The sequence below is a fragment of the Cupriavidus sp. USMAA2-4 genome (assembly GCF_001854305.1).
In the GTDB taxonomy this organism is placed as follows: Bacteria; Pseudomonadota; Gammaproteobacteria; order Burkholderiales; family Burkholderiaceae; genus Cupriavidus; species Cupriavidus malaysiensis.
This window is the reverse complement of the sequence record NZ_CP017749.1, coordinates 3,226,927-3,283,447: the sequence shown is the minus strand read 5'-3', so window position 1 is coordinate 3,283,447 and position 56,521 is coordinate 3,226,927. Positions and strand designations below refer to the sequence as shown.

The 56,521-nt window shown below is 65.4% G+C and carries 49 protein-coding genes, 1 pseudogene and 1 riboswitch (1 of these 51 cut by a window edge); of the genes and pseudogenes, 10 read left to right on the top strand and 40 right to left on the bottom strand.

The window, feature by feature from the left end; translation table 11 throughout:
• Nucleotides 1–67: the beginning of an O-methyltransferase gene (locus tag BKK79_RS34300; RefSeq protein ID WP_071019663.1), read on the bottom strand. 599 nt of this gene lie to the left of the window's left edge; the window shows 67 of its 666 coding nt (coding positions 1–67); its start codon is at nucleotides 65–67; its stop codon lies beyond the left edge, outside the window.
• A 79-nt stretch (nucleotides 68–146) separates the two neighbouring features.
• Here BKK79_RS34300 and BKK79_RS34295 point away from each other — a divergent pair, with 79 nt between their 5' ends.
• Together BKK79_RS34295 and BKK79_RS34290 are read left to right on the top strand one after the other, a co-directional pair.
• On the top strand, nucleotides 147–779 hold the full coding sequence (locus tag BKK79_RS34295) for a TetR family transcriptional regulator (RefSeq protein WP_071040069.1): 633 nt from the start codon (nucleotides 147–149) through the stop codon (nucleotides 777–779).
• 179 nt (nucleotides 780–958) lie between these two features.
• Nucleotides 959–2,260 carry an MFS transporter gene (locus BKK79_RS34290; RefSeq protein ID WP_071040068.1) on the top strand — a complete coding sequence of 434 codons (1,302 nt, stop codon included), beginning with the start codon at nucleotides 959–961 and terminating at the stop codon, nucleotides 2,258–2,260.
• A gap of 84 nt (nucleotides 2,261–2,344) precedes the next feature.
• Here the strand turns inward: BKK79_RS34290 and BKK79_RS34285 are convergent, their stop codons facing one another.
• The 5 genes from BKK79_RS34285 to BKK79_RS34265 form a co-directional block, all read right to left on the bottom strand.
• Entirely contained in the window at nucleotides 2,345–5,101 is a 2,757-nt protein-coding gene (locus tag BKK79_RS34285; RefSeq protein WP_071040067.1) for a UPF0182 family membrane protein, read from the bottom strand.
• A 483-nt stretch (nucleotides 5,102–5,584) separates the two neighbouring features.
• Complete coding sequence (locus BKK79_RS34280; RefSeq protein ID WP_157128598.1) at nucleotides 5,585–6,823, bottom strand: hypothetical protein; 1,239 nt, start codon at nucleotides 6,821–6,823, stop codon at nucleotides 5,585–5,587.
• A gap of 457 nt (nucleotides 6,824–7,280) precedes the next feature.
• Nucleotides 7,281–7,616 carry a type II toxin-antitoxin system RelE/ParE family toxin gene (locus BKK79_RS34275; protein WP_071040065.1) on the bottom strand — a complete coding sequence of 112 codons (336 nt, stop codon included), beginning with the start codon at nucleotides 7,614–7,616 and terminating at the stop codon, nucleotides 7,281–7,283.
• The gene (locus BKK79_RS34270; RefSeq protein ID WP_071040562.1) at nucleotides 7,616–7,900 is read right to left on the bottom strand and encodes a type II toxin-antitoxin system Phd/YefM family antitoxin; all 285 of its coding nucleotides are present in this window, start codon (nucleotides 7,898–7,900) and stop codon (nucleotides 7,616–7,618) included. The genes BKK79_RS34275 and BKK79_RS34270 overlap by 1 nt, the downstream gene beginning before the upstream one ends.
• 180 nt (nucleotides 7,901–8,080) lie before the next feature.
• Nucleotides 8,081–8,479, bottom strand: a complete 399-nt coding sequence (locus BKK79_RS34265; RefSeq protein ID WP_071040064.1) for a hypothetical protein — start codon at nucleotides 8,477–8,479, stop codon at nucleotides 8,081–8,083.
• Between the two features lie 1,147 nt (nucleotides 8,480–9,626).
• Between BKK79_RS34265 and BKK79_RS34260 the strand changes: the two are divergent.
• Nucleotides 9,627–9,839: pseudogene (locus tag BKK79_RS34260) on the top strand (transposase); the annotation flags it as partial.
• 218 nt (nucleotides 9,840–10,057) lie between these two features.
• On the opposite strand, the gene BKK79_RS34255 reads toward BKK79_RS34260, so the two are convergent.
• From BKK79_RS34255 to BKK79_RS34205, 11 genes are all read right to left on the bottom strand, one after another.
• Entirely contained in the window at nucleotides 10,058–12,022 is a 1,965-nt protein-coding gene (locus tag BKK79_RS34255) for a sigma-54-dependent Fis family transcriptional regulator (RefSeq protein WP_071040063.1), read from the bottom strand.
• A gap of 122 nt (nucleotides 12,023–12,144) precedes the next feature.
• Nucleotides 12,145–13,719, bottom strand: coding sequence for a GMC family oxidoreductase (locus tag BKK79_RS34250; protein ID WP_071040062.1), 1,575 nt, complete (start codon nucleotides 13,717–13,719; stop codon nucleotides 12,145–12,147).
• A gap of 80 nt (nucleotides 13,720–13,799) precedes the next feature.
• Nucleotides 13,800–14,390, bottom strand: a complete 591-nt coding sequence (locus tag BKK79_RS34245) for a gluconate 2-dehydrogenase subunit 3 family protein (RefSeq protein ID WP_198173372.1) — start codon at nucleotides 14,388–14,390, stop codon at nucleotides 13,800–13,802.
• A gap of 122 nt (nucleotides 14,391–14,512) precedes the next feature.
• Nucleotides 14,513–15,283 carry a lipoate--protein ligase family protein gene (locus tag BKK79_RS34240; protein WP_071040061.1) on the bottom strand — a complete coding sequence of 257 codons (771 nt, stop codon included), beginning with the start codon at nucleotides 15,281–15,283 and terminating at the stop codon, nucleotides 14,513–14,515.
• Nucleotides 15,283–16,020: a 2-oxo acid dehydrogenase subunit E2 gene (locus BKK79_RS34235; RefSeq protein WP_071019685.1), complete on the bottom strand. Its 738-nt coding sequence runs from the start codon at nucleotides 16,018–16,020 to the stop codon at nucleotides 15,283–15,285. Before BKK79_RS34235 ends, BKK79_RS34240 begins: the two co-directional genes overlap by 1 nt.
• Entirely contained in the window at nucleotides 16,017–16,268 is a 252-nt protein-coding gene (locus BKK79_RS34230; RefSeq protein WP_071019686.1) for a lipoyl domain-containing protein, read from the bottom strand. Before BKK79_RS34230 ends, BKK79_RS34235 begins: the two co-directional genes overlap by 4 nt.
• Nucleotides 16,265–17,338 (bottom strand): alpha-ketoacid dehydrogenase subunit beta, encoded by a 1,074-nt coding sequence (locus tag BKK79_RS34225; RefSeq protein WP_071019689.1) that lies wholly within the window; start codon nucleotides 17,336–17,338, stop codon nucleotides 16,265–16,267. Before BKK79_RS34225 ends, BKK79_RS34230 begins: the two co-directional genes overlap by 4 nt.
• A 30-nt stretch (nucleotides 17,339–17,368) precedes the next feature.
• A complete protein-coding gene (locus tag BKK79_RS34220) occupies nucleotides 17,369–18,379 on the bottom strand; it encodes a thiamine pyrophosphate-dependent dehydrogenase E1 component subunit alpha (protein WP_071019690.1) in 1,011 nt (336 codons plus the stop codon).
• Between the two features lie 304 nt (nucleotides 18,380–18,683).
• Entirely contained in the window at nucleotides 18,684–19,910 is a 1,227-nt protein-coding gene (locus BKK79_RS34215) for a hypothetical protein (protein WP_232346389.1), read from the bottom strand.
• A 77-nt stretch (nucleotides 19,911–19,987) separates the two neighbouring features.
• The gene (locus BKK79_RS34210) at nucleotides 19,988–21,070 is read right to left on the bottom strand and encodes a 2,3-butanediol dehydrogenase (RefSeq protein WP_071022476.1); all 1,083 of its coding nucleotides are present in this window, start codon (nucleotides 21,068–21,070) and stop codon (nucleotides 19,988–19,990) included.
• Nucleotides 21,071–21,413: 343 nt separating this feature from the next.
• Nucleotides 21,414–23,438: a sigma-54-dependent Fis family transcriptional regulator gene (locus BKK79_RS34205; RefSeq protein ID WP_197523991.1), complete on the bottom strand. Its 2,025-nt coding sequence runs from the start codon at nucleotides 23,436–23,438 to the stop codon at nucleotides 21,414–21,416.
• 905 nt (nucleotides 23,439–24,343) lie between these two features.
• Here BKK79_RS34205 and BKK79_RS34200 point away from each other — a divergent pair.
• Nucleotides 24,344–24,931: a LysE family translocator gene (locus BKK79_RS34200; protein ID WP_071019695.1), complete on the top strand. Its 588-nt coding sequence runs from the start codon at nucleotides 24,344–24,346 to the stop codon at nucleotides 24,929–24,931.
• 27 nt (nucleotides 24,932–24,958) lie between these two features.
• On the opposite strand, the gene BKK79_RS34195 is transcribed toward BKK79_RS34200, so the two are convergent.
• The 8 genes from BKK79_RS34195 to BKK79_RS40800 form a co-directional block, all read right to left on the bottom strand.
• On the bottom strand, nucleotides 24,959–25,795 hold the full coding sequence (locus BKK79_RS34195) for a helix-turn-helix transcriptional regulator (RefSeq protein WP_071040060.1): 837 nt from the start codon (nucleotides 25,793–25,795) through the stop codon (nucleotides 24,959–24,961).
• Between the two features lie 290 nt (nucleotides 25,796–26,085).
• The gene (locus tag BKK79_RS39640) at nucleotides 26,086–26,625 is read right to left on the bottom strand and encodes a GNAT family N-acetyltransferase (RefSeq protein WP_418235921.1); all 540 of its coding nucleotides are present in this window, start codon (nucleotides 26,623–26,625) and stop codon (nucleotides 26,086–26,088) included.
• Between the two features lie 250 nt (nucleotides 26,626–26,875).
• The gene (locus tag BKK79_RS41325) at nucleotides 26,876–27,934 is read right to left on the bottom strand and encodes an AbiJ-NTD4 domain-containing protein (protein ID WP_071040059.1); all 1,059 of its coding nucleotides are present in this window, start codon (nucleotides 27,932–27,934) and stop codon (nucleotides 26,876–26,878) included.
• Nucleotides 27,935–28,447: 513 nt separating this feature from the next.
• Nucleotides 28,448–29,896 carry a hypothetical protein gene (locus BKK79_RS40805; protein ID WP_157128596.1) on the bottom strand — a complete coding sequence of 483 codons (1,449 nt, stop codon included), beginning with the start codon at nucleotides 29,894–29,896 and terminating at the stop codon, nucleotides 28,448–28,450.
• Between the two features lie 96 nt (nucleotides 29,897–29,992).
• A protein-coding gene (locus BKK79_RS34180) for an IS3-like element ISRme13 family transposase (RefSeq protein ID WP_085960481.1) occupies nucleotides 29,993–31,179 on the bottom strand; the annotation gives its coding sequence in 2 pieces (ribosomal slippage) (nucleotides 29,993–30,924 and nucleotides 30,924–31,179; 1,188 coding nt in all).
• Entirely contained in the window at nucleotides 31,179–32,663 is a 1,485-nt protein-coding gene (locus tag BKK79_RS39630; RefSeq protein WP_084085535.1) for a DEAD/DEAH box helicase family protein, read from the bottom strand. The genes BKK79_RS34180 and BKK79_RS39630 overlap by 1 nt, the downstream gene beginning before the upstream one ends.
• 112 nt (nucleotides 32,664–32,775) lie before the next feature.
• Nucleotides 32,776–33,732 (bottom strand): IS5 family transposase, encoded by a 957-nt coding sequence (locus BKK79_RS34165; protein ID WP_071040057.1) that lies wholly within the window; start codon nucleotides 33,730–33,732, stop codon nucleotides 32,776–32,778.
• A 223-nt stretch (nucleotides 33,733–33,955) separates the two neighbouring features.
• A complete protein-coding gene (locus BKK79_RS40800; protein ID WP_157128595.1) occupies nucleotides 33,956–36,049 on the bottom strand; it encodes an ATP-binding protein in 2,094 nt (697 codons plus the stop codon).
• A gap of 680 nt (nucleotides 36,050–36,729) precedes the next feature.
• Here BKK79_RS40800 and BKK79_RS34160 point away from each other — a divergent pair.
• The 4 genes from BKK79_RS34160 to BKK79_RS34145 all read left to right on the top strand — a co-directional run bounded on the left by BKK79_RS34160 (nucleotide 36,730) and on the right by BKK79_RS34145 (nucleotide 39,467).
• Nucleotides 36,730–37,233, top strand: coding sequence for a helix-turn-helix transcriptional regulator (locus BKK79_RS34160; RefSeq protein WP_071040559.1), 504 nt, complete (start codon nucleotides 36,730–36,732; stop codon nucleotides 37,231–37,233).
• Between the two features lie 94 nt (nucleotides 37,234–37,327).
• Nucleotides 37,328–38,002, top strand: a complete 675-nt coding sequence (locus BKK79_RS34155; protein WP_071040056.1) for a DUF433 domain-containing protein — start codon at nucleotides 37,328–37,330, stop codon at nucleotides 38,000–38,002.
• Nucleotides 37,999–38,424 (top strand): DUF5615 family PIN-like protein, encoded by a 426-nt coding sequence (locus BKK79_RS34150; RefSeq protein WP_071040055.1) that lies wholly within the window; start codon nucleotides 37,999–38,001, stop codon nucleotides 38,422–38,424. Before BKK79_RS34155 ends, BKK79_RS34150 begins: the two co-directional genes overlap by 4 nt.
• Before the next feature lie 740 nt (nucleotides 38,425–39,164).
• Entirely contained in the window at nucleotides 39,165–39,467 is a 303-nt protein-coding gene (locus BKK79_RS34145) for a hypothetical protein (protein WP_071040054.1), read from the top strand.
• A gap of 72 nt (nucleotides 39,468–39,539) precedes the next feature.
• Here BKK79_RS34145 and BKK79_RS34140 read toward each other — a convergent pair whose 3' ends face one another.
• The 3 genes from BKK79_RS34140 to BKK79_RS34130 form a co-directional block, all read right to left on the bottom strand.
• Nucleotides 39,540–40,091, bottom strand: a complete 552-nt coding sequence (locus BKK79_RS34140; RefSeq protein ID WP_071040053.1) for a shikimate kinase — start codon at nucleotides 40,089–40,091, stop codon at nucleotides 39,540–39,542.
• 32 nt (nucleotides 40,092–40,123) lie between these two features.
• Nucleotides 40,124–41,146 carry a D-alanine--D-alanine ligase family protein gene (locus tag BKK79_RS34135; protein ID WP_071040052.1) on the bottom strand — a complete coding sequence of 341 codons (1,023 nt, stop codon included), beginning with the start codon at nucleotides 41,144–41,146 and terminating at the stop codon, nucleotides 40,124–40,126.
• Nucleotides 41,147–41,527: 381 nt separating this feature from the next.
• The gene (locus tag BKK79_RS34130) at nucleotides 41,528–41,896 is read right to left on the bottom strand and encodes a hypothetical protein (protein ID WP_071019737.1); all 369 of its coding nucleotides are present in this window, start codon (nucleotides 41,894–41,896) and stop codon (nucleotides 41,528–41,530) included.
• A gap of 54 nt (nucleotides 41,897–41,950) precedes the next feature.
• Nucleotides 41,951–42,061, bottom strand: a riboswitch (SAM-I-IV-variant riboswitch).
• A gap of 237 nt (nucleotides 42,062–42,298) precedes the next feature.
• On the opposite strand from BKK79_RS34130, the gene BKK79_RS34125 reads away from it, so the two are divergent.
• Nucleotides 42,299–43,288, top strand: coding sequence for an AraC family transcriptional regulator (locus BKK79_RS34125; RefSeq protein WP_071019739.1), 990 nt, complete (start codon nucleotides 42,299–42,301; stop codon nucleotides 43,286–43,288).
• Nucleotides 43,289–43,401: 113 nt separating this feature from the next.
• On the opposite strand, the gene BKK79_RS34120 is transcribed toward BKK79_RS34125, so the two are convergent.
• The 11 genes from BKK79_RS34120 to pedF all read right to left on the bottom strand — a co-directional run bounded on the left by BKK79_RS34120 (nucleotide 43,402) and on the right by pedF (nucleotide 53,108).
• Nucleotides 43,402–44,856: an amidase gene (locus BKK79_RS34120; protein WP_071022487.1), complete on the bottom strand. Its 1,455-nt coding sequence runs from the start codon at nucleotides 44,854–44,856 to the stop codon at nucleotides 43,402–43,404.
• 326 nt (nucleotides 44,857–45,182) lie between these two features.
• A complete protein-coding gene (locus BKK79_RS34115; protein ID WP_071040558.1) occupies nucleotides 45,183–45,620 on the bottom strand; it encodes a cytochrome c in 438 nt (145 codons plus the stop codon).
• Nucleotide 45,621: 1 nt separating this feature from the next.
• Nucleotides 45,622–46,119, bottom strand: coding sequence for a c-type cytochrome (locus BKK79_RS34110; RefSeq protein ID WP_071040051.1), 498 nt, complete (start codon nucleotides 46,117–46,119; stop codon nucleotides 45,622–45,624).
• Complete coding sequence (locus BKK79_RS34105) at nucleotides 46,116–46,631, bottom strand: methylamine dehydrogenase light chain (protein WP_071019744.1); 516 nt, start codon at nucleotides 46,629–46,631, stop codon at nucleotides 46,116–46,118. The genes BKK79_RS34110 and BKK79_RS34105 overlap by 4 nt, the downstream gene beginning before the upstream one ends.
• Nucleotides 46,632–46,650: 19 nt before the next feature.
• On the bottom strand, nucleotides 46,651–47,238 hold the full coding sequence (mauD, locus tag BKK79_RS34100) for a methylamine dehydrogenase accessory protein MauD (RefSeq protein ID WP_071040050.1): 588 nt from the start codon (nucleotides 47,236–47,238) through the stop codon (nucleotides 46,651–46,653).
• Between the two features lie 68 nt (nucleotides 47,239–47,306).
• Nucleotides 47,307–47,900 (bottom strand): MauE/DoxX family redox-associated membrane protein, encoded by a 594-nt coding sequence (locus BKK79_RS34095; protein WP_071040049.1) that lies wholly within the window; start codon nucleotides 47,898–47,900, stop codon nucleotides 47,307–47,309.
• Entirely contained in the window at nucleotides 47,897–49,138 is a 1,242-nt protein-coding gene (locus BKK79_RS34090) for an amine dehydrogenase large subunit (RefSeq protein WP_232346388.1), read from the bottom strand. The genes BKK79_RS34095 and BKK79_RS34090 overlap by 4 nt, the downstream gene beginning before the upstream one ends.
• A gap of 366 nt (nucleotides 49,139–49,504) precedes the next feature.
• The gene (locus BKK79_RS34085) at nucleotides 49,505–50,071 is read right to left on the bottom strand and encodes a YcbK family protein (RefSeq protein ID WP_071040048.1); all 567 of its coding nucleotides are present in this window, start codon (nucleotides 50,069–50,071) and stop codon (nucleotides 49,505–49,507) included.
• A gap of 73 nt (nucleotides 50,072–50,144) precedes the next feature.
• Nucleotides 50,145–51,710, bottom strand: coding sequence for a L,D-transpeptidase family protein (locus tag BKK79_RS34080; protein WP_084085695.1), 1,566 nt, complete (start codon nucleotides 51,708–51,710; stop codon nucleotides 50,145–50,147).
• Nucleotides 51,711–52,074: 364 nt separating this feature from the next.
• Entirely contained in the window at nucleotides 52,075–52,515 is a 441-nt protein-coding gene (locus tag BKK79_RS34075) for a thioesterase family protein (protein WP_071019756.1), read from the bottom strand.
• Nucleotides 52,516–52,619: 104 nt separating this feature from the next.
• Nucleotides 52,620–53,108, bottom strand: a complete 489-nt coding sequence (gene pedF, locus BKK79_RS34070; RefSeq protein WP_071019758.1) for a cytochrome c-550 PedF — start codon at nucleotides 53,106–53,108, stop codon at nucleotides 52,620–52,622.
• Between the two features lie 319 nt (nucleotides 53,109–53,427).
• On the opposite strand from pedF, the gene BKK79_RS34065 reads away from it, so the two are divergent.
• Nucleotides 53,428–55,560 carry a sigma-54-dependent Fis family transcriptional regulator gene (locus BKK79_RS34065; protein WP_084085693.1) on the top strand — a complete coding sequence of 711 codons (2,133 nt, stop codon included), beginning with the start codon at nucleotides 53,428–53,430 and terminating at the stop codon, nucleotides 55,558–55,560.
• Between the two features lie 57 nt (nucleotides 55,561–55,617).
• On the opposite strand, the gene BKK79_RS34060 is transcribed toward BKK79_RS34065, so the two are convergent.
• Nucleotides 55,618–56,502, bottom strand: a complete 885-nt coding sequence (locus tag BKK79_RS34060; protein WP_071040556.1) for an MBL fold metallo-hydrolase — start codon at nucleotides 56,500–56,502, stop codon at nucleotides 55,618–55,620.
• Between the last annotated feature and the right edge of the window lie 19 nt (nucleotides 56,503–56,521).

Below are 56,521 nucleotides of genomic sequence, written 5' to 3'. Positions count from 1 at the left end.
CCGCGTCGGCCTCGGCGAACAGGCGCTCCAGCAAGGGAGCGACGGGGGAGGTGGTCAGGGTAGTCATCGGGCTTTCCTCATTGAAAGAGTGAAACCTATAATGCGACGAATCCTTCAGGTTTTCTATTCGCATTGCCGACCGCCCCATGCCGCCGCGCCGAAACACCCAGATTGCCTCGCGAAAACAGCCCCGGCAGGCCCGCTCCACCGAACTGGTCACGGCCGTCCTGCAAGCCGCTGTTCAGGTTCTGGCCGAAGAAGGCGCACCACGTTTCACCACCGCGCGCGTGGCCGAGCGGGCCGGCGTCAGCGTCGGCTCGCTGTACCAGTACTTCCCCAACAAGGCGGCCATCCTGTTCCGCCTGCAAAGCGACGAATGGCGCCGGACCACCGAACTGCTGCGCGCCATTCTCGAAGACCGCGCCCGGCCGCCGTTCGAACGGCTGCGCATCCTGGTGCACACCTTCCTGCGTTCCGAATGCGAAGAAGCCGCCATCCGGGGGGCGCTCAACGACGCCGCGCCGCTCTATCGCGATGCGCCCGAAGCGCAGGAGGTGAAGGCGGCGGGGCAGGGCATCGTCGACGCCTTCATGCGCGAGGCCCTGCCCGCGGCCTCGGACGCGACGCGGGCGCTGGCCGGCGGGCTGATCGCCAGCACGCTCGGCGCGGTCGGCAAGCAGTTCTCGGAGGCGCCGCGCTGCGACGAGGAAATCGATATCTACGCGGACGCCATGGCCGATATGTTGGTTGCCTATCTCGAGCGCCTGGGCCGTGCGTGATTCCGGCTTGACGGCAGCGACAAGCGGGCGCACCTTGGCATGTCGGCACCACGACCGCCCGGTTGGCCGCCGGCGGCAGCCATCGCCGCGCCGGTGCCCAAGGACGTGGGGCCACGAGCCGTTCCGGCCGCCTGCCCGGCACCGGACGCCATCCCGCTCTTGCCGCGTGGGGGACGCATATGCTGGCCGCTTCAGGTCATAACGGTGCCGAAGGCCGCGACCGGACCCTGCTGTACTTCGGCTGCCTGACCCTGCTCACCTACCTGGCCGCACCGGGCGGCGCGCTGGTCGATATCCAGACTTCCTACCTGCTCAAGAACCAGCTGCACGCCACCGCCACGGAGATTTCCGTGTTCCGGCTGCTGACCGGCATTCCGGTCTACTTCGCCTTCGCCTTCGGCCTCGCGCGCGACCAATGGAACCCGCTGGGCTGGCGCGACCGCGGCTTCTTCCTGATCTTCGCCCCGCTCACCGCCGTCGCGCTGCTCGGCATGGCCTTCAGTGGCCTTTCCTATGCGAGCCTGGGCCTCGGCATGCTGCTGGCGATGCTGTCCTCCCGCTTCGTCGCCGCCGCGTACCAAGGGCTGATCGCGCTGGTCGGCCAGGAAAAGCTGATGTCCGGCCGGCTGAGCGCTCTATGGAACGTCGTCGGCACCATCCCGGTCGTGGCGAGCGCCTTCGCCTCCGGCTACGTCTCCGACCACCTCGGTGCGCAGCAAGCCTTCCTGCTGGTGGCGGTGCTCAATCTCGGCCTCGCCCTGCTGTCCCTGTGGAAACCGGCCTCCGTCTTCCGCCATGCCTACGAGCAACCGCAGGCCCGGCGCACGGACTTCGTCGGCAACGTCCGCCGGCTGGTCAACCATCGGGCCATCTACCCCGCGCTGCTGATCTGCTTCCTGTGGAACTTCGCGCCGGGCGCCGCCACGCCGCTGCAGTTCTACCTGAGCAATACGCTGCACGCCTCCGATGCCGTCTACTCCTACTACAACGGCATCTTCGCCGCCGCCTTCGTGCCGACCTTCCTGCTGTACGGCTACCTGTGCAAGAGGGTGGCGCTGAGCAAGCTGCTGTGGTGGGGCACTCTGGTTGCCATTCCGCAGATGATCCCGCTGGCCTTCATCCACTCGGCCAATCTCGCGCTGGTGCTGGCGGCGCCGATCGGGCTGATGGGCGGCGTGGCTACCGCGGCCTACTTCGACCTGGCGATGCGCGCCTGCCCGCCGGGGCTGCAGGGAACCCTGATGATGCTGGTGGACGGGGTGTTCGCGCTGTCGGGGCGGGCTGGGGACCTGCTGGGGTCGTGGATCTATCGCAGCGGGGAGGAATGGGGATTTGTCTATTGTGTGGTGGCGACTACGTTCGTTTATGCCTTGATCCTGCCGCTGATTGCGGCGGTGCCGAGGGAGTTGATTGCCACCAGGGATGGGGAATTCAACGCGGAAGTCGAGGCGGCGGCGATCGAGGAGAGCGGGCGGGGCTAGCGCCCGAGAGTCGCGCGTACCCCTGCGGATGCCGCCCGTCGGCGGGCCGGGCCGCCGCGCGCGGGCAAGCCGTAAACCCGCACCTCAGCGGCGCTCGCCGTCCCGGTCGGCGCCAAGCTTTTCCAGCAGCGGCCTGAGCGCATCGAGTTCCGCGCCGAAGCCGCTCCAGTCTCCAGCCTTCAGCCGCTCGATGGCGCGGTCATAGTGGGCGAGCGCATCGCGTGCGCGTGCGTCGGCCGGGCCGGGGGCGGATGGTGCCGACGGAGCGCTGTCCTTGAACAGCGCCGCGATGGCTTCGCCCAAGGTGTCTTCCATCACCACGCGGTCGCCGTAGGCCGCGATGACGCGCTTCAATTCGGGCAACTGGCCGGACGCCGCGCGCAGGTAGAGCGGCGAGACGTAGAGGATCGAGTTCTCGACCGGCACGACCAGGAGATGGCCGCGGATGACGCGGGAGCCCATCTGGTTCCATAGCGAGATCTGCTGCGAGATCTCGGTGTTCTGCTGGATGCGTGCCTCGATCTGGTAGGGGCCGTAGACCAGCTTCTCCTTGGGGAAGGCGTAGACGATGAGCTTGCCGTATGCGGGTGGATCGCAGCGGGCTGCCAGCCACGCGATCATATTGTCGCGCTGGCTGGGCACCATCGGCATCATCAGGATGAACTCGGTGTCCGCCTCGCCGGGAAGCCGCATGATCATGTAGTAGGGCGACATCAGCGGGGTGGGCGCGCCGGGAGCGTTGGTACCTTCTATGCCGGCCGGGGCGCGCGGGAACTGCCAGAGATCCTCGCGGTTATAGAAGACTTCCGGCGCGTCCATATGGTAGGCGCCGTAAAGCTGCGCCTGGATCCGGAACAGCTCCTCGGGGTAGCGGATATGCCGCTGCAGATCCGCCGGCATGGCGGACAGGGGTTTGAACAAGGCCGGGAAGATCCGCCGGTACGTCTGCACGATCGGGTCGGCGGGATCGCTGACATAGAAATCGACGGCGCCGTCATAGGCATCGATCACGATCTTGGCCGCATTGCGGATGTAGTTGGAGTTTTCGCCGAAGCCCGGCTGGGCATAGGGGAACCAGCGGCTGGTGGTATAGGCATCCTGGATCCAGTAAAGACGCCCGCCGCTGGCCACGATATACGGGTCCCGATCCAGGCTCAGGAACGGCGCGATAGCCAGCACCCGTTCCTGGATATTGCGGTGGATCAGGATCCGGCTTTGGCCGGTGATGTATCCGGTCAGCAGGATGTTGGCATCGCCCTGCTGCCAGGCGAACAGGGTGCGCCGCGCCAGGCCGCCGATGGCGATGCCGTCCCGCCCCTGGTAGCTGGTATAGGCATTGTCCTTGCCCTGCGGGTAGTCGAACTCCGGCACGCTGCCTTTGACGATGACGTAGTCGCGTGTGCCTTCGCCGAAATAGATGCGCGGTTGCCCGACCGGCGGACCGCCGGCGGCCACCGGCGGAATATCCCGCAGATAGAAGGAAGGCAGCCCTTCCGCTGATTTCTCGGTAACCGGCGACATCACGATGCCGCTGCCGTGGGTGAACAAAAGATGCAGGTTCACCCAGGTCTTGGCATTCGCCGGCAGCATGGCCGGCTCGAATTCGCGCGCGGACAGCATGACCTGGCGGTAGCCGCTGTCGAGGCGGTAGCGGTCGATGTCCAGCGAGAGAAACTTGTAGTAAGTCCGGATCTCCTGCAGCTGCGCATAGGTATCCAGCAGCGGTGCCACGTCCCACAGGCGGACATTGTCGATGGTCGCCCGGTTGGCCTCGATCTTGGCGAGATCCAGTCCCTGCTCGGCGGGAAACGGCTTGACCTCGATCTGTTCCAGGCCATAGGCCCTGCGGGTCAGCGCGATATTGCGGGCAATGAAGGGCGCCTCCAGTTCCAGTTCGCTCGGCTTGACATAGAAGCGATGGAACAGCGCCGGATAGACCAGGGCCAACAGGAAAGAGCCGCCGGACACCAGCAAGACCGCGGCGACCGGCACGCGATAGTCGCGGCGGCGCATATTGGCCAGCGATGCGCAGGCCGCGGCGATGGCAAGGCTGGCGAGCAGCCACAGCACGGGCAGCTCGACGTGGATGTCCGTATAGCTGGCGCCCACCACGACGCCGTTATCGCCGTACAGCAGCAGATAGCGGTCCAGCCAGTACGACCAGGCCTTCAACAGGAAGAACAGGCCCAGCAGCGCCGAGCCATGCGCCGCCACGGCGGGAGCCAGCCGGATGGCAGGCGGCCCGAGCACGATATCGCCACGTATCCCATAAATCACGGCAGCGATGGCCGTGCTCCAGAGCAGCAACCAGTACAGCCAGTTCTTCAGGGCAAGATAAAGCGGCAGCGAGAAGAGGTAGAAACCGATGTCCTTGCCGAAGATCGGGTCCTGCTCGCCGAAGGGAACCTGGTGCAGGAAGCGCAGCGCCAGGTCCCAGCGCGACATTTCACTGTCGGCGATGAACAGCCCGATGACGACGGCCGCGCCGGCAAGGGCGGCACGCCAGGGAATGCGTGCCGCCACGTCGCCGGGCATGCCGATGAACCGTGGCGGTCCGGAGGAGCCGGTGTGCAGCGCCAGCACGCGAGGCCCGCTCGCAAAATGGTGCGCCACCATCCCCGCCGCCCATAGGATGCCCGCCGAGATGGCGAACACGGCAATGAACAAGAAGACCTTGGCGGAGAGAATGACCCGGAAGACGCTGGCGTAGCCGATCGAAGAAAGCCACAGCCACTCGACCAGGAGATCTGCCAGGCGGGCGAGGAGGATCAGGCCGCCGATGACTACGGCGGCGATGGCATAGCCCTTCAGGCGCACGCTGGATCTGCGTGGCGACCGCATTGCCTCTCCTTGGCTGCAACCGTTGGCGAGCTATCGCGCTGCCGGCCGCTCGTAGGTGACGGATCCGGCGGGCAGGTGCGGATACCCCGTCAGGCATTCTAGGTCGGGGATCTGGCTGTCGGCGGGCCAGGCGTGTGGTGTGGGGTACCAAATCTTGCGGGGCCGGGGGGAAGGGGAAGGGGGAAGGGGGGGCGAGTGGCGGTGGCTAGGCCGGGGTCTGCATGCTCACGAGCTGCCTGGAGCGCGCCTCTTGGCACCCGGTGTGCCGGGTTCGCACCGCGTTGGCGTTGGCCCGAGATGTCATTGAGCCGAATCGGGAAATGCCGGTGATCGCTTGGAGGTGGCGGCTTGAGCGGTTGAGTCCGCGACCAGGGACCCGCTGCGGCCATTGGGTCCATTGGGTCCGGCATCGTCGTTCCAGGCCCGGAATCAAAAGGGAGAGGGGCCGGAACCCCCTCCCTTCAGGAACGATGCAGCAATTTGCTATTTCTTCGCGATCGTAAACGGGCCCGACTCCGAGCACTCCTGCCGGCTGGCATCGAGCGACCAGGTTTCCGCCCATTTCTCCTCGAAGGTGCCGGCGATGGCCCCGGTGGCGTCAATCGTGCCAACGTGCTTGTTATAGCCCTCCTCGTAGAAGGTCACGCTTCCCTGGACCGAAGAAATGCCCTTGGGTTGCAGTTCGTAGAGGTTGATGGCGCCGTTCTTGGCGTTGTAGCTGCCGGTCAGGTAGGCGGGCTGGCCATTATCGTCGGGATATCGCACCAATGCGATATTGCGCGCCGCATCGAAGGCGATGCTGATGTCGATATAAATCGGCTTGTTGAGCGTCCGATCGCTGCTGCAGTAAAGCGTCGCTGCACCGCCATTGACGGAAATCGGTGCCGGAATGGTTTGCTGCGTGACGGTCTTGGTCAGGCGATAGTCGACGAACTTTCCTGCCATGTCGCTGGCCAGGGACGTGCTCAGGGCCTCATTCGCGGCGCGGATGCGTGCCGCGTTGGAGGGGTCGTTGAACCAGTCGTCGGCGGTCATGCCCGTGGTGCCCAAAGGCTTGCTCTGTACCACTGCGGAAGCCAGCGCGAGCGTGTTGCTGGTGGCGCCGCCGATGAGCGAAGTCTGGCCGCCATCGATATAAGCCTGGAGGATTGTCGCCGCCCGTTGGACTACGGAAAAATCGGGCGAGTAGGCATCGAGTTCGGCTTGAGAGACCTTGCCGTCATGGTCCAGGTCGGCCAGCGCGAAATTCGCGGTGGTGATGTGCGTGACATTGGCGGAGGTCAACTGTGCCGGCGTCACCGTGCCGGCAGATCCTGCCGCAGACAACACCTGTGCCACGGTGCCCAATGTCGAGGCGAGCTGGATGTCGGTGCCCTTCGCGGCCATCAGCGTCAGCAGGCCGGAAGCGAGATTGCGGGGAATGGTCAGGACGTAGTTACCCTGAGCGTCGGTCTGGCTGGAGCAGATCGCATCCCCGGCGGCATTGTTCGCCTGCACCCCATTGGAGAACAGGCAGACCTTCGCGCCTGCGATCGGGCCGTCAGTGACCTGGCCGCTCAGCGTTACCACGTTGCTGCCGGCGCTGGGCGTGCTCACGGTGGCCGTGTTGCTGCTGCCACTGCCACTATCGCCGCCACCGCAGGCGGATAGCGCAAACACCGCCAGCGCAATCGTTGCCGACGCCGCGAGCCTGAAGTTTCCCGTTTTCGAAAGGTTATGCAATTCCCAGCCCCTAAAGACGAAGCCCCTGCCAGTGCAGGGTAACTAACGAAGAAATGTATGTGCGTTGTGATGCACTGTCTGGCATCTAACGGCACTTTCCAGGTGTTCTTTAGGATACAAAGTGGATTAAGGGGGCCTTCTGATGCCGCTTGTCGGGAGGCATCTGTAGCTGCCGCCCGGCTGTCGTGGCATGGCCGGTCGTCTCCCTTTGAGCAGCGTGCGGCATATCTGGCTTGAGCCTGCGATACCCACGCCTGAGTGTCCAGGTCGGCCAAGCGATCCGCCCATGGCGCGTCAGCACTGGAATGGCGCTTGACGGTCGGCAGGCGAGAGTTGGAAGACGAGGCGGCCTGCGGTTCGAATCCTGCCGCCCCGACTCGAGGTGATGGGAGGCGATTGGCCTTTGCCCCGGGGATAAATCATCGATGCGAAGGTTCGCGTTGCGGGTCGACCCTTCTCACGCCTGCAGGATGATTTTCTGCAGCAGGCTAGTCAGATCTCGACGCTGATCGATGATCAGGTGAATATAGATCGTGTCGTCCCTGAATTCATAAATGATTCGATTCTTTCCGCAAGGCACTTCGCGGAACCTGTTCGCGGTCAGCCCACTGAGCTCATCGACGATATGGCCGCATTCCGGAAACTCTCGGATGCGAGTGATGGACGCCTGGATCTGCGCATAGGAGTCTTCCCAGACGGCTATGCCAAATGCATCCACAACGTAGCGGCGCACCCGCTTCAGTTCGCTTCTGCCGCTGTCGAGAAGCTTCGCCTTCAGCAAATTGGAGGCCATCAGCGCCGTTTTTCTTGCCGGTCCAGTTCATCCAGTTCGGCAAACACATCATCGATGTCGGAAAACTTCTCCTGCTCGATCTGCTTTTGCCCAAGGGCCAGAATCTTCAGCAAGGCCAATGTCTGCCGGTCCGCTTCATAGCTGCGCACGTCTTGCACAACGAGCTTGGCCTCACCGTTTTGGGTGATGATCAATGGCTCACCGGACTCGGCGAGGTCCTTGACGATCTGTGCAGCTTCACTTTTGAGATAGCTGATTGGTTTGACGTGATCCGCGATTCGCATTGCACGGCTCCTGTGGATAGCAATGATGGACTGAATATAGTCCGTTAACAGTCCGGCGTCAATTCTGCCCGCGCGCATGGCCTTCTCCTTCTGCAGCAGATCGTCCAGTCACACCTGCCGCTGGGCGCCGGAAGCGGATGAAGATGGCGCCCGGGGTCCGAACCCCACGAGTCGTGGCTGCTAGATACCATGCGTGGCAGACAGGCCGGCGGACGGATCCGGGCCGGCGTCGAGCGACCGCTCCCTTGCTGAGCGGAAATAGAGGGACGGGGGATCCAGCGCAAACAGACCCAGGATCGGCGGGGGATAGGCTATCGGGTCGACCAGGGCGAGCGTACCCGGGGCAGCCGCGAAGAAAACCTGGCCGAGTCGGAGCATGCTCTGTGCATCGACGCCGCAAACATAGTAGTAAGTCTGGCCTTCCCACTCGATCCAGCCCGCCCGGTATGGCTCGGACAGTGCCACGCTTGCCACGGGATCCCGTTCTCGATAACGCCGGATTGCCAGGCGGAGCCAGTTGAGATGGCGCTGATGGAAATCGAGGGCAAGCCGCTGATGCTCTGGTGTGTCGTCTTGCATTGGATGATTGCCTTTTCTGAGGTCGGCCTGAGTCCTGCCGGCTGTTCGGGATGGCAAAGGCGATGCAATGAAGCGTCGGGCAGCCTTGGCGGATGGCGCCAGCAGTGGATGCAGAACAGGAAGCCCGGCGGCAGCCGAGGCTTTAGAGATGGCGCCGACTATCGCATCCAGGCGATCCGGGCATGTGTTCCGTCATATCGATGACCCCAGTCTTGTTTTAGTGGCATTGATTTGCTCTTCTGCGCAGGCCGTCTGTCGTGGCGAGCGCATGGCGGGCTTTAGCGTAGGTAATGGGGTCAAAAGCTCAAGTAGTCTTTTTGGACTAGAGGCAACCGAAGCGGATTGCGCGAGAACAGGTGGCATGTTCTGCTGCCTTCGCCCAGCCTGAAGCGATGCGGTGCGCCCATCCGTCCGGTGCTGTGTCTCCTGGCCCGATGCCATGCCGATGGCAATTGAGCCGGCGCCGTGAAAGGTCAATCAGGATGGATGGGAAGAAGAATGATATGAATTATCATTTTTATTATCAATTGAGCGCAAAAAAAGGGTATAGGTGTGGGACCCTATACCCTGACGGAATAAGCAACGGGTTGGTTGACGTTGCGGCTGTCACTCTATATTGGGGCGAAGCATTTCTTTATCCCCCGGGCGTCGGGGGCACTCTAAGGTGGGGACAATGAATTGAATGTTATGAATAGCGCCGTGGTCCGAGTGGATGGGGAGGGCGGAGATGTCCAGGGACGTCGAACTCTGGAAACGCTGTCAGAGTATGGCCTGCTCAGTCTCGCGACTGAGCAGGCCGGCGCGATTGGCTCCCTTCCAGACCGGATCTTGACACTGGAATGTGGGATATCGGCTCGCCAGCACGGACGTCGAGAGCGTGGGGCGCGTCGTCCGCCGAGGCGGCCAAGGCCCTGCTCCGGCCCCAGCATCGGGTCGGATAACTGCTGATCTATAGAAGCGTCGGGCTTGATCCTCGGGGCGCCAGATGGCACGGTCCAACGAAGGGACGCTGTTAGCGATGGACGTTCGGGCGTCTGCGCAGCAATCTGGAGGAAGGGCTTAAGCTGCTCAAGCTCCGCAGTCGGCTCGTCGTTTGCGGATCGAAAACGGACATTGACGTGTGAAAGACTAGTCCTAATCTGACAGTGCTTGCAGCGCCGGGCATGCGGTCTCCCAACAAAAGCGCAAGCTGATCGAACAGGGCTTTGGCTGGATCAAGACCGTGGGGCGCATGCGTCAGGTGATGGTGCGCGGCCTGAAGAAAGTCGATCAGATGTTTGTGCTGAGCATGGCCGCCTACAACCTCGTGCGCATGCGCTCGCTGGGAGAAATCCGTCCGCAGTTCCAGCGATCGCGGTAATGAGTCCGGAAATGGGCGAAAAATGCGGAAAAAGTCGATGCTGTGACGCTCAGCTTCCGGATTGTGAAACATAGTGGACTCGCAAGCCTTGCGGGAGAGGCCTCACCGCTTGCGCGGCGAGTACTTCAGCGGCTGGTCAGGTCCCTGCAGCCATAAATCAGGTCCATAATAATTTAAAAATGAAACAAAAAAATAAATAAAAATAGCTTGAAAATATATCACTGCTGATTGGGCGCAACTATCCCATATCGCTCCATCTGCCGATAGACCGTCGCCCGCGCGATCCCCAGCTGAACCGCAACCTGCGTAATGCGCCATTTGTTCCGCCGCAATGCCGCCAGCAGGACTTCGCGTTCGTTGCCGGGAAGCGGCCGCGTGGCCGCCGGCGCGGCTTCTGCCGGGTTTTCCTGCGTGCCCTCAAGGATCTCGGGCGGTAGTGCGTCGGTGTCGATGAAGCCGTTGTCGCTCATGGCCAGCGCGAAGCGCAGCACATTGCGCAATTGCCGCACATTGCCCTGCCAGGAGTAGGCGCGGAGCAGGGCCAGCGTGGCGGGCGCCAGTTCGGCCCGCATGTCCAGCTGCCGGCCCTCTTCTGCGGCGATGCGTGCGATCAGGTAGTCCTTGTCGCGCCGCTCGCGCAGGGCCGGCAGGTGCAAGGTGGCGCCGCACAGGCGATAGTAGAGGTCTTCGCGGAAGCATTGTTCGGCGATCAGCTGGCGCAGGTCGCGATGCGAGGCGGCGATCACGCGCAGGTCTACCGGGATGGGTTTCTCCGCGCCCAGCGGCATCACTTCGCGTTCGGACAGCACGCGCAGCAGCCGGCTTTGCAGGTGCAGCGGCATGTCGCCGATTTCGTCGAGGAACAGCGTGCCGCCGTCGGATTGCGCAATCAGGCCGCGCATGCCTTTACTGCGCGCACCGGTGAAGGTGCCCGGCGAATAGCCGAACAACTCGCTCTCGATCAGCGATTCGGGAATGGCGGCGCAGTTGACCGCGACGAAGGATTTGCCGCGGCGCTCGCTGGCGGCGTGCAACGCCTTGGCCAGGACTTCCTTGCCGGTGCCGGTTTCGCCATGCACCAGGATATTGAGCGGCTTGTTGGCAAGCCGCTTGGCCTGCAGGATCAGCCGCTGCATCTGCGGGTCGCCCGCTCCGAGCGCGTCCAGCGCGGCGCTTGCCTCCGCGCTCGGCAGCGCCGGCTGGGCCCCGGGCGCCGAGGGCCGGCCCGGCGCGCCGCGCGGCGCGATGGCGGTGGCGTAGTACAAGCCGTGGTCATGGGTGCGCACCGCGGTGCGCTCGGACGACATGCCGGCGTGGGCGATGCGCCAGAGCTCGCTCATGTCTTCGCGGAAGACTTCGGTGAGCAGGTGGCCGCGCAGATCCAGGGGCTTGCCGCCGTGTCCTTCGGCGGCGTCGGCCAGCCGCAGCCTGCGCCGGCCTCCGCTGTTGATGCCCCGGATGATGCCGTCGGCGTCGAAGGCGACCATGATCTCGCTGTCCACGTCCACCAGCGACCAGGTCGAGCCCAGCCGCAGGATCCATTGGTCGCGGAAGTAGCGCAGGAAGTTGGCGTCCTCGATCATCTGCGCATACATGGTGGTCATCTGCAGCGCCAGGTGCTGTCCTTCGCGCGGCGCCGGAGCGCTCAGCGCGGAGACGTCGAGCACGCCCAGGAAGCCGCCGGTGGGATCGAACAGCGGCGCGCTGTTGCACGTGAGCGTGATATGGGACACGTCGAAGTGGTCGGTCTGGTGGCAGGTCACCGGCGCCTGCTCGACAATGCAGGTGCCCACCGCGCAGGTGCCGGCGCGCGGCTCGCTCCAGTCCGCGCCGAGGTAGAGCCCGGCGCGCTTGAGCTCGTGGTCCCAGTGGTCGTTGCCGATGAAGTCCACGGTCACGCCGTGGGCGTCGGTCAGCAGCAGCACGCAGTCGAGGGCGGAGACGCGCTTGTAGAGCTGCTCCATGCCGGTACGCGCCACGCCGAGAAAATCCTCGATCTGGTCCTTGTGTTCGCGCAGGCGCTGCGCCTCCACGATATACGCAGGCACCGGCCGGCTCGGGTCGAGGCCATAGTCGTTGAAGCAGCGCAGCCAGGAACGCTCTATCGTGCCCTCGGCCGCGCCGGGCTGCTGCGCAAAGGCGAGCAGGCGCTCGATATGTGCCCGGTGTGCTTGTTGCAGCACGGTTGTCTCCTTGGGCGGTTCATGTGGGGGCTGGCGGCGATCGGATGCCCGGCCCAGCGCTGGCTCTACGCTAATCGATTTGGCCGCCTGCCGCAATGCGGCGGGCGGCCACCCGGCGCGGCTCAGAGTTCGCGACGTTGCAGCGCGCCGGCGATGTACTCGGCCTGGCGGATCGCCAGCGCCACGATGGTCAGGGTGGGGTTGGACGCCGAACTGGAAGCGAACTGGCTGCCGTCGGAGACGAACAGGTTAGGGATGTCGTGGCTCTGGCCCCAGCGGTTGACCACGCCGTCGCTGGCCTTGGCGCTCATGCGGTTGGTGCCCATATTGTGGCTGGCGGGGTAGGGGGGCATGTCGATCACGCGGGTGGCGCCGACCGCCTCCGACATCTTGCGGAACTGGGCCAGCCCATGGGCGCGCACGGCGGCATCGTTGGGGTGGTCGGTCTTGCTCACGATCGGCACCGGCAGGCCGTACTGGTCCTTCTCGGTGGCGTGCAGGGTGATGCTGTTGCGCTCCTGCGCCAGGTCTTCGCCGCAGACCCAGACACAGCTCATGTGGTCGTACATTTCCAGTGCCGAGGAGACTTCGCGGCCCCAGCCGCCCGGCTTCATGAAGGCGGCGGTGAAGGGCAGGCCCAGCGCCAGTCCTTCCAGGTGATAGCCGCCGAAGAAGCCCCGCTTCGTGTCGAGCCGGGCTTCGTCCGAGACCACCGCCGCCAGCGCGGTGCCGCGGTACATATAGACCGGCTTGCGATGGATCGCCACGGCTGCCGCGGTGGTGTGGTTCAGGTAGTTGCGGCCAACCTGGCCGGAAGAATTGGCCAGCCCCTGCGGGAACTTGCTGCTGGCCGAGTTCAGCAGCAGACGCGGCGATTCGATCGAGTTGCCGGCCACGCAGACGACGCGCGCGCGCTGGAACTGGCGCTGGCCGTGCTCGTCGGCATAGAGCACGCCGGTGACCTTGCCGGCGGCGTCGTGCTCGATCTGCAGCACCATGGATTGCGGCCGCAATTCCGCCTTGCCGGTGGCCACGGCACGCGGCACCTCGGTGTAGAGGGTGGACCATTTGGCGCCGATCTTGCATCCCTGCATGCAGAAGCCGATCTGCATGCAGCCCGGGCGGCCGTCATAGGGTTGCGAGTTGACCGCCATCGGCCGCACGATCTCCTTGTAGCCGATCTTGTGCGCGCCGGCCGCCAGCACCTTGTAGTGGTTGTTTTCCGGCAGCGCCGGCAGGCCGGAGGCGGCGGTGGTGGTCACGCCCATCTTCTTCTCGGCGCGATCGTAGAACGGCGCGAGTTCGTCGTAGGTGATGGGCCAGTCGATCAGGTTGGCGTCCTTCACCGCACCATAGGTGCTGCGGTTGTGGAAGTCGTGCGGCATGAAGCGCAGCGCCACGCCGGACCAGTGCACCGTGGAGCCGCCCACGCCCTTGACGATCCAGGCCGGCAGGTTGGGGTAGGTCTTGGTGTGATGCCAGCCGCCGGCCGAGATGCGCTTGTCCAGCCACGAGATCTTGTTGAACATCTCCCACTCGTCGTTCTCGAAATCGGCCTGCGTAAAGTGCTTGCCGGCTTCGAGGATCACGCTGCGTATGCCGCGCTGGGCCAGTTCGTTGGCGAGCGTGCCGCCGCCCGCGCCGGAACCGATGATGACGACCACGCTGTCGTCTTTGAGGTCGAACTTCGTTGCCATGCTTGTCTCCATGCGCCGCTCCGGGGGGCTTGCCGCAGCCCGGGCGGCTTCTTGTCGGGGGGAATGCCGGTGCCGGCGGCTCAGAGCCAGTCGATATCGTCGAAGCCGCGGTGCAGGTAGCCGCCTTTCTCCCAGGATGAACCCTCGTACCCCAGCAGGGGCCACACTGCTTTGTTGTTGTAGAGGCCGGTGACCAGTTCGCCGCGCACCTTCTGGAAGAAGGGCGTGGTCTCGATGGCTTGCAGCAGCGCGACGCGGTCGCCTTCCCTGGCGAGTTCGCCGTAGGGACGGCCGAAGCGTTCGCGTGCCGACGCATCCAGCGCGGCGACGCCCTGCTGCAGCAGGGCGCGCGTGGCCTTGTCGCCGGCGGCGGATTTCTCCAGCGGGGCGATGGCATCGACGTAGTAGCGGTCGGACAGCTTGTCGTGGGGGAAGATGTCGCGCGACATGGCTACCAGCGTGCGCGCGGTGGCCGGGCCAAGCGCGCGGAACGGCGCCGTCATGGCTTCGCGCGGCGGCTGGGCCAGCGCCGCCGGCGTGACTGTCACGCCGATCGCGGCAAGGCCGCCGCCGCGCAGGAAGCCCCGGCGCGAGACGGTGGGCTGCTTGCGCAGGGTACGCATGGTGGTGCCGGTGCCGGTGCCGGGGCCGGCAGGTTGCGGGGATTTCATCTGTTTTGTCTCCATTCGTTGTGGGACCGCGGCGCGGACGTTGTCCGCTCCTTGTCCCGCTCATTGCTTGTTGCCGGCGGCCACCTCCCGCCGCTTTGTCGCGGCTTGTGGGGCAGTGCCATTCAGCACGGGCTGGGCACGGCGTGCGGCGTGCCGAAGGCCGGCGCCGGGCGTGCCCTGGGGCGGCCGTGGCAGGGCTCGCCGAGCACGTCGATCAGCATGTGGTGCAGCCGCTCGGCCAGCACCGTGGCCATCAACGGCGTGCCGAGTTGTTCGGCGCAGGACGTGGTGCAGGCGCGCAGGCGGTCGGCATCGGCGGGATCGCCGCCGAGCGCGGCGCATAGCAGCGGCCAATCGGGCGCTGCGATCAGCGTGCCGGAGGTGAGCAGCACGCCGGTACGCCGGCGCACCTGCGCCAGGCCGACGATCTTGCGCTGGCCCACCACTACCTCCCAGGGCGAGAGCCCACCGAAGCACGCCCACTTCAGCGTATCCGCCGGCGGGGCCAGCCGCACTTCCTCCGGCGGCACCGCGTAGGCTGCAATGCCGAGATCGCGCAGCAGCCCGGCGTGCAGCACGCCCAGCCAGCGGTAGCTCGACACCGTACCGGTGCCGACCAGCGCGTGGCCGGCGGGCAGCACGATCGAAGCCGACAGCATCCAAGGACCGGTCAGCACGGCGCCGCCGCCCGAGTCCCGCTGCGCGACCGGGGTGGCGCAGCCGGTCAGGCGCTCGCGCATGGATGACTGCGCGCAGCCCAGCACGATGCCTGGCGCGGCATAGGTCCACAGGCGCACGGCCGGGCGCAGCACCGGCTCCGCCAGGCGGGCCCGGTTCCAGGCTTGTTCTTCGGTGCAGCCTGCGCCGCTGGCGAGGAAGGCGGGGGCGAGCATCACAGGCCTTCCACGGTTTCCAGCCGCGTCTTGAGGTCGGTCAGGAAGCGCGCGGCCGGATAGCCGTCCACCGCGCGGTGGTCGAACACGAGGTGCAGGCCCATCATCGGCGCCACCGCGATCCAGTCGTCCTTGACGACGGCCCGCTTGGCCACGCGCGTCACGCCGAGGATGGCGGCCTGCGGCACATTGAGGATGGGCGTGAAGCTGTCGATGCCGGTCATGCCCAGGTTGGTCACGGTGAAGGTGCCGCGCTGGTAGGCGCCGGCCGGCAGCGTGCCGGCGCGCGCGCCGGCGGCCAGGGCGCGGCTCTCCGCCGCGATTTCCGCCACCGTCCTGGTATCCACGTCGCGCAGCACCGGCACCATCAGGCCCTCATCGAGGCTGACCGCGAGGCCGAGGTTGATGTTCGGCATCAGCTCGATCTCCTTCTCCAGCACACGCGCGTTCAGGCGCGGATGCTGACGCAGGGTCAGCGCCACGGCGCGCAGCACGAAGGCCGTCAGGGTGATCTTGCACTCGGGCCCCACGTTTTTCTGCATGGTGTGGCGCGCCAGTTCCAGCAGGGTCACGTCCACCTCGACCGAATGCGCCACCCGCGGCACGGCCCAGCCGGCGCTCATATTGCGGGCGATGGCGCCACGCATGCCTGTCAGGGGCAGCATGAGGCGGTCGCCGGCGTCGGCCGTTGCCGCGGCGCCCGGCCCGCTCAGCACGGAAGCGAGACTGTGGCTCATGATCTCGGCTCCAGCCGGGCGAGCACGGCGCCGCGTCCGAACGTGTCCTGCGCCGCCACTGCCAGCGCGGCGACGATGCCGTCCACGGGCGCGACGATTTCATGGGTAGTCTTGACCAGCTCGGCCACGCCCAGCGGCTGGCCCGCGCTGACCGCATCGCCGGGCTTGACCAGCCATTCCTGCAACAGGGCTTCGGTGCCGTCTTCCACGTCCTGCCAGACGGTGTCGGCCATCGTTACGTCGGTCATGCTGCTTCTCGCTTCAGTTGATAGGAAAGGGGGCGGTCCTGCACCAGGGCGCGGACCTGCGCGGCTATGGTGTCGACCTGAGGAATCACGAATTGCTCGAGCGGGCGCGAGAAGGGGATGGGCACGTCTGGCACCGCCAGGCGCCGCACCGGCGCGCGCAGCGCCACGCTGTCGAGGTTTTCCGCCACGACGGCGGCAATCTCGCCGGACAGGCCGAAGCTCAGGTAATCTTCGTCGGCCACCAGCAGGCGACCGGTCTTGGCCACCGAGCGCAGCACCGTCTCGCGGTCGAGCGGGACGATGGTGCGCAGGTCGATCACCTCCGCATCGATGCCTTCGGCCGCCAGCTGCTCGGCCGCCAGCAGCGATTTCTGCACCATCTGCGAGAGCGTGACGATGGTCACGTCGCGGCCGCTGCGGGCCACCCGTGCCTGCCCGAAGGGAATGGTGTAGGCTTGCTCCGGCACGGCATTGGTACTGCCTTCGAAGTAGGACATCCACGACAGGCCCATGATGCCCTTGTGGTAGCAGAACACGACCGGATTGTCGTCGCGGATGGCCTGAGTCATCAGGCCCTTGGCGTCGTACGCGTTGGACGGTACCACCACCTTCATGCCGGGCATGTGGGCAAAGCTGGCATACAGGCATTGCGAATGCTGGGCGGCATCGTTGTAGCCGCCGCCGATGCCGGTCATCACCACCGCCGGCAGGCCCACGCGCCCGCCGGACATATAGGTGTTCTTGGCGAGGTGGTTGTAGATCTGGTCGAAGCACACGCCGAAGAAATCCACGAACATCAGTTCCGCGATCGGGCGCAATCCTTCCGCGGCGGCGCCGATGGCCGCGCCCATGAAGGCGGTCTCCGAGATCGGCGTATCCATGATGCGATCCGGCCCGAAGCGGTCCAGCAGGCCGGTGGTGGCGCTGAAGATGCCGCCGTACTTGCCGATGTCCTCGCCCATCACGAAGACGCGCGAGTCGCGCTCCATTTCCTGGCCGATGGCTTCGGCGATGGCCTGGGCCATGGTGAGCGTGCGCGTGCCATGGGACGCGCTCTGTGCGGTTTGCATGCTGGTCTCCTGTTTATGCGGGTGCGGGTCTTACTGGACGAAGACGTGTTGCAGCGCTTCTGCGGGCGCGGGGTAGGGGCTGTTGCGGCCGAACGCATAGGCGGCCTCGATGCGGTCCGAGACGCTCTGGCGCAAGGCGGCTTCGGCGGCGTCGTCGAGCAGGCCGCTGGCGCGCAGCGAAGTGCCCAGGGCGTGGATCGGGTCGGCGCTGCGCAGGGTCTTGGCTTCGTCGCGCGGGCGGTAGGTTTCCGGGTCGCCCTGGAAGTGGCCGAGATAGCGGTCGGTCTTGACTTCGATCAGGGTGGGGCCTTCGCCGCGGCGCGCCCGTGCCACGGCCTCGCCGGCGGCGCGGTACACCGCGACGGCGTCGTTGCGCTCCACCAGCACGCCAGGCATGCCATAGCCGGCGGCGCGCACGTCGTTGGAAGGCACCGAGGTGGAGGCGGATTTCTCCACCGAGATGCCGTACTTGTTGTCCTCGCAGACGAACACCACCGGCAGCTTCCACAACGCGGCCAGATTGAGCGACTCATGGAACGAGCCCTGGTTGGCCGCGCCTTCGCCAAAGAAGGACACGGCCACCCAGTCCTTGCCCAGCTTGCGCGCCGCCAGCGCGGCGCCACAAGCCTGCGGGGAGCTCGCGCCGACGATGCCGCTGCAGGAGAACTTGGTCTCGGGATGGAACAGGTGCATGTGGCCGCCCTTGCCGCGTCCGAGCCCGGTGGCCTTGCCGAACATCTCGGCGGTCATGGCATCGAGCGGCACGCCCTTGGCAATGGCGAAGTGGTGCGAGCGGTGCGCGCCGACCACGGTATCTTCCGGGCGCAAGTGCGCGCATACGCCCACGGCCACCGGCTCTTGCCCGGCCGAGAGATGCATCTCGCCCGGCACCGGGCCGGCGCCGATATCGAAGGCCAGGCCTTTCTGGATCCTCGGCGGCAGCTTGCCTTCCAGGTAGACCTTGGCCATGGTCTCTTCGTATTGCCGGATCTCGATCATCTTCTCGTACATCCACAGAAGATGGCTTGGGGTGGGTTCCATTCGGGGTCTCCTCTTGCTTTCGTTTCAGCGGCCGGCTGCGGTGCCGGACAAGCCTTGATCGCAAGAGTGGTGCCAGCGCGGCCGGGATGCGCGGCGCGCGGCGCGGCGCATCCCGCCAGGCCTTGCCGGAGGCGGGATGCGGGAGGAAAAGGCAGGCCTGCCGGCGGGCCCGCGGCAGACATCTGTCGCGCCTTGCGGCGAGACAGATGTCGCATCGGGCGGGACATCTGTCGCCGCAAGCGGCTGCCGCCGCCGGGGCAGGGCAAGGCCACGCCGGGCGCCGATGAGGCCGGTGGAGGGCGCTTCAGCCCGTCTTTTTCGAGAGCCCGTAGAACTCGAAATAGACCGCGTAGATCAGCATGACGTAGTTGAGTAGATCGACCCAGGTAAGCGGATCGCCGCCAAAGCCGGGGACGATCTCCGCTTCATGGAGCACCGCGCCGGCGAACCATCGCGTATAGGCGAAGAAGGAGATCAGCCCAAGTCCCCAGCACGATGCGGCGCGTATCGCCCGGTTGGTGCCGGCGCCGAACCGGTTGGGCCAGTTGCCGGCGACGTTGGCCCAGAAGATCAGCCAGAAGGCGATCCATACGCCCAGCTGCGCAGGCCAGCTTGGGAGCATCGCGCCGATCTTCTCGACGGCGCCGGGCGGGATGAGCACCCATCTGAGCAAGGCCAGATGCACGGCATAGAGCGCCGTGCCCAGCAGGATGTTGCCGCCCAGCGCGGCAAGCGCCATATGGCTTTTCCGGCTCAGCCGGCTCCACGGCCAGTTGTCGAAGATCAGGAACGTCGCCAGCCACGCCACAATGACCGAATAGGACCAGCCGATCGCTACCGGCAGCGGCAGCAGGACCGCATGCGGCGTGGTGGCGGTCGATATGCCGGGGTAGATCAGCAGGAAATAGCCCAGGCCGGTGAGGCAGGCGCCGGCGGCGAGTTGCGCAAGGCCGCTGGCCGCGGGGCTCAGGCCGCTGCCGGACCACGGCCATCCGGCCATGCCCGTCGCCAGTATGCCGAAGCCGTAGAAGCCGATCAGCACGATCAGGCCGGCCGCGCCATAGCCGGCGCCGTTGATGGCGCTGAATGCCGGATCGAGTTCGCCGTAGCCGTAGACGAGTACGGCGGGGAGGGCGAAGGACAGCGCCAGCGTCACGATGGTGGCGAGGCAGCCCCGGAGGGGCTGCCTCAACGCCGAGAATCCGGCCATGCCGAGGTTGAAACCGATGAAAACGAGCACCAGGATGCCCCAGAAGAGGTACATGCCGAACGGCTGGGGAGCATACTGCCAGACGGCCTGCCTGGGGTCCGCGAACAGGCGCCATACGCCAAGGCTGACGCCGTGCACGATCAGGAATACGGCCACGGAGAATGCCAATGGCCGCAGCGCGAATCCGGCAGGCGCGAGCGCTGGTGTGTCTTGAGCTTCGATATTGGGGCTGAGGGGTTCCATGACCGGCATGTCCAGTACGATGAAAGCCCGGCACGCGAGGCGCGCGCGCTGCCCGATGCCCGATGCGCGATGGTGCATCGCGCAGGCTCGCATACCGGTGGGATGGGGAGGGGGCGGCCGCGTCGGTCAACGCGGCCCGTCGGAGCGAGAGGGCGTCAGGCTGTCAAAGCCGGCCGGCTGGCAATCGGCTGGACGATGATCTTGACGTTGCCGTCCTTGTTGTTGACGAGCTCTTCGAAGCCGTGCGACACAATGTCGGCGAGGGAGATCCGCCCTGTGATGAGCGGCTGCACGTCGATGCGGCCATCGGCGATAAAGCGGATCACGTCGGCGAATTCGCCGTTATAGGCGAGCGATCCGATGATTTCCTTCTCCGTCGATACGATCTCGAAGAAATTGAACGCGCTGGGTTCTTCGAAAATCCCCACCATCACGCATTTGCCGGCTTTGCGGATCACGTCGATGGCAAGCTTCGCCGTGGCCTTGTTGCCGATGCACTCGAAGGACACGTCCGCGCCATAGCCGCCGGTCAGCGCCTTGACCTCCGCGATCGCATCGCACTCCTTGGGATCGATGACGACGTTGGCACCGACTTCGAGCGCCTTCTTCTTGCGCGCCGACGACATTTCGAGCGCGATGATGCGTCCTGCGCCGGCCGCCTTCGCGCACATGATCGTGCACAGGCCGATGGTGCCGGCGCCGACCACCACCACCGTCTGGCCGACGATGTTGCCGGCTTTCTTCACGGCATGAAGCCCTACCGCCAGCGGCTCGATCAACGCGCCTGCCTCGGTCGGGAAGTTCTCCGGCAGCTTGTAGAGCAGCTCCGCCGGCACGTTGACGTATTCCGCGAATGCGCCATTGTTCATCAGGCCGGTGAACGCGAGGTTCTCGCAGATGTTGTACAGGCCATGGGTGCAGTAATAGCATTTCCCGCAATGCTGGCAGGCGTCCGCGGTGACGCGTTCGCCGACCTGGAAACCGGTGACGCCTGCACCCAGCTCCGCGATTTCGCCGCTGAACTCGTGACCGAGTATGCATTGCCCCTTCAGGCCGGTGAGCGGGTGGGGATGATCGACCGGGATAAAGACCGGCCCCGCGACATACTCATGCAAGTCCGACCCGCAGATGCCGCACCAATGCACGCGGATCTTTACCCATCCCTCGGCGGGCTTGTCCGGAACGCGCACTTCCTCGACGCGCACATCGTGGCGGCCCCGCCATACGGCGGCCTTCATGCTGGACTGATGCACCGAATCTTCGTTGCTCACGGTTGTGTCTCCATCGTAATTGTGGGGGGGACGACGCAGGCCATGCGGGGGGCGCTGGTTCATGCCTGGCATGGCCTTCGTGCAGCAGGAAAATCGCATGAACCATGCCAGTGAGCACAGCGCACGAGGGCGGGCGACGCAGGCGCTGGGTATGCTGCGGTGCAGTGTGGCGCTGCGTCAGGCGCCGGCGTGGTGAACCGCTGGCCGCGCGCGTTTATCGTTGCGATACAGCAAGATGCCGGCGACGGCCCGGCGAGCTGCGGGCCGCCGGCATGAGACGGCTTGGCTCGGTCCGGTGAGACACCGTGCCTCAGTCCGCCTCGTCCGCCTGAGACGAGGGCGCGGACCCCGGCAAGGATGCCGAACCCGGATAGACGATCTTGTATCGGGCCATCTTGCGGTAGATGGTGGCGCGGCTCATGCCCAGGGCCTTGGCGGTTTCCTTGACGCGCCAGTGATGGCAGGCGAGCATCTGCACGATGTGCTCCCGTTCGAGATGCTCGCCGGGGCGCAGGCCGGCACTGTCGAACGCCTGTGGCGCGACTGGCGGGCTAACCGGCTGCGGTGCCGCCATGGCGCCATCCGCGGCGCAGCGCAGATAATCGGGAAGATGTTCGGCGGCAATGACGCCGGGGGCCGCAGCCAGCGCGCATGCGTACCGCAACGCCATGCGCAGCTGCCGTACGTTGCCGGGCCAGCGATAGCGGCGGATGCATGCCAGCGCTTCGGCGGACAGCGCCGGGCGGCTGCCGTGCGCTTCGGTTTCTTCCGCGAGGAAGAAATCGACGAGCTCGTCGAGGTCGGAGCGATCGCGCAGGGGAGGCAGCCGGAACACCGCGCCGGTCAGGCGATAGTAGAGATCTTCCCGGAAGGTACCGTCGGAGACCATGCGCGCAAGGTCCCTGTGGGTTGCGCAGATCAGGTTGATGTCGACCCGCACCGATTGCTCGGAGCCCAGCGGTACCAGCTCGCTCTCCGCCAGGACGCGAAGCAGCCTGGTCTGCAGCGGCAAAGCCATGTCGCCGATCTCATCGAGGAACAAGGTGCCGCCGTGCGCCTGGAGTATCTTCCCCTTGAGCCCCTTGCGCTTGGCGCCGGTGAATGCCCCTTCCGCGTAACCGAACAGCTCGCTTTCGATCAGCGTATCCGGGATCGCCGCGCAGTTCACGGCGACAAATGCCTGCGACGCACGCAGCGAACCGCGATGGACGGCGAGCGCGAACGCCTCCTTGCCTGTTCCCGTCTCGCCTTGCAGCAGCATGGGAATGCGCCGGTCGACGATCTTGAGCGCGCGGGCGAGATGCGACGAGAATTGCGGGTCGCCGATGACCAGATGATCGCTGGCAAGAGCACGGGGAGCGTGCCCGGCGGCCGGGTGTTCCGGCGACAGCGAAATCGTGCGCAGGGCCTGGCGGGGCGGGCGCAGGCTTGCAAAGAAGCGTCCTGCGCCGCGGGTCAGCCGCAACGGGAACATCTCCATGCCATTGTTCAGGTCGATGACCTGTCCGGCATTCAGGTCGAACAGATGCTGGACGTTCGCCGGTATCGCGGTGTATAGCGCGCTCAGCATGCTCTTTGTCTGCCGGTTCATCGCTACGATGTTTCCGGCATCGTCGAATGCAATCAGCAATTCGGGGTGCAGGCTCAGGTAGTCCTGGCTGCGGTGCAGGTACAGCGTCCACAGATGGCTGGTATCGTGCAGCAGGCAGGCGTTCTCGATCATCTCCGCCGCCTGGCATACCCAGGCGTAGATCAATTCCTGCGAGTCGCGATTCTCGCTGTTTCGCACGGCCGATACGTCCAGTACGCCGGTCAATTCGCCGGATGGCGAAATAATGGGCGCGGCGGTACAGGTCAGGCAGGTGAATGCGGCCCTGAAGTGATCCTCGGTGTGGACGGTAATGGGTTCCTTGTCGGCCAGGACGCAGGCCACCCCGCTGGTTCCTTCGGAGTCCTCGGTGAAATAGCGGCCGTGATACAGCCCATGCTGCCGGTATTCCTTGCGGCGGTCTTCCTGGCCACGGAAATCGATCAGGGCGCCATCGGCGTCGGCCACCAGGACGCAATAGCCCGCTTTGCCGACAATACCGTGCAACCGCTCCACCACCGGGTTCGAGAAGCGCAGCAGGGCCTCGGCACTGCTGCGCCTGTCCTTCAGCTCCGCGGCGCTGATGACGCGCGGGCCGGACGTATTGCCCGGGTCCAGCCGGAAGGTATTGAGCGAGCGGGTCCAGGAGCGGAACAGGCGCGCCTGCGCTGCAGCCTCGTTGAATGACGCCTGGTCGACCACGGATGAGACGCGCCGCGCGTGTTGCAGTGCATAGGACTGGGTCATTTCCGCTTCCTCGACATGCATAACTCCTGTTGCCCGGGGCGTCGGCGTCCGCATCCGCCAGTCCATACCGGCCGTGCCGGACGCGAGAGTCCCGTCGTACTCGCCCGCGCATCGCGCACGGCCCGCCTTTTTAGCATATCCCGCGCTGGCAATCACACCGCATTGCAGCACGCGAAGCGCGCGCGGCACCGCCACGCGGTCGTCTTCATGGTAAAAGTTTCCGGCTTTTGTTACTAATACGGACCATTATCATTGGTATTCCTGTCAGAAAGGATAGGCCACCTCCGCGCCTTCCCGCGCTCCCCGGCGCCACGCCATCTCGCCTGGCCCGCCGGCATGCCGGCGGCAGCGGAAGCGGCAGCCGAAGCCCGCCCTCGATGCTGAGTGATATCACCGACGATGACACCGAGATCATCTTGGTCACAAGGTACGGCGCAGAGGAGGTGCGGCTTGCCCAAGGCATGCGGACATGCGGACGCCTGAATGCAAGCAAAGAGGCCCGCAGTGCCGGCTCGCGCTAGTGAGTCGGAGTAGGGACCCCGTCCAAGGGTGCTGGATGATCGCGCCGGGCAGCAGGAAGGCAGCGCCTGAGGCCATTATTCGATTGGAAGATGGCCGGTCGCTCAAGGTGCCATTGCGTGAGGTCACGGTCGAAGCGACCTGAGTCCCGGGCGGCCGAGATCTGGAACGAATCTTCAGTTGGCGCGAGTCGTGCAAGGTTTCGGCCAGCTACCAGCGGCACTCTCGATGCCGGATGGCGGCTACCGACCCGAAATGGACTGCCACCGTTGCAAAAAGCGGTCGGTCTACGGAAAGCAAAGGGTAATTTTCTTCAATACGTGCGGTCCCATCCCGCTATACCTTCGGGCTCTGTGATTTCTCAACGAGCGTATCGAAGGCAATAGATGAGCCATCTTCTTTCCATGAGCGCCTTTGCCCTGGCTGCATCGATTTCTCCCGGGCCCGTCAACATCGTTGCGTTGAGTACAGGCGCTCAGCATGGACTACGCGCCAGCATGCGGCATGTTACGGGAGCGACCATTGGTTTTACGTTGTTGCTCTTGCTGACCGGGTTGGGATTACACGAAATCCAGAGTCATTGGCCGTATCTGACGAAGTCAATTCAGTGGGCCGGGGTAACGTTTCTGTTTTACATGGCCTACAAGCTCGCCGTCGATGACGGGCGACTCGGAGCGGAGGAGGCAACAAAAGGTCCGTCGTTGCTCTCCGGAGCAGCGATGCAGTGGCTGAATCCGAAAGCATGGCTGGCATCTCTTGCGGGCATGGGGGCATACGCAGCAAACGGCGACCGCATGTTGGTCTGGCAGTTCACGGTAGTCTATTTCGTGATCTGCTATGGATCGATTGCCTGCTGGGCATATGCAGGATCATTTTTGCGTCAATACTTGAGCGATCCCAAGCGGGTCCGGCTATTCAATCGCCTGATGGCGCTGTTGCTTGCGGGCAGCGCCGTCTACCTGCTTCAGGCATAGGCGGCTGGCTCGGCCACGCCCTGGGGCTCAACCACGATACTGGCGAGGCGTGGCCGCCACAAATTGCCGGAAAGTCCGTTGCAGGTGGGCCTGATCGGAGAATCCCGCTTCAATGGCGACATCGGCGATGGCTCGCCCCCGCCTGAGCTCTGACCGGCTGTATTCGATACGGCAATTGATAAGGTACGCGTGAGGCGTCATGCCGTAGCGATCCTTAAAAGAGCGGATCAGATAGGACGCAGAGAGATCTGCTGCTGCACAGATCTCCGCCAGCTTGAGCGAGCGCGTGCAGTTTTCTCGTATGTATTCCGCCGCGCGGACGAGCTTTCGATTCGGGCTCCCAGTCAATGCAGGGGCCGGGCTCAGCGTTTGCTGCACTTCCGAAAAGAAGGTGAGCGCCGCACTATGCTTTTTCAGATGGTCTGCGTGCTCGTCGGTGCATACGGCGTATAGGCGATTCAACCCAGCATACAGGTCAGGCCGAGTCGTCATGGTGGTCGAAAACGCACGAAAGCCGCAGTTGTGACTGAAACCGAGTTCATGCTGAAGATCCATCAGCCAAGAAACGTTCACATAGAACATGCGATACGACCATGGCTGATTGTCGATCGGATTGCAGGCGTGGACATCTTCCGGGTTGATGACCACCACTGCGCCGGCACCCACGTGCTCCTGGACTCTCCCGTTGAGATACGTACTGCGGCCGCCCGTGATCGCACCGATTGAGAACGTGTCATGCGCGTGCTTTGCATAGCAAACCTGGCGACCGCCCTGTATTGAACGAGCCTCGATAAACGGCAGCGTTTCATCGCGCCAGAACGTCGGGGCTATTGTCTCTTTGACCGTAAGGGGCACACTGTTCATCTGGATTCGCGGCTATGTCCACGCTTGGCATTGGGTACTGTAACGCATCCTCGGTCGAGCACGGTGCCCGGATTGGCCCGGGATGTCGGCCGGCCGCTTCTGGCCGATCTCCGCCGCCAGCGACTTCTCTCGACGATCGGCGACGGCCTTTGACGGCTCCCGACCCTGAGCGGTCCTTCGAAATTCTCCAAAGCGGTCGGTCAAAGATGCAGCTTTGCCGTCAGAAGCGGCACTTCTGCCTTGCATGTCCTTCGATTCCGTCTCTGTGCCGCTGCCGGATGGCAGCGATGCTATGGCTTTCGCCGGTCATCGAGTTTCAATTGGCTCGGTATTTGATAGATGACGTACTTGTATTTCGGTATCAGCCTGCGTTCCGCTACGACACCGCCGAGAGATTCGGCAATGCGTCGACTGGGGTAGTTTTCTTCAGCAACAGGATAGGTGAAGCGATCGATGCCCAGTTCGCGGCTTGCCCACGTTGCCACAAGACTAACCGCTTCACGGCCAATGCCTTCGCGGTGGCGATCCTCTCGAATCCAAATGCCCAATTCCGCACTAGGGCTCTTAACGTGATGGAGCCCCGCCAATCCAAGGAATCCCCCGCTATCTCGTTGACGGACTGCAAATACAAAATCCGTTCCTTCGGCTATCGCCGGTAACCACGCTTGCCAGACGAGATCAAAGCTCTCTCTGTCAGGAGGCGGCTCCCATGACATCAAACGAGTCAGTGAAAGCGTGATGCACGGAAATGTAGCGTCAGCGTCACTTGCAGAGAAGGGTTTAATCGAAAGTCGACTAGATTCGATACGGATTTCATCCGGGTGCAGCAACAAGGTTCATCCCCATGTGTTTACCGATGTCGTCGGATTGTGGCCGATGTGCATCGGCCTGTCGAACGTCTCAAAGTGGCCGGTTCGCGACCTTCGCCGGTCGCGAACCGGTCCGCTCTTGCCGACCTGTTGCAGCCGTTCGGCTGATCACTCCCAAGTGACCGCTAGGCAGGCGCAGGATACTACCGCCTACGGTAGTGCCGATACCAAGCACATTTCAGCCGCTTAGGTCTGCAGCGTTCAAACGTAGCTACAGTCGCTTGATCAAGCTCTTGACCCACGACATGCAGAACTCGATGGTTTGATCTATCTGCTGCGGAGTAAAATTTGGCATGTCTTGCGAGCCGGGTCCATGCCCCAAGTCGTTCCGCACATCGCTGTAAAACCGCTGCATTGATTGCCGTTCCCAGCCCTCGATGAATGGGCCGTTCACCTTGCTCTCAAGATGATTCAGGAAGTCGGACACACCTTTCTCATTACCGGTAGTCCACTTTTTGAGTTCGCAAATGATCTTAATCGTGCTTTCCAGTGCCTTAGCAGCGTAGAACGATGGATCGCGGCCGCCGGTGTCTCTGCGATCGATCGCCTCGGCCATGTCAATGCTGACGTTCTTCCATTGAGCGTCCTTCACCAACAGCCAGAATGGTTGCTCTACTTGTCCTTGAAGCTGCTCGTCCTGCGTAATCTGCAAGTACCCATTGTGGTAGTGTAGTGGCATACCAGCTTGCTTTAGGCGCTCGTTCAGCTCATGTACATTCGCTGCGAACGTCCTGTTCATGCCCTCATTGATGGCTCGCACGCTGTTGGACCGCGTGCCAGGAACTGTCATGGGTTTCTGGTGCATCCTGTCTTGCATTTCGGCCTCAGCAAATCGTCGCGGAAACTCAGCGTTCGCTTGAGCTAATTGCTCCTCTCGAGTGCGGAAGGCCAATTCGACGAAGCTTAGGCGACGCTTGACGAACATGTCGGGGTCCAGGTTGTCAGTGAATTTGAGGTTCAGCCACTGCTCGACCACGAAGTTCATGTCGTGCCAACCCGAGTTCGTGTAAGGCTTGCCCATCCACTCGGTCTGGTAGGAGTAGTACTTCTGAGACAGTTCTTTGACCCCGATTTCCATGGACAGGCGGTCGTGAATAGCAGTCCAGATCGTCTTAACACTCTCGTCGACCTTCTTGTCGTACCCGTAGTACTTCCAAATCTGCTCGTTGACGATTCTGTACGCCTGAATAAAGAGCGCAGACTCCTTCTGCCCGACGCTTTCGAACATCCGGCGATTCGCGTACCTGCGAAAGAAGACATCAGTAAGCATGGTCAAATTCTCTCAATCCGCCACTTGGTGGTGACTTTCGAGGCAGGCGGGGTGCCGATAGTCTATCTGAAGCGGTCGTTCGAAGGGGCGGGATCACCGTCCGCTCTTGGTCGATTCTGGACCGACGGAACCCGGATTCGATCCTGATCCTGATCGACCACGTTTCTCCAATTGGCGCGCATTGACATTTACTGGCCATCAGCCAGCATCGGAATCAAGCACTACCCTGCTTATGAGCACACGCAGTCGTACTGATTCGCTAGCAGTTTTGGCGACGCCGAGCCTGGTCGGCGCTCCTCAACAGGGAAGCCCTTCAATCTAAGGGGCAACTCCACCGTCGGGTGAAACGTACGCGCCGGACGATTGGCATTGCCATATACGACGACTTGATGCGCAGTAAGAGTGTCGGCCCAAATTCGTGGGAAGCGATATGGGTAAAGCAATACGTGCTCCCCCGCGGACTTGCAGTGGGCATCGTTGTCTTCGTGATTGCAAAGTTTCCCTACATATGGCTCAACTCACCATCCACCGAAGCTCGACGCCCTGCGCGGTGAGACTATCATTGGCTGCGGCCATGACGGCACGCACGTTGTCGGCCAATTCGCTGGCTAAGAGTCCCGGCTGAACCGCATGCACGGATAGCGTAATGGCAATGGGATCATGCCTACGCACCAGATCCAAGACGGCATCACGGTTGCTAATCAGACAAGGGGAATGACCGCGATTTCGACGTGGCAGCGTGCGGCGATCGATATGCCGAAGCAGTTCATCCTTCCGTTGGAATCGGGCTGACTTCACTGCCTGCCCGGCCAGCTCGTACACGTCGTCGACGCGATCGCCGGATACCAGTCCGCCGGCGGCTTTGCAGTGATAAAGCGAAATGGCCAGACGATCGCCGGGCAAAGCTTTTCCGACGATGAAGTCAGCAGCCTCGCCTGATCGATGATCAAAGATGATGAAGTCAGCCCCCAAAGTGCCGGTGAGATGCTCTTGCAGGAATCGCTGTACGGTCATGCGATTGGGATCGGTCGTGTCAAACTCGACATGGATATCGCAATTCGTCCAGTCGTGGGCCACTAGACTTTCCGGACGGATTGCTGTGCGTGCCAATCTGCGCTGCAGCGTGCCATGTGTGAAGGAGTCCAGCTCCTTTGTAAAGAAGACGAGTCCGTGCTCGTCAAGCCATTCGTCGATGGAGATATTGCCTTCTGAAGTCGCCACACGTATGCGCGGATTTTCCGTCAACAGCTCATATTGGGGGCTTCGACGTAGACGATATCGCACCCGCTGTGAACGGTCATCGTCGCCGATGCGGAACGTCAATGCGGAACCATCCCCGTTGACGGCGACATCGGTAATTTGTAGATCGAGGAGACACGTGACGACTCGGTCTGCATCGTCGCCAATTGTGACCTGTGGATTGTCGCGGTAGGCAACCTTCGGCCAATCTGTCATGCATGCCGACGCAGGGATGCGTTCGAGCGGTTCTCCGAATGGTAGTAGATCGAGACCCGAGCGACCAATATTGATTTGGTTTGCAGTCATGCGCTCGTGAAGCGCCGTCATCCAGTCTAAGATATCCGGGATCGATAGCTTGCCGTTTGACCAGATGCGCCCCCCCGCGCTTGCGCCGATTACTTCTGCCTCTCCGTTGACCTGGCCGCGTCCCATAAAGTGGCCTTGTGAAAAGCTTGCTGCGTCAGTGTCCCGCACGCCACGGTCAGCGTTGCTGCCCGCGACGATGCGGTAGGACTCCGTGGTAGCGGTTGGGGACGTGCTACGGATGCCAATGCTGTAGAACTCTTGATCCGTCATGCCATTCAGCACCTTACGGATCTGGTTGAACGCCAGCGGGGAGGCGTTTCCTTCGAAGAAGAACTCTACCAATTCGGCGTAATGGCGAGCAGAACGGTCTGTGGCGGTAATGAATACAAGATGCGAAGCGGGAAAGAAGCGAACCAAGAAGCATGCATGAGCTGCGTCAACGAGATGATCGTCCCGGTACCAGACGGGAGACCTGACCTTGCCCCTGTTCCACGAATCCCATAACCGAGGGAATTAGGCAGCCCGGTGTTGCTGAGCTGCGGACCAGTTTTTCTCGAACGTCATGGGGCTGACGTAGCCCAGCGTCGAGTGGAGTCGGCTGGCATTATAAAAGCCAAGCCAGTCAATTACCTCGTCCATTGCGGCGCGGCGGGTAGCGAACTGGCGACCGTGCAGGCGAGCGACCTTCAACGACCCCCACAGACTCTCAGTCGGCGCGTTGTCCCAGCAATCGCCCCTGCGGCTCATTGACGAGCGCATGCCATACGCCTTCAGGGCGTCTTGAAACAGATGGCTGCAATACTGGCTTCCCCGGTCGGTGTGCACAATCACACCGGCTTCCGGGCGGCGCCGGAACCAGGCCATGCGCAGCGCGTCCGTGACCAATTCGGCCTTCATGTGTGGTTGCATCGACCAGCCAACCACCTGCCGGCTGAACAGGTCGATGATGACCACCAGGTAGAGCCAGCCTTCGGCGGTCGCCACATAGGTTATGTCGCTCGTCCAGACTTGATTGGGTGCTGCTGGGCTAAAGTCGCGTTGCAGCAGATTGGGGGCCACCGGCAAATCGTGGTTCGAGTTGGTTGTCGCGATGTACTTGCGCTTGTGGCGGGCACGGATGCCGTGCAGCGCCATCAGCTTGCGAACACGCTCCTTGCCCACCCGCACCCCACGCGCCAGCAGTTCCTTCCACATGCGCGGCCAGCCGTACTCCCCCTTGACCCCGGCGTGAATCGCCTTGATGTGGGCCAACAAGGCATCGTCACTGAGTCGGCCTCTATCTGGCCTGTCGGTGCTTACTGTGCGTTGCTTGCGCTGGTGATAGCCGCTGGGGCTGACCCCTAACAGCTCACACAGGACCGAGACCGGCCAGTAACGTCGGTTTCGCTCGATGAACGCATACCTCACACCGACTCCTTCGCAAAGTATGCTGCGGCTTTTTTTAAAATATCGCGCTCCATCTTCAAGCGCGCCACCTCCGCCCGAAGCCGGGCCAGCTCCATCTGCTCCGGGCTGACCGGCTTCATACCCGCACCAGTCAGCTTGCCTTCCCGCTCCGCCTTGACCCAGTTATGCAGCGTCTGCGCTCTGATGCCCAGGGTCGCGCTAACCACTGCCATGCTCTGCCCGCTCTTCACCAGCCGTACCGCTTCCAGCTTGAATTCCAGCGTGTACTGCGCCCGCTTTGTCTTGCTTGTCATCACATCTCTCCTTGCTTCAGTTTAACCTCAGCAAGGGATTCGTTTTGCGGGGGCAAGCTCAACCTGACCGACTTTGCGAGCAGTAGGTACGTTGAATGGTCGTCGCTCAGCCAGCCGTTTGTGATTTGTAGCGAATTCAGTGTCTCGGGAGCCGCAGAAAAATCGGGCGCTTGCCCCGCTCGGTAGACAGCTATGTGCTGCGGCAGCCGAAACGCGCCTGGGTTGACAGCTTCGTAATCGGCGTGCGGATGCCCGGCTTGCGCAAAGGATTGCAGCGTCTCGCGTTGTTGAAGGGCCAGCTGTTGCCGTGCTTCAACTACGTCTGCTAGGAGGACATCCCAGTCGACTCCATCCCGATAAAGCTCTGAGCTCTCGGCGTCGACGTCCCGAGGTACCGCGAGGAATGTAGCGGTGCCGGTTTGCTCATCATTGGTACGAGCGAAGCGCCCAATAAACTGAAGGGTTGGCACTAGCGACTTGTGTGCGCTGTGTAACACCGCGATCTTGAACTTGGGGAAGTCATAGCCTTCCCCAAACATGTCCACGCAGACCACGCCGTCCAACTCCCCAACTACCAGTCGGCGCTCGATTTCTTCGATCTGCTGCTTGGACCTGCGACTGGAGACGGCTTCCACGCGAAGCCCAGCATTGACATACTGCTCCTCCAACCGTTCCGCGTCCGAGATTCGCGCCGTGCGCGCGAGCAGGCGGTGTTGGAGTCCGGCAGCCGCGTCCCGGCGAAATACTTCAACTGCTCTGGCGACGAGCGCCGCGTCCCGACTCTCGGGCAGTGCGTCTTCGTCGACGATCACGGGACTAAAGCATACTTTTCCAAAGGCATTCTCCGAGACGGCCTGACGTAAGGAGTAGTAGAAGATCAGGCGCCCTGGTAACTGTCGACGGTCTCGGCGGAAGGGTGTGGCTGATAACAATACATGGCGGGAGTTTGGTGTCGCCCGAATAAAGGCCGCCCACGTTTTGGCTGGTGAGTGATGCCCCTCATCTAAAAGCACTAGGTCAAACATGTCCGCCGGCGGGGGGACGGCGCCATCCAGATCCGGGCTAGCCGAATAGGGAGTGCAGACAACGACGTCGCTACTTTCGAGAGCTTGCCATTGCTGTGGCGACGTTATGCGCTCCTCAACCACAGCAACGAGGGGTCCCGCGAGTGCAGCTTCGGCCGGCAGCGCAGTGAGTCGCCGCAGGGTGTCGAGAGTACGAAATGCGCGCGCGGTCTGCGTCCGCAGGGTATTGGTCGGCGTAACGACCAGTACGCGGCGCGCTTGCGCTAGAAAACAGGCGGCGGTCAGTACGGCCGTTTTCCCGTAGCCCGTCGGCAGCGAAATCAGCGCCGGATCGTGGCGCTCAATGAAATGTGCGGCCAACGCGTACAGTGCACCGACTTGCCCTCTACGCAGCCCCGTGTTTGGTGACTGGCCTTCTCGTAGGGTCAGATGTCTGGCGTTTTCGGCAAAGTATGGCACCCGGGGCCTCCCTCAAGCATCCGTGTTTACTATCTGATCGAATTCTGATGCGGAAATCGGCGTTGTTGCATAAATCGAATTTAAAGGCGGAGCTACCCCTTTGGGTTGGAGTTCAGGCCACGCGGACGGACTGCGGGCGAGCGAGCTCAGACATGCGGTTGAGCACGCCCACACGGATTGCTACCTCGGTCGCCTGGGAACTGACCTCGCGCGCCCACAGCGAATGGCCAGTGAGCGTCTTGAGCCGATACATCAGGTTCTCGACCAGCGAGCGGCGGTGATAACCGCTGGCCTTCTTCCATTCACGCCTGCTGCTCTTTGCGATGACGTCGATGGCTACATTGCGCCACGCCGCGCCAGGCGTGGCATCCGGCCAGGGCATCGCACCCTCGCGCGGAGGAATCGACGGCTGCGCACCTCTGGCAGCAATCGCCGCGTGGCACGATTTGCTGTCGTACGCGCCATCACCGCCGACAATGTCCACAGGCGTCTCAGGCGGCAACTGATCGAGCAAGTCAGGCAGGACATCGGCATCCCCGACATCCTGATGGGTCATCAGGGCGGCACATATCTGGCCGCTCTTGGCGTCCATCGCCAGATGGACCTTGCGCCAAGTGCGACGCTTGGAATAACCGTGCTTGCGCACCTTCCACTCGCCTTCACCGAACACCTTCACGCCGGTGCTGTCGACCACCAGATGCAGCGCCTCACCCGTGCGCGTAGCGGGCAAGACCACCTCCAGGTCCTGCGCGCGGCGGCTCAGGGTCGTGTAGTTCGGCACCGGCAGTTCCGCGAAGGCAAGCCTGCGCAGGCTCATGGCAAAGCCTTGCAGCGCGCGCAACGGCAGTTGAAACACTTGCTTGAGGCCGAGCAGCATCTGGATGACGGCATCCGGATAGACGCACGGGCGACCGCGCCTGGATACGCCCGCGTCGGACGGTGCGAACAGGCTCTGGTCAATCCACATCGTGACGTCTCCTCTGGCAATCAGGCCGGCGTTGTATTGCGTCCAGTTCCTGACGCGATAGGTGCCCTTCGGCTCGGCCCGCTTCTGTGTGTCCCTGCGCATCTTCCCGGCAAAAGTCGAGAATCTACGCAGTCAGCCGGAGTGTTTACAGCCCCATCTGCCCAACTGTTGCGCGTAAACGTCAGCACGCGCGCCCCTCGCGGCCGGAGGATTTATGCAACAACGCCGCGGAAATCCCTCTCTTCGCAACCCTTCCTAGGACCCGTCTAGATGCCATCTTCGGATGAAGGCAGTAGACTTCCGCGTTCAAGCGCCAAACACCGCTTCAGTCTGACGAGACGGCAGCGAGCCGGGCCAACTCCCTTTGAATGGCAAGGATTAGATCATCCACGCAACGTTGGAATATTGCCCAAAATTTTTGACCCGATTGCGACAATGCCTCTTCCAAGTCTCGCTCGAGATATTCGCGCAACGTCGCCTCAACGGCAGGCAGAAGTTCTAAGTGATGTTCATTGTTTCGATAAACCCGTATGCGCCGTAGAGAATCAAACAGTGCTGGGTAATTATCTTTCAGTTTTGTGAAAAAATATTTCGTCTCGGATATTGAATTCCCATAGCGATCGATACTCTCCACAAAGCAGCGATTGAGAATATTTAGTGCTGAGCCGAGAGTTTGCGCGTTGTGAACAACGGGCATATCACGCAGGCGGTCTGCCTCAGGGAAAGAGTTCGGCCCAAAAAGCGGAGGCAAGCCAGATGCTTTGGAAAGTCGCTCCAGATCTCGCATGTCTTCGGCTATCTCCTTAAGCCGCACGACGACGAATGATGGGCGATCTTCTTCATTAATTAGCCGAGCCTGCCAAGGACGCCCTTCGCGTCGTGCATTCTCGCTGGCTACATAGTCCCCGAGGACAGAATACGTTATGTACGGATGCTCGGGGGCTGACACGACGCCATATCTGAAAAGATGCGTACTAGCATTTCCATGTTGCGTGACTAGTTTGAATTTATGATAGTCCCCAACGGCGAGTGACTCGAGCGACTTGTATTCTTCGGGATAAAACCGCTCCAGTTCGTCGACTACGTGCCTCACATAGAATACGAGCTCTCCATCGCGAAGTATCCGCTGTTTTTCGAGTCGGCCTTTTGTAACCTTCAGGGGGAAGGCGTCGCCCGCAAACTGCGCCATCTGCGCAAGATGGCTACAGGCAAGACGCGTCAACAGCGGGTGCCCAGCATATTGGGAAAAAAGGTTTTGTAGTGCAGGTGCATCGAACTTCATTCCGACAATCTTGCCAATTTTCTGCACCATCTCGGCAGTTTCGGATTCTGCGAGGCCCTTGAGAAAAATTGGCGTCACTATCCCGAATAGGGGATTCTGATGATCGCCGAATCTACTCTCCTCTGCAATCGCTGGATTGACTCCGCCAAGAATCACATTAAATCGAGGAAATACCGTCTGCGCGGTACGTATGGCCTGCCAAAATTCCAGGAAATCAACATCCCAGTGCCGATCTGCAGCGGTTTTCGGTGTAATCCACTCAATTTCGTCAATAACCAGGGTGAGGCGCTCTAGCATGGTGCTGGAGATGATCTGCTTAATGACCGACAAGAAATCATCCGACGCATCAAGCTCGGAGAACTTCGGAAATTCGAAAGTCGTTTTTTCACCTGCTACTCGCCTTGCAATGTAGTCTAGAGCTTGATGCCAGCGACGCTTGCGCAGCGATGGAGACTGAGCGTCAAAGACCTCAACACGATGTTTCGCGTCCTTTCCAAGAATGCGCTGTAGCTTCCATAGCAATGATGTCTTACCCGTCTTTCGCAAGCCAAATATCGCAGCGTTCTCACTGCGTCGCGAGAAGTCTAGTATTTGACCAAGTTCATGTGCCCTTCCGAAGAAGTACGTGTCTTCCCTTAGGGGTAAAGTGTACTTATATCGATCAAGCAACAGAAAGTGCTTCTGCAATTGGTTTCTAACTGTCCAAGAGTCGGCATTGGAGTGTTCCAATGCCAATGCCGAAAATGGCACAACGATCCTAGACTCCCTGTTCTCCAGAAGGTACGAGCTAACCCACTCGTCAACATTATCTGCTTCTGAGATGAGGAAGCAGAGCAAAGGCTCTACTCGTCCTTTTGCTGGATCCGTCGAGAACACGTGTTCGATTGCACGGATGGTACGGGGCTCCACTGCATCGTAGCGGGAATAGGCAAGTACTATTTCGTATTCGAAACCATAGGACTCAGATAGCTCGTGTGATGGCCGCAAAAGGAAGACCGTAACGCTGGTACCTTGGTAGGCTCGCACGTTGGCCCAGGTAACATCAAATCCTGCAGTCAGGAACGGGCGTAGTAGCTCTGCTTCTCTCTTGTGAGTAGTAAAGAATGACTTTACGCTGTCGTGAAGGGATCCTGCCATCAAAGCACCTTGGCTCGAGAAATTTATATGAAGAGGAAACTATCTTATTACATTTTCGCCTGCAATCAGGAGCTGGCAATTCATCAGTGATGGCCACTTCAACTCGGCGTAGGCGACGTGCAGGATGCGGTTGCCAACGAATGGCTGATCCAAGAGGATGAGCGGACAATTTGATGTCCGGTTGGGTGCAGAGGTGTCCGACCGAGAATGGCCGGTTGCGGCCGTCGTCGCGAACAGTTCGGCTCGTCGAGGAGCTTGGGGCGGCTACACGTCAGCGGATCCCGTCGAGGCCGGCATCAAACTGCCCTCGTTCCAATGGCTGTGGGGCGGCTGGGTCAGCGTCGCCCTGCGAAGCCAACTCTCTCAACACCAACACCTCATTCGGCAGGCAGCGCCGCAGCCAGCGTGAGCGGGCGGCTCTAGATCTCCTCGTGCAGGTTGTCGAAGGGACCCGATTCGTTTGATCGCGGGCCGGGAAGAGCGGGGCATCAGGCCAGATCGATTTCTCGATGGCGCATGTCAGTGGCGTGAATACGGGCCTCCGGATCCCTGCGCAAGGCTCACAGTCCGACACAGGCAAGGATGGATGCGCGTCTTCCCCTGACCTGCGAATGACCTCTGATCGCAAAGAGCGAACCTGAGAATTTTGTCGCCTATGCTTGACAAAAATGGAGCGCAAGATGAACTCCGCAACGCTTGGCGCAGCCATCCAACGCAAACGAACCGCGCTGGACCTCGCCCAGCAACAGCTTGCAGACATGGCAAATGTGTCGCGCCAGTCCCTCAATGGCATCGAGCACGGCCACGTCAATGCCACGCTCGATACCTTGGGGCGGCTGTTGGACGTGCTTGGCCTGACGCTGGAGGTAGACGACCCCGAAGCAGTGCGGCAAGCCGAGGGAAGGCCGACGCGGGCACTGTGGATGGCCGCAAAAGGGGCCAGCGTCAGTTGTGCAAGAGAGTTGACGCCGGAGGAACTGGAGCAGGCACTGGCTACTGGCCAAGTGCCCGCCGCGTTCCGGGCGTATCTGGCTCAGGTGCTGGATGAGGCGCCATTCCAGTTCGTTACCAGGATGGTGGCGGAGGTGGCCGCCAGGCGGCAGCGCAGGCCGTCGGAGATCTGGAAGAATCTGCGGAGGCTGGTGCAGGCATTGATGGCGACGCGCGGAGGACTGTGGGCTTGAGCAAGCGCCTGTCGCGCTGTTGGCCTGAACCGACTAAAATCTTTCCTGTTAACCGGAAAGATTTCTGCATTCCGGAAAGGATTGGAGGTCTATCATGCTCACAGCGGGCAATGCAGTATCGGCCGCCCATGTCGCCTTCCTGGCCGGTGTCACGGACAAGGAGATCAATCGCCTCGTGGATGAGGAAGTGCTGCCGTCCACCTTGGTGTGGCGCGAGCACGGCCGACGTTTCGCCCCGCTGACTGCGCCGCTGGCCCAGTTCTATTTCCAAACGAGCGACGAACTGACGCGCACCATGCGCCGGCACGTGATCGAGCACATCACGTCACGGCTGGCACAGCGCGCGGACTTCGACAACTTCCTCATCCTCAGCAGTCGTGCGCTGCATGCGGACTTCGACTGGTCGTTGAAGACGGACTTTTGCATCATTGGCCTGGGAAAGTTCGTGGAATCGGTCGTTCAACGCGCCACGCAACTGCAGCAAGCCGAGGAATACATAGTCGAGGATCGGGATGTGCTCGGCGGCACCCCGTGCTTTGCCGGCACCCGCGTGCCTGTAGCCAACGTCGTCGCGGCCTCAGACGATGGGGTTCCGTTCGCGGAACTGCAGCAAGCCTACCCGTTCCTGACGGCGCCCTTGCTGGAAGACGCGAAGGTCTACGTCAAGGCCCATCCGCGACCCGGTCGACCGCGCCGCCTGCCGGAGGCCGAGTCGGCGCAGGTCATCGTTTCCCGCAAAGTGGTGAGGCCCGCGCCGGAGCGGGCGTGACGTACAAGTTCCTGATCGACGAATGCCTCTGGCCGGGCCTGGTCCGGCTCGCGCGCGATGCCGGCTATCCCGAGTCCACCTGTGTGCGTGACCGTGGCTGGTCGGGTACCCCGGACTATCGGCTTATCCGGCACGCGCTTGCGGAGGACTTCACGTTGGTGACCCATAACGCCGTGGATTTTCGCGGGCCGCTTGGCGGGCCACTGGGTGGGCTGCATACGAAAGAGCCGATACATGCCGGCCTTGTGTGCCTTGTGTGCCTTGTGTCCGACCTGCCCATGACACCAGCGCGCCAACTCGATTTGTTCGGCCTTGCTCTGCAAGAGCTGGCGACGCTGCCAGACCTGATCAATCAGGCGCTTGAGGTGATTGAAGATGCCGCCGGCGGGGTGACGATCGAGCGGTATGCGATTCCGCAGTAAGGGGAAAGGCCGGCCGCCTAGCACGAAGTCATGCGGCGCACCTCCTGATGGATTCTCCAGCGCTATCCATGTGAACCCCAAACGGGCCCTCATGTCGAGTGCCAGCTTCTGGCCACAAGCAGCCAATCAATCTGTCGGCTTCTCTGCAGCATGCATTGTTGATGATCGCCGATGTAAGACGACTGCTATCGAAGAAGGCCGATTGCCCTTGGTCGCCGAGTACGCGAATTTGCCGCGCGCCGGTGCCAGCTTGGCAGCGTGCGCACCGCTCCCGGCTATAGATCGGGAAAGGCGTCAACTTACCTGCTAGATGCGAATACTCACGCAGTTGCAAATTCATAGTATCCAGCCGATGCGAACGCATGTGAAGCGCCAAACGGCCCATCCCGCGATATACTCAGCTCGTCACGGCAACCACCGCGACCGGGTTTAGCAGCCCGAACAAGAAGGCGGACGGACCGCCATCGTTGGCGGTCTTATTGTGTCCGTCGTGCCGACGCACGTCCCTATGGGCGGGCCTTGGCGGGGGAGCCTTCGGGCTCGCCGGTTCCTTCTTGCCGGTCTGCTAACCCTGCCTTGCGCCCGCCCACCCGATTAGCAGCGGGGGAGCGGGTTTCAAACCGCTCAAGAAGGAGGCATCTTATGCCCCGGCACTGTCTCGTCTGTACTTTGTTGGCATGTTCCCCGCGCTTTCGGTTGCGAGCACTATTGCGCAGTGAGTTCCAGTTGGGAGGTGTTCAATGACCAGCCCCCACCAACACACCCGCTACGGCCTGACCGCCGAACACCGTAACGCCGACATCCACCTGCACACCCGCATCCCTTGCGAGTCGCCGCTGAGCCTGGCCACGGAGAAGTCGGCGCAGCTCTATGCCTTGCTGTTCCTGGCGCGCGATAGCGCGGAGTCGGGCATCTTCGGCGACCTGAACCCCGAAATCCAGTTGCGTGTGTTGTCGCTGGCCATCGGGCTGGCGCAAGAGGCGTTGGTACTGAGTGAACTGGCCGCACAGGGCGGGGCGGGCGGCGTTTCCGAAGACGGTTGAAATCCGGGCAAGGGAGCCAGCGGCATGCTGGCCTCCGCATGCCCGTCTGGGGCTCAGTCCGGGCTACTCGGCTCAAGCCCGTGCCAACGAATCCCGGATAAACTGTTCAATCGAGGCCGCGATCGCATCGACAGGTCCCTCGCTGACAAAGCGCGCGCAGTTCAGTGCCATCAAGCGCGGGAACCGATCGCGGATTTTCCTGGCCTCGCTTTCCGCGCTTGCCTTGAGATAGGTGCGGGACAATTGCCGCGCGACGATCAGGCTGGTGCATTTCTCCAGGTCGAGGGCGGGCAGCAAGAGCGCGGTGCGTGCATCGGACTCGATGCTGCTGCGGATGGATGGATAGGCTGGCGCAATGTCCGACGGATACGTCATGAAGCCGGACGAGAGCGCGCAGACCATGGGCTCGGCCACGCGATGCCTGAGGTCGGCGTACAGCTGGATATTGCGTCTTGCGTATCCGGCGTAGCCGTGGCGATCTATCAGGTCGCCGATATGGCCGTGCCATGACAAGAAGCATTGGTCCAGATCGACAAAGCGCCAGTTCAGCCGGCGTGCCAGGACCGCGCCGATGGTGCTCTTGCCGGCCCCTCCTGGCCCGATCAGATGTGCGACAGGGAACATTGATCTCTCCGGCGGCGGCGGCCGGAACGCTGTCATCCCCGTCGCCGCGCTATCCCCGCCCGGCAGATCCGCTCACACAACTCGGCAAACGACACTCCGCTCGCCGCCGCTGACTGCGGCAGCAGGCTCGTCGCCGTCATCCCCGGCAGGGAATTCACTTCCAGGCACCACAGGCGGCCCTGCGCGTCGAGGCGGAAGTCGGTTCGGCTGTAGCCGTCGAGCTTGAGCGCGCGGTGCACGCGCAGCGCGGCGTCCTGCGCGGCGGCGGTGATGGCGTCGGGCAGGTCGGCGGGGAAGATCTCGCGCACGGCGCCGGGCTGGTACTTGGCGCGGTAGTCGAACACGGCTTGGGGTTCGATCAGGATCTCGCCGACCGCCAGGGCCTGGTCGCCGAGTACGCCAACGGTCAGTTCGCGGCCGGCGATGAATTGTTCGAGCATGACTTCACGGTCGAAGCGGGCAGCGTGCTGGATGGCGGCGTCCAGGGCGTCGGGGCTGCGGACGATGGACAGGCCGACCGTGGAGCCTTGCCGGTTGGGCTTGACCACCAGGGGGTAGCCGAGGTCCCGCGCCACCGTTTCGGGCGGGCAGGGGACCATGTGCCAGCGCGGCGTGGCGACGCCAGCGGCGACGAACAGGCGCTTGGACATGTCCTTGTCCATGGCGATGGCGCTGGCGAGGTGGCCGCTGCCGGTGTAGGCCATGCCGGCCAGGTCGAGCATGGCCTGCACGGTGCCGTCTTCGCCGGTGCCGCCGTGCAGGGCCAGGAAGACGACGTCGACGTCGGCCAGCGCGGGCGTGCGGATCAGGCTGGTTTCGGCCGAGCGCAGCACGGCGAGGGCGTCGGAGGCGGGCGGGGCCTCGTCCACCTTGGCGCTCAGCAGCCGGACTTCGTCTTCGTCGCTGAGCAGGCCGCGCGAGGTTTCCACGGCCAGCACATGGTGGCCGGCGCTGCGCAGGGCCTGGATGACTTGCGCGCCGCTGGCGATGGAGACTTCGCGTTCTTCGCTGGTGCCGCCGAACAGTACCGCTACCTTCAGTTTGCTATCTGGCATGGGGGCTGGGTTCTCGCAATGATGGGCCGCCCGTGCCGGTGGCGGGCAGGGGCGGGACTGGGTCGACGGCCGATGCTTCGGACACCGTCAGGCTCTGACATGGCTCAGACGTTGCCGCGGCCGAAAGTTTCCCTGATTCGGGCAGGAGACTGCAATGGACGTGACAACGGACAGCACGACGGCTGTCGCAATGGTCGCTTTCCGGCCGTCAGTGCGTGCCACGCGGATTGCGGCCGGTTGGCTGGATACTGAAGCATTTGCTTGGCTTTCAATCGTGCCCCCAAGGCGAGGCCTTACCGGCGCTTCTTGCCACTGGGTGCATCCGACCGGGATCGAGGCGGCCCGGACACTGGCGCGTCCGGGCGGGCGGCCTGGAGTGTCTCAGGCCGGCCGGCCGCGCCGCAGGTACAGGTGCTCCAGCCGGATCCGCAGCACCTCGTCGAGCGCCAGCAGCTCCTCGCGCACGGCGCGCGCACAGGCCTGGCTGACGCCGCGCAGGCGTACCTCCTGGGCCAGCAGCGGGCCGCTGCGCACCACGCGCCAGCCGTCGACGGTGCCGCCGCAGGCCGTCATGCGGCCGGAGACGTCATCGACGACCCTGTGGTCGGGTACCGAAGTGATGTGCAGGATGTGGACCAACTGGTCGCCCGCTGGCGGAAATTCCGTGCCGGTGGTGCAGGCGGTCTTGCCGGGGGTGGAGCTCGAGGTGTCCGCAATGGGACAGGGGGAGGAGGATTGTGTCTGCTGCATAGCTGCTCGCAAATGGATCACTGGAAGGATCACTCGAACCGGTGCGCGCCATGCCGCTTCCCGCTTCGTTGCCGACCATCGGCCGCATCGCCTTGAGGCAACCACCTTGCCCGGGAGAGGCAGGTTGGCGTTGGTACCGTCGGGTACCAACTCTGGATGCAGGGGCGACTATAGCAGACGGCGCGGGGCCGGCGGAAGGGGCGGGTGCCGCACTGGGCACCACATCGGTGGCCGCGGCGGGCGCTTGCGTCGTCGGCGCGACGGCATGGGATTGCCCCGCTTGCGTGGCGGAGCCGTTTCGCTACACTGGCCCGGTAGTGCCCGCACGCCGGCCGGAACCGATGCGTGACGGGCGCCGGAACAGGCCACAGCATAGGGCCGATACCCCAGGCAGACATTTCCATGAAGCCCACCCCGTCCCCTTCGGCGCCCCCGCCGTCACGGGCCGCGCGCGGCCTGCGCCGCTTCGTCGCGGACGACGTGCAGGCCGCCGCGGCCGAACTCGACGGCTGGCAGCAGCGCTACCAGCAGCTCACGCCGGGCCCCTTCCGCGCCGAGGTGCAGCAGGCTGCCTTCGGCGATGTCCATGTGTTCCGCGAACAGACCTCGCAGGCCTTGCTCGAAGAGGGCGAGGCGATGCGCGGCTACCTGTCGCTGGCGCTGCCGCATGCACAGTGCGATGGCGGCTGGTTCCACGGCTATGCGATGCGTGGCGCGGGGCTGCTGACCGCCGGAAACGGCAAGGCCCTGGCCATGCGCACCCCGCGCGAACTCGATCTGCTCGGGCTGACCCTGCCGCTGCCGGCGCTGCAGCACGCGCTCGCGCTGGCCGGCGGCGCACCGGTGACGGTGGCGCAACTGCCACCGGTGCGGCAATTGCGTCCGGGCGTGGCGGCGGAACTGCGCGCGGCGCTGCTGTCGGTGCTGGGCACCGCGGCGCTGGAGACCGAGGTGTTCCGTCACCGCTTCGTCGAGAGCGCGATGCGCGATGCCTTGCTGCTGGCGGCCGCCACGGCACTGACTGCCGACGGTGACCGCACGCATGAGTCGCTGCCCACGCCCACGGTCAGGCGACGGCTGGTGGCCGACGCCTACGACATGGTGCGCGCCGCGCCCGAAGCCGGCTGGAGTGTGCTGGCGCTGTGCGAGCGGCTGGGGGTATCGCGCCGCACGCTGCAGTACAGCTTCAATGAGGTGACCGGACTGGCGCCGCTGGACTTCGTGCGCGCGGTGCGCATGAACGGCGCGCGGCTGGCGCTGCGCGCCGGCACCGCGGATTCCGTGGGAGCGGTGGCGGCGCGCTACGGCTTTCATCACCTGCCGCGCTTTGCGGCGCAGTATCGGGAGTTCTTCGGCGAGTTGCCGTCGCAGACGCTGGCGCGGCCGCGTTGAGGGAGAGGGTCGGCGCTAGCATCAAGCGAGCTGGGTCGCGCTGGCGATGGCTGCCCTCGCCGTATCCACATCAGGCCGTTACTCCACCAAGCCATCCCGCGCGACCTTGCTCGCTACCCCAGCATCGCCCGCGGCAGATGCCGTCCCACCCAGTCCCGTTCCTGCTCATAGGCGCGCGCCAGCCGCAGCACGCTGAGGTCGCCGCGCGGCCGCCCGATCAGCTGCATGCCCATCGGCAGGCCGTTGCTGCCGAAGCCGACCGGCACGCTGATGGTGGGGCAGCCGGACAGGGTCCACGGAAACACGACTTCCATCCAGCGGTGGTAGGTGTCCATCGGCCGGCCGGCGATGGACTTGGGCCACGGCTGGTTGACATCGAAGGGGAAGACCTGCGCGGTGGGCACGGCGATGTAGTCGAAGCGGGTGAAGAGCCGGTCGAGGGTGTCCAGCCAGGCGCTGCGCTCCACGCTGGCGTGGTACACGTCGTTGCCGCTCAGCTGCAGCGCGCCTTCGATTTCCCAGATGGCGTCGGCCTTGAGCAGCGCGCGCTTGGCGGGGTCGCGGTAGAACGGCAGCATGCCGTTGCCGACCAGGAAGTGGCGGTGCGTGAGCCAGGCCTTCCACAGCCGTTCCGGCGCGAAGGGCGGTGCGATGCCTTCGACCGCCACGCCGAAGGCGGGGAAGGCCTGCAGCGCCTGTTCGCACAGCGGCAGGATGCCGTCTTCCATCGGCAGGTAGCCGTTCCAGTCGCCCAGCCAGGCCACGCGCTTGCCCTTGAGGTCGGCGGCCAGCGCTGCCTGCACGTTGTCGGGGGTCAGCGCGGCCAGCGCGGGGTCGCGCTCGAGCGCCAGCGGTGTGCGCGGGTCGGGTCCGGCCTGGGTGGCGAGCAGCAGGGCGACGTCGGCCACGGTGCGGCCCATCGGGCCTTCGTAGCCGAGCTGCTGCAGGAAGACTTCGGGTGTCGGTCCGTAGGGCACGCGGCCCATCGACGGGCGCATGCCGTACACATTGCAGAAGCCGGCGGGGTTGCGCAGCGAGCCGCCGAAGTCGCTGCCGTCGGCCACCGGCAGCAGGCGCAGGGCCAGCGCGGCGGCCGCGCCGCCGCTGCTGCCGCCGGCGCAGCGGGCCGGGTCGTAGGGGTTGCGGGTGGCGCCGTAGACCGGGTTGAAGGTCTGCGAGCCGAGCCCGAACTCGGGGGTGTTGGTCTTGCCGAGCAGGATGGCGCCGGCGCGGCGCGCGCGCTCGACGATGATGGCGTCCTGGGTCGGCACGTTGTCGCGGAAGATCGGCGAGCCGAAGGTGGTGCGGATGCCGCGCGTCAGCGCCAGGTCCTTGGGGGCCTGCGGCATGCCGTGCATCCAGCCGGGGCGCTGGCCGGCGCGCTGGCTGGAGGCAAGGGCGGCATCGGCGGCAGCCGCTTCGCGCAGCAGCAGCTCGCTGTCGCGGCGGGCGACGATGGCGTTGGCGACGGGATTGACGCGGTCGATATGGGTCAGGTAGGCGGCCATCACTTCGCGGCAGGAGACGCGGCGCGCGGCGATCTCGCGCGAGAGCTGCCAGGCGGGCATCAGCACGATGGGGTCGGGGGTGGCGCCGGCGCGGGGCGCCGGGGCTGCGTGGTCATCGGCGCCGGGCACGGCGGCCGTGGCGCCGGCGGCCGCCGTGCCGAGCGCGGCACCGGCGAGGCGGCCCAGCCATTGGCGCCGGGTGGGTTGCGGCGGTGCCGGGGCGGTGGCGGTGCCCAGGGTATCCGAGGCATCCGGGGTATCCGAGGCAACTGCCCGGGGCGAGGCGGCGGGGGTGGTCATTGGGCGGTATCCGGGAAGGGGTTGGGGGCGGTGATGAATCGGTCGGCAGGGGCGGCGTGGAAGTCCGGCTGGAATGGCCGCGCCTTTCAGCGGGGCGCCGGCAGGATGGACGCGCGCCGCGCCATCACGTCGTCGAGCGGATCGTGGCGGTAGCGGGCGACCTCCTGCCGGGTGAAGCCGGGCGAGGCCACGCCGGGCCCGAAGGCCGGCACCATCCAGTTGAACAGTTCGGCGATCTCGGCATCGCTGAGGTCGGAGCCCGAGGTGCCTGGCACCTGGATCACGAAGGCCCGTCCGGCGGCCGAGGCGAGCAGCCGGGGCAGCGTGGCGCGCATGTCGGGGATACCGGCGGCGGGCTTGCCGGCACCGTCGGGCAGGTGGCAGCCGGAGCAGTGCAGCAGGTAGTTGGCCTGGGCGCGCGGCAGCCGCTGCTGGGCGTGCGCGGGGCCGGCCAGCAGGCCGCACGCGGCGGCGGCCAGCAGCGCGGCGCGGGCCCGTGCGCGGCGCGGCGCGGCGCTCGCCATGTCAGCGCGCCGCGGCGCCATCGCGCAGCTTGCGCACCGCGCCGGGCGTCTTGCGCTCGGCGCGCGCCTTGGCCAGCAGCTCGGCCCCGACGCTGGGCGCGGCCTGTCCGTTCTGCGTGCCGAGCCAGGCCAGCACCGCCGCCAGGTCGTCGTCCGGCAGCGTGGCGAAGGACGGCATGATGCCGTTATAGGACTGCCCCTGCGATTCGATCGGGCCGGCCAGGCCATGCACTACCACATTGGCCAGGTAGGCCTGGCCGGCGGGCGTGGCCAGCCGCTCGCGCAGCGCGCCGGCCAGCGGCGGGGCCACGCCGGCGATGCCGGAGGCGTCCGCGTTATGGCAGGCAGCGCAGTTGGCGGTGAACAGGGCCTTGCCGTCGGGGGCGGCGGTGGCGGCGGTGGCGGCGAGGGGACTGGCGGCGAGCGCGGCCAGCAGCGCGGGCACGAGAGGGGAAAGGACAGCGCCGGTGAGGGCGCCGAGCCGGGTGAAGCGCGTCATTCCTGTACTCCGAGGATGATGGAGGTGGTGCAATGGAACATCGTGCTGCTGTTGCTCATGCACCAGTTGACGTCGTTGTGCACGCCGAGCTTGTAGCCCGGACGCTCGCGCTCGTTGGTGTTGCACTCGCAGCGGCCGCAGGTCGTCTTGCCGCAGCAGTCGTTGTAGCTGACCATGTAGTCCTTGCCGTCGGCCGGGTTGCGGCAGGTGCCGACCCAGGACACGCGCGAGGGCTCGGTGCCCGGCGGGCAACTGGTGGAGCTGCCGCCGCAGCAGGCGCACAGGAAGCCGTCGACGGCGCAGTATTTCCAGTAGTCGCAGGAGGTCTCGTCCACGCCCTTGCCGGGGCGCGCGCCATGCGCGGCGGCGGCGTGGGCGCTGCGGTCGAAGGGCAGCACGGGCAGCGCCAGCCCGCCCACCATGGCCTTGCCCAGCGTGGCCAGCGCGCTGCGCCGGCTGGTGCGCTGGGCCGTGCGGCGGGCCTGGCGCTCGATCCATCGGTCGAACCACATCACAAATGTCTCCGTGCCGTCAGGCGTGGGTTTCGAGGAACTGCTGCACCGAGGCCACGTTCAGGTCCATGGCGGTGAACAGGCTTTCGAGCTGCTCGCGCGAGTTGACCAGCCCCTTGGCGCGCAGCGTGCCGGCGCTGTCGAGCAGCACGGCGTAGGGCAGCTTGCCGATCTGCAGGTGCATGCCCAGTTCCTTGGACAGCACGTAGGGGAACTCGGCCAGCCCGGCCTGGCGCAGGAAGGCCAGGTGCTCGGGCTGCTCGCCGTCGGAGGCGAGCACGATGCGCAGCCAGGCGCGCTCGCTGGCGGCGATCGACTTCAGCACCGGCAGCAGCTTCTTGCAGATCGGGCAGGTGGGCGAGAGGAAGAACAGCAGCGTGCTGGCGGGCTGCGCGCCGCCCACGGCGACGGCATCGCCGCGCACGTCCTGCAGGTCGAAGCGTGTCAGCGGCTGGCCCACGCGCGGGCCGGCGTCGATCATCAGCGCGCCCATCGGCGCGACCCGTTCATAGAGGATGCCGACCTGGCGCGCGAGCGCGTAGAGGCCGAACAGCAGCGCCAGCACGGCGATCCACAAGACGATATTGGCGATAACGAGAGCGGTCATGGTGAACTCGGCTTGATGCGTGATGCTTGAAGTGGAAGGAAGCGGGGAGGTCCGGCGTCGCGGCGGCGTCAGCCGCGCGCGCGCCCGGCATTGACCAGTAACTGGGTGGCAGCCAGCCACAGCAGCAGCAAGGCCAGCGCGCAGAAGGCGGCGGCAGCCCAGTCGAGCGTGCCGAGCGCGCGCGCCATGCCGGTGCCGGCCACGTCGCTGATGCCGGCCGCGCCGGCCAGGCTGCTGCTGGTGGAGGCCGCCGCCACCGCGAGCACGGCCAGCAGGCCCGCGTTGCGCGCCAGCAGCGCGCCGGAGATCGGCATGCTGTCGGCGGCCGCCCCGCAGCCGCAGCGCAGTTCGCGCCGGCCGCGCGCCAGGTTGACGGCGACCGCGGCAGTGGCGAGGCCGGCCACCGCCAGCCCGGCCAGGGCCGGGCCCGGGCTCTGCGGCAGCAGCACCAGGCCGAGCGCGGCGGCGGCCTCGGCCGCGACAAAGGCCAGCGCGCCGGTGCGCGTCCAGGCCGGCGGCAGCAGGCCATAGGCGGCGAAGGCAGCCTGGAAGCGGGCCAGGTCGCGCAGCTTGGGCGCCACCGACAGGCCCAGCACCAGGGCTGCGGCGGCGTGGCAGGCGGCGGCGACGATGGGGTCGGCCAGCAGGGCGGCGGCATTCATTGGTGGGCCTCCACGCGCAGGGGGTTCTCGGCTACGCCGTCCAGCCGCGCGACCGGCTTGAGCCCCTGCGCCGGGTCGAGCGCGACCACGCCGGAGGTGGTGGCGTCGAGGGCGTACAGGGTCGGGCGCGCTTCCTGGGTGACGGTCAGCGCCAGCGCGTGCTGGCCCGGGGCGCGCGCCAGGCGCTTGTGGCTGGCCAGGTCGACGGTCCAGATCTCGTCGGCCGGCGACTTGTGCGAGCCTTCCCGGCCGCGCGGATGCATGCCGACGAAGAGCCGCCGGGTGGCGGCGTGCACGGCGAACAGCTGGTAGCCGCCCGGGCGCCAGCCGCGCCTGGCATCGGCGCTGCCGAGCAGGGACCAGGGCGGGTCGAAGGCGGGCGTTTCGCCGGACAGGTCGGCGCGATAGACATTGCCGTGGAAGGAGACGAAGTAGAGCGCGTCGCCGATGGCTTCCGCATGCAGGAAGACCGGGTCCTGCTGCGGGTCGAACAGCCGCGCGCTGCGCTTCTGGCCGGCCGGCTGGCCTTGCGCGTCATGCTCGATGGTGAGCATGGCGCCGTCGCTGCACAAGGTGCGCAAGCGCTGGCTGGAGGCCGGCGTGGCGAAGATGCCCCAGCAGCCGGGGGTCGGCACTTCGGCGGCCAGCTTGCCGGCCTGCAGGTCGACGATGCTGACCGAGGTGGCGGGCGTGGCGTTCTGCACGTAGAGGAAGCGTCCGTCCGCCGAGACCGCGATGATGCCGCGGTAGGGCAGCGACTGCGCGTGGCGCGGCGGGATCACGATCTCGCTGCGGTAGGCCAGGGTATCGGCGTCGTAGAGGCTGACCACGTCGGCGCGCTCGCCGCGCGACAGGCGCGGGTAGTAGGTGGCGACCACGTAGAGGGTGCGCTTGTCCGGCGACAGCACGGCCTGGCCGCCGAAGCCGGTCGGTACCAGGCCGAGGTACTTCATGCGCTTGCCGTCGACCACGTGCAGGCGCCCGTCCACCATGTGGCGGAAGGCCACGTCGGAGATATAGAGGCGGTCGGCATCGGCCGGCGGCAGCTGCGCGACGGTGAGCGTCTCCGGCGGCAGGTCCTCGGCGCACGCGGCGGGGACGCCGCAGACGGCGGCGAGTGCCGCGAGGGTGGCGAAAGCGGCGCCGGACAGGACCGAGGCGGTGGTCCGGCGGCGGGGGCGGGTGGTGCGCCATGGCATGCGGTTCGTGCGGCCTGGCGCCCGGCTGGGGTGCTTCACGGCGGGCTCCTGTCGAGGCGGGATGGGAGCCAGTCTAGGGAGGGGCGCGCTGCCGGCGTGAGCCGGAATCGGCAAGGCGGGGACCGGGACTTGTACGGAGCGCTGCCGGCGCCGTTTCAGCGCGGGCGCGGCAGGTGTGCGGCGCGGGGTGGCGGATCAGGCGGCCGGTGCACGTCCGGTGCGCGTACGGTGGATGTGCGGCGCGTGCCGCTGCCTTGGCATGGGGCGTGCCGCACCACGCTGGTCATCCGTTTTCGGCAATGGCGGCGCGGCCGAGGGCCTGCGCCCGGGGAACCCGGCGACCAACCCGGCGACCAGAAGGTCCGCCGGCCAGGAGGCCGGGAGGTGGCAAGGGCGGCCGGCAGCTTACCAGGCCCGCACGCGTCCCGTGTCCACGTGGACGAACTGCTCCTTCTCATAGAACCCGACGCCGCCGCCCTGCAGCGACAGCGCGGCGTCGCGCAGCTCGGCCAGCGGCACGCCGGCCAGGCGGATGTCGATGGCCTGGCCGTCCATGTGCAGGCTGCGCCTGGCCACGCCGCCACCGCCGGTGTGGCGCAGGCGGGCATTGGTGGCCGGGCTGCGGAAGCCGGAGATGACCTGGAAGGGTTCGTCGGTGCCGAGTGCCTGGCGCAGGCGGAACAGCAGGCCGAACAGTTGCGGGTCCATATTGCCGACCTGGCCGGAGTAGTGGTCGCGCAGCAGGTGGTTGAGCGATTGCAGCGCCTGCGGCACGAAGGTGTCGCCGATGGCGAAGACGGTGGAGAGGCGCTCGCCGGTGTGCAGGTTGTCGAAGGACAGCGCGTGGGCGCCGGGCAGGGCCGCGAGCGCGGCCAGCGCCCGCTGCGGGGCCAGCGGCAGCAGGCCGGTGGCGAGCGCGGCGGCGCCGGCGCGGTGCAGGAAGCGGCGGCGGGGGTGGACGGGGTCGGACATGGGCGGGACTCCTGTGGGGGTCATGTGCCGGCGTGCGGGGCCGGCTCGGTAGCGCGCTGTCTGTAGTGTACGGTCAGTTGCGCACCGCCAGGCTGCGCTGCCTCGGCGCGAGCTTGCCGGCCGCCATGCGCCGCGTCGAATGTTGGCGCAGGGCCTGGTCGAGCAGGCGGTCGAGGCCGTAGATGTCGGGCAGGAACATCACGCGGCCGTCCTCCTGCACGATGGCGGTGCCGTAGGCCAGCACCACCGGCAGCGGCTGCTGCAGCCGCAGCGTGTTCGACTGGCCCTTGGTCATGGCCTGGCGGATGCGGGCCTCGTCCCAGCCGGCCATGTCCTGCAGCACGAAGCGCGCCAGCGCCACCGGTTCCTCGACGCGGATGCAGCCGTGGCTGAGGTCGCGCCGGCCGCGCTGGAACAGTTGCACGGTGGGCGTGTGGTGCAGGTAGATATTGTCGTTGTTGGGGAAGACGAACTTGATGTCGCCCAGCGCGTTCTGCGGGCCCGGCCGCTGGCGGATGCGCATCTGGCCGTTCAGCACGGCGTCGAGATTGGCGTCGGACAAGGTGGTGACGGCGCGGCCGTCGCCACCGACGAACTCGAAGCCCTGGCGCTGGAAGTAGGCAGGGTCGCGGCGGATGCGCGGGATGGTCTCGGCGCGGGCGATCGAGCGCGGCACGTTCCAGTACGGGCTGAACTCGATGTAGCGCATGTCCTCCTTGAACAGCGGCGTGCGCGTGTCGAGCGCCTTGCCCACGATCACCTTCATCTGTACCTTGACCTGCACCTGGCCGTCGTGGACCTCGTAGGCACGCAGCACGAACTCGGGCACGTTGACCACGATCATGCGCGGCGCGTCGAGCAGCGGGGTCCAGCGCAGGCGCTCCATGGTCAGCTCGATCTGGCGCACGCGCGTGGCCATGGGCGTGTTGAGCTGGGCCAGGGTGCCGCCGCCGAGCACGCCGTCGGCGTCGAGGCCGTGGCGCGCCTGGAAGGCCTTGACGCCGTTGACGAGCGCGCCTTCGTAACGCGCGGGCACGCGCGTGCCGGCGGGCAGGTCGCCCAGCGCTTCCAGCCGCCGTGCCAGCGCGGCGCTGCCGGCATAGGCCTGGCCTGGCGCCAGCTTGCCGCCGGGCAGCGCCGGCAGCGGCGCCGCGAAGGCGGGATCGCCGGCGAGCGCGCGGTAGTGCGCCAGGGCCCGGCGCAGGGCCGGGTAGAGCGGGAAGGCTGGCGCGGCCGCATGCAAGGCTTCGGGCAGGCGCTGGTGTGCCAGCGCTTCGCGCAGGGATACCGCGGGATCGAAGGTGTCGCCGGCGGCATGGGGGAAATTGGCGTGCACCTGGCGCGGATCGACGCGGCCGTCGTGCAGGTCGGACAGGTAGCGCTGCATGGCGCGCGTCAGCGAAGCGTCCAGCGCGCCGGCGGCATCCGCCGCCAGCGGCGCCCCATCGCGCGCCTCGCGCACGGCGCGGCGCAGGCCCTCGGCATCGTAGTCGCTCGCATCCAGCCCGTCGGCGGCGGCGCCGGCCAGGGCATCCACCGCCTGCAGGGCGGCATCGCTCGGCCTTCCCTGCGTGAACCACGGTGTGGCGCCGGCCTCACTGCCTGCGCTGTCGCTGGCACTGGCAAACGCCGGCGGCATGGCCCAGGCCGTGGCACAGGCCAGCAGGCAGGCGCCGAGCACACGCCGGGCGAAGGCGCGGCGCGGTGCCCGGGGCGGCGCGGGGTGACGCGCGTGGCGGGTGGCGGGCAGGACTGCAGGCAGGGTGGCGGGCAGGACAGCGGGGCAAGGCATCGTTTCTCCATCGGCTTCCCCGGCGCTGCCGTATGGGCCGCTCCGGCAGGCAGGGCAGGCGCGGCGGCAGATCACTGCGGGGAGGAAACGATAGTGTACCGCCGGGGTCGGCCGCCGCCGGTCGCGCCAGCGCGCGCGGCGGACCGCTCCGGCGCGACGGCTTGATGTGCGTCAAGCCGCCGTGGCGGTGCCGCGCTGCCCGGCCGGGGCCTCAGACCCAGTTGACGCGCGGAAAGCGCCCGGGGAAGGCCTCGGGCATCGGCACCACCTGCTTCTGCATGTAGTTGAAGAAGACGAAGCCCGACTTGGCCATGGCGATCAGCGCGCCGTCGCGCGGGCGGGTGATGCGGAAGATGATGTCGCCGCCGTACTTGTTGAAGTCCATCACGCCCACCTCGAAGCGCAACTGGTCGCGCGCATGGGCCTCGTTGCGGTAGGTGGTGGCGAGGTCGGTGACGATGATGCCGACGCCTTCCCCCTGGATCTCGCCGATGCCGAAATCATGCAGGAAGCGGGCACGTGCCTCGGAGATCATGGAGATCATCGAGTCGTTGGCCAGGTGGTTGGCGGAATTGATGTCGGTGACGCGCACCGTCAGGTGGGTGTCGTAGCAGAACTGCTCTGCGGGAAAGTCGAGCTGCAGGCGGGCCATTGGGATGGATACGGGTAAGGCGGAAGCGGCCGCGCCACCGGTGAGGCGCGGCCGCGGGGGCCCTATGATAGTCGATGGGCGCCGCCGCGCCCGCCGGTCGGCGCTCAGGGCGCGCCGCGCGACTCGATATAGGTGCGGATCGCCCACACCGCCTCCTGCGACAGCGTGCCTTCGAAGGGGGGCATGTAGACGCGGCCGTCGCGGGTGCGGCCCTGGCGTACCGTGGTGGAGAAGTACTGGTCGATCTCGCTGCGGCAGGCTTGCTTCTTGGCCGGATCGGACAGCGAGGTGCAGTCGGTGTCGAGTGCGCGCAGGTCCGGCGCGATGCCGCCCGAGACCGCTTCCAGCCCGTGGCAGCGCGCACAGTTCTGGTTGTAGGCCGAGCTGCCGATATGCAAGGCTTCCTTGTGGGCGGCGCCGCTGCGATAGGGATTGTCCGGCTTCCATTCCGCGCCGAGCTGCGGCAGCGTGCCGATATCGACGGCCTGCGGGACCACGTCGCCGTGGGCCTGCACGAGGGCGGGCAGCGCGGCTGCGGCGCCGGCCAGCGCCAGCGCGCGCAGCCAGGGGCGGAATCGATGCGGTCGGGCCATGGGTGTCACCTCCGTTTTGGTTGGTTTCTGTCTTGTTTTCGATAGGTACTCGCCGCTCGCGCGGTGTTGGCGGACCTATCTGCAAATGGCATACCAGGGTCGGAGGGCCCGGCGCGGTAGGATATTGCACCGCATCGTGACAGGCGGGCACGGCCGGCGTGCCCCGAAATGGAACACGCTGGCAAGCCTCTTGCTTCACCATGCAACAGTACCCCGGAACAAGTGGGGTACAAGCGGCGGCAAGGCGCCCCAGGCGCGCCGCCGGCGACCCAGGCACAGACCGCGGGCGAACCGAACAGGAGAAGGAGACCATGCCATGATGACTGCCCACCCGGCCGGCCAGGCGGCCGGCGGTGGCACCGTCCCGGATTGGGACGGCACGCCCACGGAGACCATCGCGCAGGCGCACCAGCGCTCCGAGGCCTATGGGCTGCGGCGCTACGAGGCGCCCGACTACGGCCAGGCGGCTGCCGGCGAACTGCGCGACGGTATCGCCCACAGCCAGTCGCTGTATACCCACGCGCTGCCGGTGATGGAGACGCTCTACGACCAGATCGTCAACACCCACAGCATGGTGATGCTGACCGACGCCTCGGGGCTGATCCTGCATTCGCTGGGCGACGACGATTTCCTGCAGAAGGCCGACAAGGTGGCGCTGCGCGCCGGCGCGGTGTGGTCGGAGGAAAGCAAGGGCACCAACGCCATCGGCACGGCGCTGGCCGAAGGGCGGCCGACCCTGGTCCATGCCGGCGACCACTTCCTGCAGGCCAACCAGTTCCTGACCTGCTCCTGCGCGCCCATCGTCGATCCCTACGGCCGCACCGCCGGCGCGCTGGACGTCTCCGGTGACCATCGCGGCTTCCACAAGCACACCATGGCGCTGGTGCGGATGTCGGCGCAGATGATCGAGAACCAGCTGTTCGGCAACGCCTTCCAGGACATGGTGTGCGTGCATTTCCACTCGCGCCAGGAGTTCCTCGGCACCATCGTCGAGGGGCTGGCGGCGTTCACGCCGGGCGGCCGCTTCCTTTCGGCCAACCGCAGCGGCCAGTTCCAGCTCGGCCTGTCGCTGGGGGCGCTGCAGGTGCACACCTTCCCCTCGCTGTTCGGCGTGGCCATGTCGGAACTGTTCGACGCGCTGCGCGCGGCCCACGGCGGCGCGCTGGCGCTGCGCCTGCCGAGCGGGGGCAAGGTGTGGGCGCGGGTGCAGTACAAGCGCTCCGAGGCGGTGTCGGGGGCGCGCCTCGCGACCGATCCCGCGGCGGCCGGCGTGGCGACCGCGGTGAGCGAAGTGCCGCCGGCCATGCCGCGCCGGCTGGCGCCTGCGGTGCCGCAGGCGGCCGAGGGCCTGGCCGGCCTGGACACCGGCGACGCGCAGATGCACGCGGTGATCGGCAAGCTGCGCAAGGTCATCGGGCGCGAGGTGCCGGTGATGATCCTGGGCGAGACCGGCACCGGCAAGGAACTGCTGGCACGTGCCATCCATGCCGACAGCCCGAACCGGCAAGGCCCCTTCGTGGCGGTCAACTGCGCCTCGATCCCGGAGACGCTGATCGAGTCCGAGCTGTTCGGCTACGAGGAAGGCGCCTTCACCGGGGCGCGCAAGAAAGGCGGGGTGGGCAAGATGCTGCTGGCCAACGGCGGCACGCTGTTCCTGGACGAGATCGGCGATATGCCGCTGCATCTGCAGGCACGCCTGCTGCGCGCGTTGCAGGAGCGCGCGGTGACGCCGCTGGGCAGCAGCAAGGTGATCCAGGTGAGCTTCTGCCTGGTGTGCGCCACCAACCGCAACCTGCGCGAGGAGGTGGCGGCGGGGCGTTTCCGCGAGGACCTGTACTACCGGCTCAACGGCCTGGTGGTGCGCCTGCCGGCGCTGCGCGACCGCACCGACCTGGCCGCCATCGCCACCCGGCTGCTGGCGCAGGACCGCACGCCGGCCTGCCCGGAACGCCTGGGCGAGGGGGTGATGCGGATGTTCGGCAGCTACCACTGGCCGGGCAATATCCGCCAGCTCGGCAACCTGCTGAACACGGCACGGCTGATGGCGGCGGGCGAGGACGAGATCGACGAGTCGCACCTGCCGGACGACTTCCTGGAAGACTGGCAGGAGCGCCAGGCGCGCGCCGGGCAGGCCGTGGCCGCCGGGCCGGGGGGGCTGGCCGCTCAGCCGGCCGCGCCCGCTTTCGGCTTGCCATCGGCGGCTGCCACGTCCGCCGCGCCGGCCGCGCCTGCCGCGCCTGCCGCCACGCCGACCCGGCTGGCCGAAGTCGAGGCGCTGGCCACGGTGGCCGCGGTGCGCGCGCATGGCGGCAATATCTCGGCCGCCGCCAAGGCCCTCGGCATTTCGCGCAACACCGTCTACCGCAAGATCGGCGAGGCGGCACGCTTGCTGCAGCCGGGGGGTGCCGATCCGGGCACCGACCCCGGCAGCGGCGGCGGGCCGGACGCCTGAGCCTCCGCTAGCCGGCCCGAGCTCTGCTCGGCGTGAGCGCGTCCTGCGCCGGCACCCTCAGCCCGGCGGCGCCTCGCGCAGGTAGCGGTCTTCCAGTTCCAGCCAGGCGCGCTGCACATTGAGCGCGTGGCGCGGCGAGAAGCCGCGCCAGTGGCGGAAGCCGTCTCCCGGCACGGCGCGGGCGGCGTCGGCAGCATCGCCGCCGCTGCGCCAGGCGCGCGCGATATCCGCTTCCAGGGCATCGAGATAGGCCAGCGTGGGCGCCAGCGTCTGCGCCGGCGTGCCCACCCCGGCGCCGGCAACACGGCGCACCTCCCACCCCAGCAGCTCGCGCAGCGCCGCCTGCCAGCCGGCCAGGCTGCCCTCGCGCAGGTCTGGCACGCGCTGGCGTGTGGCCAGGCCGCCGGCGCACAGCAGGCCGCTGGCCGGCGCGTACAGCACGGTATCGCTCGGGCTGTGTGCGTCGGCGAAGACGCGCACGCGCCAATCGATCGAGCCGGTGGCGAAGCGCGTCCCATCGCGCAGCGCGGGCGCCGGCAGCACGATGCCTGTGCCGGCCAGCGTGCCGGCGCCAAGCAGGGCGCGCAGATGGTCCAGGCAGGCCGCGCAGCGTGCGCGCATCAGGGCGGCGGTCTGCGGCGAGGCGACGAAGACGGGGCGCGGCCGCAGCGCGGCGAAAGCCGCGTTGCCGAGCACATGCTCCGGATGGGCGTGGGTATTGACCACCCAGCGCACCGGCAGCGGCGTCAGCCGGCGGATCGCCGCCAGCAGGCGCCGGCCCCACCGCAGGTGCGGGCCGGGATCGACCACCAGCACGCCGTCGCCGGCCAGCACCACCAGCGAGGGGACCACCGCGCCGGCATTGGCGCGCGCGGGCTCGGCATTGACGGCCTCGGCCACCCAGGTACCCGGGCCGAACGGCCGCAGCGCGAGCGGCGGCATGGCCGCCGCGGCGACGGAG

What these genes read in the sequence shown, in the direction of transcription:
- BKK79_RS34230 (WP_071019686.1), bottom strand. Translation starts at nt 16,268, where the DNA reads ATGACCGACGTAACGATGGCCGACACCGTCTGGCAGGACGTGGAAGAC.
- BKK79_RS34290 (WP_071040068.1), top strand. Translation starts at nt 959, where the DNA reads ATGCTGGCCGCTTCAGGTCATAACGGTGCCGAAGGCCGCGACCGGACC.
- BKK79_RS34270 (WP_071040562.1), bottom strand. Translation starts at nt 7,900, where the DNA reads ATGCGAATCGCGGATCACGTCAAACCAATCAGCTATCTCAAAAGTGAA.
- BKK79_RS34225 (WP_071019689.1), bottom strand. Translation starts at nt 17,338, where the DNA reads ATGCAAACCGCACAGAGCGCGTCCCATGGCACGCGCACGCTCACCATG.
- BKK79_RS34120 (WP_071022487.1), bottom strand. Translation starts at nt 44,856, where the DNA reads ATGCCCGCCTGGCAGCTCTCGCGCGAGATCGCCGCGCGCCGCGTCTCC.
- BKK79_RS34245 (WP_198173372.1), bottom strand. Translation starts at nt 14,390, where the DNA reads ATGAAATCCCCGCAACCTGCCGGCCCCGGCACCGGCACCGGCACCACC.
- BKK79_RS34085 (WP_071040048.1), bottom strand. Translation starts at nt 50,071, where the DNA reads ATGTCCGACCCCGTCCACCCCCGCCGCCGCTTCCTGCACCGCGCCGGC.
- BKK79_RS34235 (WP_071019685.1), bottom strand. Translation starts at nt 16,020, where the DNA reads ATGAGCCACAGTCTCGCTTCCGTGCTGAGCGGGCCGGGCGCCGCGGCA.
- BKK79_RS34135 (WP_071040052.1), bottom strand. Translation starts at nt 41,146, where the DNA reads ATGCCAGATAGCAAACTGAAGGTAGCGGTACTGTTCGGCGGCACCAGC.
- BKK79_RS34200 (WP_071019695.1), top strand. Translation starts at nt 24,344, where the DNA reads ATGAGCCATCTTCTTTCCATGAGCGCCTTTGCCCTGGCTGCATCGATT.
- mauD (WP_071040050.1), bottom strand. Translation starts at nt 47,238, where the DNA reads ATGACCGCTCTCGTTATCGCCAATATCGTCTTGTGGATCGCCGTGCTG.
- BKK79_RS34110 (WP_071040051.1), bottom strand. Translation starts at nt 46,119, where the DNA reads ATGACGCGCTTCACCCGGCTCGGCGCCCTCACCGGCGCTGTCCTTTCC.
- BKK79_RS34215 (WP_232346389.1), bottom strand. Translation starts at nt 19,910, where the DNA reads ATGCACCATCGCGCATCGGGCATCGGGCAGCGCGCGCGCCTCGCGTGC.
- BKK79_RS34195 (WP_071040060.1), bottom strand. Translation starts at nt 25,795, where the DNA reads ATGAACAGTGTGCCCCTTACGGTCAAAGAGACAATAGCCCCGACGTTC.
- BKK79_RS34295 (WP_071040069.1), top strand. Translation starts at nt 147, where the DNA reads ATGCCGCCGCGCCGAAACACCCAGATTGCCTCGCGAAAACAGCCCCGG.
- BKK79_RS41325 (WP_071040059.1), bottom strand. Translation starts at nt 27,934, where the DNA reads ATGCTTACTGATGTCTTCTTTCGCAGGTACGCGAATCGCCGGATGTTC.
- BKK79_RS34155 (WP_071040056.1), top strand. Translation starts at nt 37,328, where the DNA reads ATGCTCACAGCGGGCAATGCAGTATCGGCCGCCCATGTCGCCTTCCTG.
- BKK79_RS34250 (WP_071040062.1), bottom strand. Translation starts at nt 13,719, where the DNA reads ATGGCAACGAAGTTCGACCTCAAAGACGACAGCGTGGTCGTCATCATC.
- BKK79_RS34160 (WP_071040559.1), top strand. Translation starts at nt 36,730, where the DNA reads ATGAACTCCGCAACGCTTGGCGCAGCCATCCAACGCAAACGAACCGCG.
- BKK79_RS34125 (WP_071019739.1), top strand. Translation starts at nt 42,299, where the DNA reads ATGAAGCCCACCCCGTCCCCTTCGGCGCCCCCGCCGTCACGGGCCGCG.
- BKK79_RS34115 (WP_071040558.1), bottom strand. Translation starts at nt 45,620, where the DNA reads ATGGCGAGCGCCGCGCCGCGCCGCGCACGGGCCCGCGCCGCGCTGCTG.
- BKK79_RS34275 (WP_071040065.1), bottom strand. Translation starts at nt 7,616, where the DNA reads ATGGCCTCCAATTTGCTGAAGGCGAAGCTTCTCGACAGCGGCAGAAGC.
- BKK79_RS34205 (WP_197523991.1), bottom strand. Translation starts at nt 23,438, where the DNA reads ATGACCCAGTCCTATGCACTGCAACACGCGCGGCGCGTCTCATCCGTG.
- BKK79_RS34220 (WP_071019690.1), bottom strand. Translation starts at nt 18,379, where the DNA reads ATGGAACCCACCCCAAGCCATCTTCTGTGGATGTACGAGAAGATGATC.
- BKK79_RS40800 (WP_157128595.1), bottom strand. Translation starts at nt 36,049, where the DNA reads ATGGCAGGATCCCTTCACGACAGCGTAAAGTCATTCTTTACTACTCAC.
- pedF (WP_071019758.1), bottom strand. Translation starts at nt 53,108, where the DNA reads ATGGCCCGACCGCATCGATTCCGCCCCTGGCTGCGCGCGCTGGCGCTG.
- BKK79_RS34075 (WP_071019756.1), bottom strand. Translation starts at nt 52,515, where the DNA reads ATGGCCCGCCTGCAGCTCGACTTTCCCGCAGAGCAGTTCTGCTACGAC.
- BKK79_RS34285 (WP_071040067.1), bottom strand. Translation starts at nt 5,101, where the DNA reads ATGCGGTCGCCACGCAGATCCAGCGTGCGCCTGAAGGGCTATGCCATC.
- BKK79_RS34105 (WP_071019744.1), bottom strand. Translation starts at nt 46,631, where the DNA reads ATGTGGTTCGACCGATGGATCGAGCGCCAGGCCCGCCGCACGGCCCAG.
- BKK79_RS34165 (WP_071040057.1), bottom strand. Translation starts at nt 33,732, where the DNA reads ATGCGCAGGGACACACAGAAGCGGGCCGAGCCGAAGGGCACCTATCGC.
- BKK79_RS34240 (WP_071040061.1), bottom strand. Translation starts at nt 15,283, where the DNA reads ATGCTCGCCCCCGCCTTCCTCGCCAGCGGCGCAGGCTGCACCGAAGAA.
- BKK79_RS34060 (WP_071040556.1), bottom strand. Translation starts at nt 56,502, where the DNA reads ATGCCGCCGCTCGCGCTGCGGCCGTTCGGCCCGGGTACCTGGGTGGCC.
- BKK79_RS34265 (WP_071040064.1), bottom strand. Translation starts at nt 8,479, where the DNA reads ATGCAAGACGACACACCAGAGCATCAGCGGCTTGCCCTCGATTTCCAT.
- BKK79_RS34145 (WP_071040054.1), top strand. Translation starts at nt 39,165, where the DNA reads ATGACCAGCCCCCACCAACACACCCGCTACGGCCTGACCGCCGAACAC.
- BKK79_RS34095 (WP_071040049.1), bottom strand. Translation starts at nt 47,900, where the DNA reads ATGAATGCCGCCGCCCTGCTGGCCGACCCCATCGTCGCCGCCGCCTGC.
- BKK79_RS34210 (WP_071022476.1), bottom strand. Translation starts at nt 21,070, where the DNA reads ATGAAGGCCGCCGTATGGCGGGGCCGCCACGATGTGCGCGTCGAGGAA.
- BKK79_RS34065 (WP_084085693.1), top strand. Translation starts at nt 53,428, where the DNA reads ATGACTGCCCACCCGGCCGGCCAGGCGGCCGGCGGTGGCACCGTCCCG.
- BKK79_RS34140 (WP_071040053.1), bottom strand. Translation starts at nt 40,091, where the DNA reads ATGTTCCCTGTCGCACATCTGATCGGGCCAGGAGGGGCCGGCAAGAGC.
- BKK79_RS34080 (WP_084085695.1), bottom strand. Translation starts at nt 51,710, where the DNA reads ATGCCGCCGGCGTTTGCCAGTGCCAGCGACAGCGCAGGCAGTGAGGCC.
- BKK79_RS34130 (WP_071019737.1), bottom strand. Translation starts at nt 41,896, where the DNA reads ATGCAGCAGACACAATCCTCCTCCCCCTGTCCCATTGCGGACACCTCG.